A 57,671-nucleotide genomic window follows, 5' to 3' on the forward strand; every position below is an offset into this window, starting at 1 on the left:
CCAGGCGTGCGCGCAGGCGCCGGGCACAACTCCCGCTTCAACTGCCCAGCAACACGGCGCACACACGCCAAATCACCACTGGTGGCACACAGCGTTTCAATAAACCGCCACCGGTTCGTCGCATCTGCAATCGAGCGCGACGCACGCGCAATATAGGCCAACGTATCCACCCGATGCCCGCACTCACGAGCACCTGCCACCGCACGGGCCTGGTAACGCGAATGCGACGTCGGCGCGTACAACATGCGGGCGGCAACGACTAATTGGGCGGCGCGGTCGGGGGCCACGCCGGCGTCGATAAGCGTATCTGCAGACTTGTCAGCGGCCGCGGCGACGTAGTCAACGCCGGCGCGGTCGTGGGCCACAAGGTCTGCAATCACATCCATACCCAGCACAATACGGGCCTGTGACCAGCGCAAACAAGCACTTGTGAGAAGACTCCCAAAACACCCACCGAAGGGAACCGCGGGCCCGTTCCCTGCGTCTAATACTGGTTAAGGGTTTTCCGCGCGCCAGGCGATGAGGAGGTTGCGCACGAGGCGCTCGCGCACGTCGGGAAACAGCGCCGTGAGGGTCGCGTCCATGGGGCGGGTGACCACGATGAGCTCGGAGGCGAGCTCGGTCGGCGTCTGGTCCGGCGCGATGAGCCCGTGAGGCGCGGCCTTGTCCAGCAGCACCTGCACGCGGGCGAAGAACTCGTCGCGGCGGCACTTCACGTCCGGCTCCACGCCGTCCGGCAGCTCGGACGCGAGCGCGCCGACGAGCATGCCCACCCCGTAATCCACGAGCCGCCACACGAAGCGCTCCCAGCTGCCTTCGGGGTCGTCGTCGAAGGCGGCGAGGGTGTCGTCGAGAAACCCGTCCAGGTCCTCGATGAAGCGGAGCGCGCACGCCTGGCGCAGCTCCGCCCGCGACGGGAAGTGGCGGTAGAGGGTCGCAATGCCGACGCCGGCGTCCTTCGCCACGCCCTCGAGCGTCACCGCGGAGTTGGGGCGGGTGCGGAACTGCTCGGTGGCAGCAGTGATAATTTGGTCGCGTTTCGCGCGCGCATCTGATCGCACCTGCATCTCCTTCCCGCGCGATACAGTTTCGTCTTGACATCGCGCTACATGCGGAGCACCATAGCAGGAGTCTTAAGTGATAGCCAACCCTCCACTTGGAGTTTTTCAATGACACAAATTCTCAGCGCAACCGACCTTGTGCTGCGCAAAGGCGACGACCCGGTGAGCATCGACGCCAGCGAGGGCTTCAACTTTCTGCACGTTGGGCGCGAGTCAAGCGCCACGACGCTCGCGATGACCCTCGCCGGCCGCTACAAGCCGCACTCGGGCACGGTCGACGGCCCCGGCTTCAAGAAGACGGCGCTAGCCGGCGTGCACATGATCGATTCACTCGACCGGCAGATCCCGCTGCGCGACTTGCTGCGCGAGCAGATCGCGTGGTCGCAGCCGTTTTTCAAGCCGACGCCGCGCCACCCGCTCGAGCACGACACCGTGGCTCGCTGGCTGGAGCCGCTGGGGCTTGAGGAGCTTGATAGCGCTACGTCGGTAGGCGAACTCAACGTCCTCGACCGCTTCCGCTTCCGCATTCTGCTCGCGCTGGTGTCGCGGCCAAAGGCGGAGCTGCTCATCGTGGATGACGTGGACCAGATCCGCGACATGTCGCTGCGCGCGAAGCTGCTGGACAACCTGTACGCGGTCGCTGAGGAAGTGCCGGTGTTGGTGACGAGTGCGAACGAGGAGGACCGATGAGCGGACTGCACCTGGGATCGAATTTCCGCAAGTTTCTACACGGCAAGCTGCCGCCGCTGGCGCTGATCGCAATCACGCTGCTGCCGCTGCTGTTCGGCGGCCTGTTCGTGTGGAGTTATTGGGACCCGCTGGGCAACCTGAACAAGGTGCCGGTGGCGTTGGTGAACTCGGATGAGGGTGAGAATGGGCAGCAGGTCGTGGATAAGCTGCTCGAAGAAAAGCCCATGAACTTCCAGGTGGTGTCCGCCGAGGAGGCCCGGCAGGGCATCGCGGACGGCACCTACTACCTGGGCATGGAGATCCCGACCGACTTCACCGAGGCCGTGACCAGCGTGAAGGAGGACAACCCGCACCAGGCGAAGATCAACGTCACGCTGAATGAGACGAACGGCTTCATTCCGACGATGCTGGGCGGGCAAGCCTCGCGAGTGATCACGGATACCGTGTCCAACACGGTCGGGTCGAAGGTGGTGGACCAGCTCTTCGTCGGTTTCAACACCATCAACGATGGCATGGGCCAGGCCGCCGACGGCGCGGGCCAGCTCAACGAGGGCGCGAAGAAGGCCGGCGAGGGCGGGCAGAAGCTTGACGACGGCGCCACGAAGCTGGACAACGGCATGCAAGAGTTCAACTCGAAGCTGCAGCAGATGCCCAGCGCCGCGCACCAGCTTGACGACGGCGTGACGCGCCTCCAGGACGGCGCCCAGCAGCTCAACACCGGCATCGGCACGGCGGCGGACGGCGCGAACCAGCTCTCCGAAGGCATGCTGACCCTGCAGGGCGGCACCGACAAGCTGGGCGCGGGCGCGTCGCAGGTTGCGGGCGGCGTGGACAAGATCGCGGGCGTGGCCGGCCAGCTCGGCGCGGCGCAGGCAGCGTTCGCGGACATCGACGCATCCCTGAACCAGGTCATCGCGGACCTGGACGCCTCGCCGATCCCGGGCACGGAGCAGATTGCGGCGCAGGCTCGCCAGACGCAGGCGCAGCTGCACGGCGGCCCGCTCGCCACGGCGATGAACTCGGACCTGGTGAGCCAGCTGCAGCTGCTGCAGAGCGGCGCGCACCAGGTGGCCAACGAGCTGCAGGACCCGAACGCGCAGTACCGCGGCGGCGTGAACCGCGCCACCGACGCGGCTCAGCAGCTGGCGGCCGGCCTGGCCAAGCTGCAGGACGGCTCCGGCACGCTCGTCGCGGGCGTGGCGCAGCTGAAGGACGGCACGTCGCAGCTGGTCGTGGCGGCGAACACGGCGTCGGACGCGTCCTCCAAGCTGGCCGACGGCTCCAACCAGCTCGTCGTGGGCCTCGGCGCGCTGAACGACGGCCTGGTGCAGCTCGATGACGGCACCGGCGAGCTCAGCGTCAAACTCCACGACGCGCAGGAGCAGGCGCCGACGTGGGAAGGCGAGCGCCTGAACAAGGCGGTCGACTCCGCCTCCAACCCGGTCGTACTGAACCAGGCCGGCGACGAGCTGACGTTCTTTGGCAAGGGCCTCTCCCCGTTCTTCCTGTCGCTGTCCCTGTGGTTCGGCGGCCTGGTGCTGTACATGATCTTCGAGCCGATTTCGCGTCGCGCGATCGACTCGGGGGCGTCGCCAGTGCGCGTGGCGCTCAACACGCTGCTGCCGTCGTTCCTGGTCACCGGCGTGCAGTCGGTCTTCCTGTGGATCATGCAGGTGTGCATCCTGCGCGTCGAGCCGACTCACGCGGGCGTGATGCTGGCGGTGCTGGTGGGCGTGTCGTGGGTGTTCGTTTCCTTCATCTACATGCTCAACTGCATCTTTGGTAAGTCGATTGGCCGCCTGCTCACCATGGCGCTCATGTCGCTGCAGCTGGTGGCGTCGAACGGCCTGTACCCGCCCGAAGTGCAGCCGAAGTTCATCCAGTGGGTGCACAGCTGGGACCCGATGCGCTACTCGGTGGACCTCATGCGCTACGCCCTGTTCGGCACCGACGGCGGCGATCCTCGCATGATCCGCGCGACGCTGGTGCTGTTGGGCATCGCGGTAGGCTCGTGGGTGGTCGCCTGCCTGGGCCTGACCAGGCTGCGCCAGATCCCAGAGCGCGATCTGCACCCCGAGCTTTCGGTCTAAGACCGCGAGCCCTTGCCGGGAGCGGATTGTTGACGTATCATCTTGATGGACGACATTCCACACGGAAGGACGCATCATGTTCAACCCGCTCAACCTGCTCCCCGCTAACCAGAAGGCCGCCAAGGCCGCCAGGGCACAGAAGGCTGCGAAGTCCAAGACCCGCCTCGCCTCCGGCGCGCTGCGCGTGCCCACCGGCCTGTTCATCCTAAACTCCGGCGTCGGCAAGCTGGGCGCCGACGAGGGCACCGCCGAGTTCCTCCACGGCATGGCCGTCACCGGTATCCCGGCGCTGAAGGACATGGACAAGGAAACCTTTGCCAAGTTCGTCGCCTACTCCGAGACCGGCATCGGCGCAGCGCTGCTCACCCCGTTCGTGTCCAACCGCCTCGCCGGTGCCGCGCTCGCGACGTTCGGCGCGGGCCTGCTCACCATGTACTTCGGCAACGATGCGATGACCGAGGACGACGGCATCCGCCCGTCCCAGGAGGGCCTGCCGCTGTCGAAGGACTCCTGGCTCGTAGCCATCGGCGCCGCGCTCATGGCTCTGCCGCGCAAGTAGACGCGCAGGCGTGCGGCGCGGTACTAACATGTTTCGCGTGAAACGTGTTCCCGCCCTCGCCGCCCTGCTCGCGCTCGCCGCGGCGGCTGCCCCTGTTGCTACAGCGCAGCCGCTGCGGCCGTTCGCGCCGAGCTGTACCCCGATCCACGTCGTGCAAGCGGCGGGATCGGGGTTTTCGCATTCCTGGGATCCGTCAGCCCGCGACACGCTTTTCGACGACAACTCCTCCCCCGCCGCCGACCTCACCGAACACTTCGGCGCGCGCACGGTGCGCAGCTACCAGGTCCGCTACCCCGCCTCGCTGGGCCGCTTCAGCGCGCTCGGCAGCGCCAGCGGCGGCATCGAGGGCACGGAGGCGGCGACCTACGGCGAGTCCGTCACGCAAGGAACGGACGACGCGGTGCGCGAGATGGAGACCGTAGCGAGCGCGTGCCCGCAGACCCGTTTCATCATGGTGGGCTACTCGCAGGGCGCCCACCTGATCGGCGACGCAGCAGCGCGGGCGGCGCACGGCCAGGTGCGCGGGGTGGGCCCGGAGCAGATTGCCGGGGTGGTGTTGTTTGCGGATCCGGGGCGGACGAGCGTCGATAGGCAACGGGCCCTGCCGCCCGCCAAGCTGTACGCGTCCGCGCCGAAGGGGGTGCTGGCGCGCGGCGGCGAGCTGATCAACGGCGGCGGTTCCGGGGTGATTCCGGAGCGCGTGGGCCTGGCCGGCGAGCGCGCGCTGAGCTTCGCCGGCCTGGAGGGCAAGGTGCTTTCGCTGTGCAACCCGGCGGATATGGCGTGCTCGACCGACCCGGACTCCGCGCTGCGCGACCTGGCGGATGTGGCGATGCGCGAGGAGGTCGTGGGCCCGCCGAACGCGGCGACCGGCGCGCACGTGCTGGAGTTTTCCCGCCGCATGGACGCGGGTGTGCCGGTGCAGCAGGCGGTGCGGGAGTCGGGCCTTTCGCTTCTCGACGCCCCCGCCGCCGCCCTCATCCTCGGAGAGATCGCACTCTTCGCCCAGGCCGCCGACCGCGCCACCCGGTCGGAGCAGGCGGCCACCCCGCCGGAGCAACTCGTGGCGGTGACGCTGCTGTCGGCGCTGCCGAACCTGGCGAAGGAGGGCGTGACCTGGACGTACCTGCTGCCGGCCCTCGAGGGGCTACGCGGCGCGGTCGCGGGGGATGACGAGGACGGGACATGGGCCGACGTGGCGCTCGAGGGGATGCGCGCGACCCAGGCGACGGAGCGGTTCTACCTGCAGCTGGCACGCTCGGGTGTGGTGCCGCGGGTGCCGACGCCGACGGAGCAGCGCCAGGCCGCGGCGCACTCGGCGGTGTCGCAGCTGGTGGGGCAGGTCTCCTCGGCGGCCGGTTTGCAGGCGGCGATGGGGAATCCGGTGAATGGGAACTTGTTGGCGTCGGCAAGCCAAGCCGGCGACTTCGGGCCGCGACACATGTCGTACTACAAGCTGGGGTACACGGATAGCCCGGGCGGGTTCAACGTGGACGGGCAGACGGGGTACGACTACGCCGTCGACTGGCTCGACGACGTAGTGCGCGGCGTACTGCGGGAGCGGTAGGGGCTACTTGAACGCCTTCATCGCGTTGTCGATGGCGGCGTTAAGTTGCGCGCGCACGCCCTCCAGGCCAGGGATCGGCAGCTGGGATACTGCGATCAGCGCGAGCAGCAGCACCAGCGGGGTTGCGATGCCGACTGAAGAGGCAATGGTCTTCGGGTCCGAGGAACCGTCCTTCGGCGCGTTGCCGTCAGCGCCCGACTTCGTATCGATGTCGAAGCTGTAGCCGGTGGTGTTCTGCACGTTGTCATTCACCGGTACGAACGACACCGTGCCACGCACGCCCTGCTTCGGGGTGAGCACCATGGTGTTGCCATCGCGGGTAATGTCCACCAGGTCCGCGCCCTCGGCGATCCCGATGTCGCCGCCCTCCTTGCCGAACGAGATCGTGATCGCGCCGGTGGATGCGTCGCGGCGAGCCGTGGCGATGTCCTTGTTGGGCTCGTCGACCTCGTTGTCGGTCGGTAGGGTGTGCTCTCGCAAAATGATCAGTGACCTGATCGTGCGGACGAGCTTACCGTCCTTGTCGTACTCTTCGGTCACAACGACTTGTTCCTCACCACCTGATTTCGGGGTCAGCGTGAACGTGCCCTTATCGTCCTTGCCGGTGGTGACGTGCTCAGCACCCTGGACAACCTTGAAGGTGTTGCCCTTGGAAAGCGGGGTGTAGGCCTTCGGCTGACCGATGACCAGGTAGTCGTACAGCCGGCTGGTGTTAGAGGTTGCGCCCCGGACGATATTCAGGTTGTAGGTATTAACAGCAAAGCCGTCCTCGTCCTGCTCTTCAATCACCACGGTCTTTCCTACAGCGTCTGCCTTCGGTTTGGCCGACCAATGGTTGCCATCCTCAGTCGGGGGCTCCAGGTACTCAGCACCGTCGATCACGACGAATTTATTGGACTCGTCGACCAGCGTCGCGCCGAACTCGGAGTTGGAAGAGATGTCGTAAATGTGGACGGGTGCGCCCTCAGCCTCCGTGATGGTGAGCGTGTACGTCCCGTACACGCCGCGCTTGTCGCTCACTGCAATCGTGACCGTACCGGTCTTGCCCGCACGGCCGGTGACGACAAAACCGCCATCATCCTCGCGAACGCGGACGAGATCGTTGCCGTCGATGTCGTTGCCGTCGGCATCCGTTGCGGAAACGATCTTGTAGGAGTCGCCGAATTCAGCGGAGATGCGCGCTGAACCAAACCAGGTCATCTCATGCTCGACGTCCTTCTGTTGCTCACCGGGCGTGATGTTGACAGTAAAGCGCTCGTAGACATGGCCACTTTCGGTACGGTCCTCGACCATGACCCGGCCGCTGGCGCCGCGCTTCGGAGAAATCGTTATGTTGGACTGGCCATCCACCGGCGTCATTTGGAGCAACTCCTTGCCCTCTGTGACGTAGAGTCGGGTGCCGCTGAGCCCAAGATTGTTGTCGGAGGTAGTCGTGTACTCGGACTCGATCGGCTTGAACGGAGAAACCACGTAGACGTGCTCGGCGACCGGGACATCATCGTAACCGACCTCCTTCGCGTCAAGGTTACCGTTCTCGTCCACAAAGTTTTCCTTGACGCTTTCGCGACGGAATTCAGTGACCTTGAACTTGCCCTCCGCACCCGGCTTGAACTCCAGTTGAAGATTGTCCCGGATCTCCTTGTCCTCGTAGTCCTCCGGATACTCGAAGAAGTCACCGAGGCTCGCGCCATCCAGCGGTTCTACCGAGAAGAAGTAGGGGTCGGAATCCGTTGCGGCGAGGAAGACCTTGGAGAGGTCAACCACCTCGTGCACGCGGGTGTCTACCTCGGAGTCGGAAATTTTACGCCCGATGCTGACGGTGACGTTTTGAACGACGCGACCCTGGCTGTCCTTGATGTTAATGACGGCGGTGCCACCGTTCTTCTTAAGCGCATCGTTGTCCTCGTTAGCGGCGACGATCCAGGCGTTTTCCTCCTCGGTGACGGTGACAAACTCCGCGCCTTGCACAATGTCGTAGGTCGCACCAGCGGAGCTTCGCAGCTTCGTACTTCCCCTGTACGGGATCGACTCGTGCACGATACTCTTCGACGCGTACTTCCGCTTCTCAAGCTGGAAGACGTGCGGGCGCACGGTACCGTCTGCGTCGGTGACCACGACGTGGGCTCTGCCCTCCTGGTCCTTGCTGGTGGGAGTGACCTTCCACACCGGTGTACCGCCGATCTCGGTCTCGTCAACTGCGACGAGGTCCTCACCCCTGGTTACCACTGCGGTGCCGCCGTTGTTGGCGATGTATGCAACCGTGCTGTTGGGCAGATGGCGGTACGCGGTTTCCTCGGGTGCGCGTGGCGGGGCGTCGATAATCTGCTCCGGTTCCTCCGGCACTTCCGCATTGATGGTGTTGTTGAGCTGCAGGTGGTAGATGTGCTCGTTGGCCTGCTCATCGGTAATGACAACTGTCGCGGTAGCTTCGCCCTCGAAGCCGGGGCGCGGGGTGAGCACGAGCTGGTGGTCACGCTCACCGCGGGTGACCCGGACGTACTTCGCGCCCTCGGTGACTTCGAAGGTCCAGTGGCCCTTGATGCGCAGATCCAAGTCGATGGTTTTGGACTGCTCGTCAGCGGTGAAGCCTGCGAACTGGTGATACTCGGTCGAAGTGATCTCGACCGGCACGGCGTTGTCAGGCAGGTCAAGCCCCGGCTGGTAAAGGCTGAGCAGACGCTCACCGTCCCTGCCGAGAAACACGGTGAGGTACTCGTCGTCGCCCGCGGTGAGTTTTTCAATCTTTTGGGTATCGGGAACGAGGACATAGTTCAAGGTCGCGTTCGCAGACCCCGGCTGGGTTCGCTTCGCGACTCTAAACCCAGTGAGCTCCCAGAAAGCGGTCGTGTGATCCTCAAGGACATCAGCGCGTGCCGCGTTGAGGGACGCGACGTCATTGCCAAGCAGCGCTCGAGTAAAGAGGAGCTTCTGCTCAATCTGCTGTGTCAGCGTGGGTGACGGTTTCGAGGCGTAGTTCCGGAGGTCCTGCTGAAGTGCCTTCGTCACGTTGATCGCAGCGACACGGACCTGAGCGTCCAAGCTATCGCCCTCGCCGACGCGACCGGACTGGCCGGTCAGCTTGCGAACCTGCGCGCCTTCAAGAGCATCTACCGCACCATCGATGCTCCATGCCGAACCGCGATTTGTCCGAAGTGGTGCCACTTCCCCATCAAGGCCCCTGGCTTGCACCTCAAGTTTGGGACGGAGCGCCCGGAATTCTTTGAGGGTATCTGACGCAACGGGCTCAAATGCTTCTGTGGCAAAGGTGTCCGCGGCAAAAGCATTCGGAGCGATGACCGCGGTCGTGCTTGTGGCAAGGACGCTAGAGATAAGCGCAGCTAAGGCACGCTTCTTGAGGGAGGACATAGGCAATGGGAATCCTTTGAACTTTCCAAGTAAGCGCAATACAAGGTTGCATTTTCCTGGAAAAGAGGTGGGTAATGACAGTGCCTATTCTGTCACACCGAGCTCGCCCACGCGGTGCATGATCGTATGATTTTGTGGTTTCACCCTGGCCTGTGGAAGCGGGGGCGGGTGGACAACAAAGAGAAGAGCCGCTTGTGGGTGCATCACCCGCAAGCGGCTCAACCAGACACTACAGACTACTTCTCAGCAGCCTCAGCATCCTCCGGCTTCGCAGCCTCAGACTCCTCGGACTTCGGAGCCTCAGCCGGCTTACCAGACGAACCATAACGCAACGTGTCATTATCCGTCGCCTCACCCAACTGGTACGAAGACGTCGACTCCTCCTGACCACAAGCACGCAACACCGCATCACCAATCAACAAACCAGCAGTAATCACGCCCAGCGCACCAGCAGCCACACCAATCATCTGCGAATTCTCAACCGAGAACGCACCCTGCAAACCAGCAGCACGCGACGCACGATCACGATCATAAATACCCAGACCCTGCTGAATACGATCATTCGCATCCTGAATCGCCGCATTCAACTGACCACGCACACCCTCAAGACCCGGAATGTTCACCTGAGACAGCACACCCAGCGGGATCAGCAGCAACAACGGCGAAGCCAAACCAACCAACGAAGCAATACACTTCGGATCAGACGAACCAACATTCACATCACCAGCACCCTGACCATCGGTGTTGTTGTTCGAGTCGACCTTGACGTTGACCTCGAACTTGCCGGCGGTCTTGTTCTGTACGCCGTTCTGGACCGGGACGAAGACCACAGTGCCCTTCTTGCCGTCCTTCGGCGTGAGGATAATGTTGTTGCCTTCGCGCCCCTGGTCCACGAGGTCAGCGCCCGCGGCAATGGCGACGTCGCCGCCTTCACCGACGAACTTGATGGTGATCTTGCCCGTCTTCTCATCGCGGACGATCTCGGCAACATCCTTGTTGTCGCCGATGAAGGCGCCGTTAGCGGTCAGGCTTTCGGGGATGATCAGCGAGGTGATCGTGCGGACGACGATGCCGTCCTTGTCGAGCTCCTGGGTAACGATGGTCTCGTTCTCCGTACCCGACTTCGGCGTCACGGTGAACAGGCCGTCCTTGTTCTTGTTGGTGCTGACCTTGTCTGCACCCTCCACAACCTTGAAGGAGTTGCCCTCGGAAATCGGGCTGTAGGCCTTCGGCTGACCGACGATCAGGTAGTCGCGCAGCTGGCGTGCACCAGCCGTTGCACCCTGGGTGATCTTCAGGTTGTAAGTGTTGAGGACGTTGCCGTCCTCGTCCCACTCTTCAACCGTCGCGGTCTTACCGGCGGCATCAGCCTTCGGCTTCACCGACCACTGGTTACCATCCTTGGTCGGGGACTCGAGGTACTGACCGCCATCGACAACGGTGAATTGGTTGGACTTCTCAACCAGCGTCGCGCGGAACTCGGCGTTGGTGGAGATCTGGTAGTCGTACACGCGAGCGCCCTCAGCTTCACCAATGGTGAGCTTGTAGGTCGCGTACACGCCACGCTTGTCGCTCACAGCGATCGTGACCGTACCGGTCTTGCCCGCGCGACCGGTGACAACGAATTCGCCATTCTCGTCGTTGACGCGGACAAGCTCGGTACCGTCGACGTCGTTGCCGTTTGCATCCTGAGCGGAAACGATCTTGTAGGTGTCGTTTTCGTCCTTGTTGATGCGCGCGGTGCCGAACCAGCTCATGTTCTTTTCAATGATCTGGTCCTTGGAGGACGCACGACCCGGGGTGACGTTGAGAATGTACTTCTCGAAGACGTAGCCGTCGTCGGTCTGGTTCTCGATCACCAGCGTGCCGGAAGCGTCGGCCTTCGGAGTGATCTTGAAAGCGGAACCATCAGTCGGGACGGACTCGAGGAAATCCTTCGGCTCGATGTCGTTGCCGTCGGCGTCCTTGATCTCGGCGATGTGGAGCTTCGTGCCCTGGAGGTCAACCTCGTTGTCCGCCGTAATGGTGTACGTGGACTCCTTCGGCTCGTACGGCGAAACGTTGTAGATGTACTCCGTCAACGGAACGGGATTGTAACCGACGATCTTCGAAATCGGTTTGCCCTCTTCATCCACGCCCTGCTCTCGGATGGGCTGGTAATTGTACTCTGTGACCTTAAACTTGCCGGTAGCACCCGGCTTGAAGTTCAGCTGGAAACCTTCCTCGGGGCCCTCCTCGGACTTCTCACCACTGGAATCCTTCGGGGCTTCAGAATTTTTAAGGAAATCCTCGACATAGTCCTCGGACTTCTCACGGAAGTTCTCAAAGTCGACTCCCTCCGCAAAGATGTCCTCTCGGCGCGCGTCATCCAACAATTCGAGCGTGAAGCGATTGTTCTTGGGATCGCCCAGGAACAGATTGACCTTCGCGCGGTCAACGACCTCGCGACCTCGCTTGACCACCTCGACATCACCAACGGTGTCACGGCGGACGTTAATAGTGAAAATACCGACAAGGCGACCTTCGGAGTCCTTCACGTTGATGATTGCCGTACCACCGTTCTCCTTGATAAAGAGAGCAGCGTCGTCGGGATTGGCCTCGTCATACTGCTTCGGCTTGATGCGCCAGACGGCCTCTTCTTTCTCATCACGGGTGGCTTCCTCGATAGAGAAATGCTCTTCACCCAGCAGTGGTTGTCCACCAAATTCACCGGTGACGAATTCAACCTCGTAGTCGTCATTGCGTTTAATGTCGACGTGGCCGGAGTAGTTAATGTTGTGCTGGACTACCTGCGGACCACCGTTCGGGTCCTTCTCAATGGTGAAGTGGAACTTGTACTCCACGCCATCTTCGTCGGTGAAGATAACGTCAGCGTCGCCCTCTTCAACCTGTGGGGTGATCTTCCAGACCTTCTCGCCGTTGGACTTGGACTCCTCGATGGAGATAACGTCCTCGCCCTTGGTGATCTCGAAGGAGCCACCACGGTACTCGACGTAGCCGACGGAGGTGTTCAGGATCTGGCGGGAGACGTCGAACTTGGACTCAGTGTTCTCGATCGTGATGATGTTCTCACGCTCGTTGCCCTGCTTGTCGGTGATCTTCACGATCACCTCGCCGGAGGTGACGCCCTCCTTCGGGGTCACGGTCAGAGAGCCCTTGCCGTCGTCCTTCACAACGACGAGCTCGCCACCCTCAACAACCTCGTGCTTCTCGCCGGGCTCCTTCTTGATGACCTTGAATCGGTCACCCTCGCCACCGGTGTTGATGTTGTAGAAGAAGTTGTTGACCTTGACATTGACGGACTCGTCAATGTTGACAGTGTTGTTGATGGTCAGGCGGTAGACGTGCTCGTTGCCCTGGTCGTCGGTGACGACGATGGTGACCTTGTGCTCGCCCTCAATGCCCTCGCGCGGGGTGATGACGAGCTTGCCGTCCTCTTCACCGCGCTCGACGGTCACGTACTCGGAGCCTTCGGTGACCTCGAAGGTCCACGAGCCCTTGATGCGCTTGTCAAGGTCAATGACCTTGGACTTCTCTTCCTTGGTGAAGCCGGCGAACTGGTAGTACTCGTAAACTTCCTTGACGGACTCATACACCTTTTCGGTGTAGTACTTGCTGTCCTTGTTCACCGTGATGGTGGTCGGCTCACCCTCAACGGTCTTGGTCACGGTGGTCTCACCAGCCGGCACAACCCTTGTGGTGGTGACCTCAGGGGTCTTAACGACGGTCTCGACCTCGGGCTCGCCCGGAACCGTTTTTACAACAGTCTTGTCGGTTACCGTGGTGGTAGCGGTGGAGGTCGAGCCCGGCTTCGTTTCGGTGACGATCTCGGGTTCTGGAGTGATGACCTTCGTCTCCGTTTCCTCGGTGCCGTTTTCGGTAGAGGTGACGGTGGTGGTCTTCGCCGGGAATGTCCGCGTAGTGGTGACGACGCTCTCAGGCTCAGTAATCGTGGTGACGACCTCAGTCTGCTTCGGCAGCGTAGAAACCTCAGTGACGGTCTTCTCGTTGGTCTTAGTTACCGTTTCGGTGACCGGCTTGCCAGGCACGACCTCGGTAGTTTTGTGCTCCGGCATCGTCGTGTGCTCGGTGACGGTCGTCTTCGGGGTCGTCGTGGTCTCGAACTCGAACCCGTAATCCGGCTTCGGCTGCCACTCCAGGTCCAGGCCGGGCTGGTAGATGGTGATGAGGCGCTGGAAGGTCCACTCGAGGTGCTTGTTAGCGTTCCAGTTGTAGTTCTTCGGCACGAGCACCGTGACGTACTCGTTCTCGCCGACACCCTTCTTGATCTCGTTGATCTTCTTCTGGTTAGGCACCAAGCGGTAATTGATTCCGTCGCCCTGGTTCCTGGTCCAGGAAATGCTAAAGCCTGTGAGGTTCGTAAACTTCACGCCGTCTCGCATCGCCAGCTCACGAACGCCGTTCAACTCTGAGGGATTGTTCCCCAACAATGCCTGAAGGTACTGATTCTTCTTCCGAATGTCGGCTTCCAGTGCCGAAGTGGGATTTTGCTCCCAGTTGTGGAAGTCGCGTTGGAGAGACTTGGTCAGGCTGATTGCAGCGATACGGACATTTTCGTCAATCCCGTAGCCGTCGCCCACAAGACCGGACTTACCGGTGAGCTTTCGAACCTCGAACCCATCAGGGTTGTTCCAAGCGTTGTCGATGCCCCAGTCGATGCACCAACCCGGGCCCTGTGCGGTGGATAGCACGTTCACGGGCAAGGTCCACTTCGGGTACTCTTGCGCGAGCTTCGTCTGCTCGGTCTGGAATGCATGCAGAGAGGCTTCGTCGAGGGTCTGGTACGCCTCGACGATCATCTGATCGGCGGCGCTAGCCTCAGTAGCGATGACAGCGGTGGTACCGGTAGCGAGGACACCGGAGATAAGCGCAGCCATGATGCGCTTCTTAAGATGTGCGTTTTGCAACGGCTCAATCCTTAAAAACTTGACGGAGATATTCGAAACAGCCTGGAGATCTCCTGAACACGGATCTTCACACTGACAGACTTTCATTCAATCACAACAATTTCGTGGAAAGTAGTCCACTATCACCACAGACACCGCGAAAACCCCACCACAACACGCACAGCCACACCCAAGCCAACACAGAAACGCGTTGACCTCGACATTTACAACCTGACAAAACCCCAAAAAAGTTTCCGTGATATACACCACATTTCCGCCCCACCCCCGCCGATAGGCGTAAACCCCACCCAAAAACTTAAAATCAGCACAGAAACTGCCCCATTTTGGGCCGCGATAGCAGCGGGGCATGGACGTCGTCGAGTCGCAACGGCCGCTCCCCCACGGCCTTACTTGCACGTAAAAAAGAGGCTCCGGGGTGGTTCGGAACGGCCCCCGCGCCACCCTGGCCCCTTTACGTACCGATGCTACACGAGCCTGTCACATCCGTCATCGTGAAATGCCAAGGAATGGCAAACCGCCCGTGCGGGCCTTGGATCCCTCGGCGGGGTCCGGTCTACACGGGCGGTTGTCGATACTACGAACTACTTCTCAGCAGCCTCAGCATCCTCCGGCTTCGCAGCCTCAGACTCCTCGGACTTCGGAGCCTCAGCCGGCTTACCAGACGAACCATAACGCAACGTGTCATTATCCGTCGCCTCACCCAACTGGTACGAAGACGTCGACTCCTCCTGACCACAAGCACGCAACACCGCATCACCAATCAACAAACCAGCAGTAATCACGCCCAGCGCACCAGCAGCCACACCAATCATCTGCGAATTCTCAACCGAGAACGCACCCTGCAAACCAGCAGCACGCGACGCACGATCACGATCATAAATACCCAGACCCTGCTGAATACGATCATTCGCATCCTGAATCGCCGCATTCAACTGACCACGCACACCCTCAAGACCCGGAATGTTCACCTGAGACAGCACACCCAGCGGGATCAGCAGCAACAACGGCGAAGCCAAACCAACCAACGAAGCAATACACTTCGGATCAGACGAACCAACATTCACATCACCAGCACCCTGACCATTACCAGTGTTCGTGGTGTCGGTCTTGATATCGAGGTTGATGACAACCTGGTTTTCCGTGTCGACGATTCCGTTTCCGATCGGCGTCACAATGATGCCGGTGGCATCTTTAGGGATTGCACCGTGCTCGATCGTGTAGCTGCCGTCGCCATTGTCGTGAACCTTGTTCGGATCGATCGGCTTGACGTTCTTGCAGTCCTCAGGCTTCTTCGCGTCAAGGTTCTTGTCGAAGCAGGCCTCGACATTGAAGCCACCCTTACCATCGATGACAAGCGTGATCGAGCCGTCCTGCTCCTTGTGCTGGATCTTTGGCGGCTCGACCTCGGCACCACCAGCGGTCTGCGGGATCTCGGCCTCAATGATGCGGATCGGGTTACCGTTGTTGTCGCGCTCCTCGATCAGGATGGAGCCGGTCTTGCCCTCAATCGGCTTGAGGTTCAGGCGGCCCTTCTCATCCGGCTCGGGGTTCTCAATGAGGTCGTAGCCACGAACGATGTGGAGCGTGTTGCCCTGACCTGGGGTCTCCCAGCTCTCGATCTCCGGCTGAACAACCTTGCGCTCCTCGCGGAAGGAGAGCTGGCGACCCTGCTCGGTGATCTCGATCATGTGGCGGTTGACTACCTCACCGCTCTTGTTGACCTCGATGACGGTCACAACGTTGCCGGAGGTGCCCTCCTTCGGAGTCAGCACCCACTGGCCGTCCTTCTCGACGACCTCGACGTACTCCTCGCCCTTGACGATCTTGTAGGTGTTTTCGTTGCGAATAGTCACCGTGAAGTGGCCCAGTTCGGACACCTTGAAGGTGCTTTCGCCCGAGGTGCCGTCGCCGTTTGCGCCACCAGCAACCGGTGTGATGTTGATGACGTAGCGCGTCTTCTTCCTGCCATCGGTGAACTCGATGACACCGGTACCCTCGGCACCCGGCTTCGGGGTGACAACGATGTCATTGCCCTCACCCTTGATGTCGATGAGGTCCTTGCCCTTAGTGACCTCGTGGGTCGCTCCCGCCGGGGCGGTCAGGCTGACCTCGGAACGATCGGTGATGTCGTAGGTGAACTCGGCTGCCTTCTTCGGCGTCACGGTCAGGATCCAGCGTTGGATCGGCAGGTCACGGGAGTTCTGTAGCTCGATGACAACCTTGCCCTCAGCACCTTCGACAAACTCCGGAACGAACTGCTTCTCGTCGTCGGACGGCGCATTCTTCAGCAGGTTCTGGCCTTCGGTGACCACGATGTGCTGGAGCTCGTTATTGCGATTGACGAACACCTGCGAGTCCTCGCTGACGTCCTGCTTCTTCTCTTCAACATCACTCTCGGTGACAGTAATGGTGTAGCGAACCACAACGTCGTCGCCGCGCTTTTCCTCAACCACAACGGTGCCGGTGAATTCGGCGTCTGGCATCAGGCGGGTAACCTTCTTGCCGTCTTTCTCCACCTCAACGACGGTGACGTTGTCCTTGCCCTCAACAACCTCGATGGTGTGGTCGCCGGAGCCCTTGGTGATGTCGACCGTCTGGCGGTTCGAGATCTCCTGCTGGACCTTTTGGGTCTGGATCGTGGTCTCGCTCGCCTCGCTGGCGATGATGGTGTAGGTACCAACGAGGATGCGCTGACCGTCAACGATCTGGAACAGGTTCGCGACGATGACGCCCTCAGCATTCGGCTTGAGGGTGATCTGGTCGTCGGATTCGGTGACATCAACGATGTCCTCGCCCTGCACGATCTCGAGGTCGTAGTCGCCGTCGGCGGTGTTTAGCTCGAGGACATCCTCATCGCTAGTCGGGTCCAAGCTGACCGTCTCAACGTCGACGAGGACGTTGGTGCCCTGACGGACATCGATGGTGAACTGGTGAGTGTCACCGTTCTCGTCCTTGATGGAGACGACGACCTTGCCGGTCTTGTCCGACTTCGGGGTCAGAACCCAGATGCCCTTGTCGTTCTTCTCGAGGGAGTCAATGATGTCCTCACCCTCGATGATGGTGGGCTCGCCCTGGGTCTTCTCCAGATCCAGCTTGTAGGCGTTGGAGTTACCGATCACGCGGTGGTGATCGAACTTGCTGTCCGGCGCAATGTTGAAGATGTAGTTGTTCTCGTTGCGCGGACGCTCGCCCGGCTCGTGCACCGTGATCTTGGCCTTGCCGCTGACAACGCCCTCGTTCGGAGTAACGACAATCTTGCCGTCCTTCTCCTCCGTGGTGATGAGCGCTCCGCCCTCTTCGATCTCGTAGTCCCAGCCCTTGGGGATCTCGATCGTCTGGGAGGCACCGGCGATGGTGACGTTGAAGTAGTGGTTGTTCACCACAACGTCGGTTTCCTTGATCGCCGTCTGCTTCTTGTTAATGACGTGGATGGTGTACTCGTGGCGGTTACCATCGTTGTCCACGACGACGATGCGTACGTCGCCCTCGCCTTCCTTGACGGGCTTGATGTTCAGGCCCTTGCCGTCCTCGGTCTTCGTGACCTCGACCAGGCCGTTGGAGTCGTCGACGAAGTCGATCTTCCAGTTGCTCAGCTTCTCAATCTCGATGACGCGATCTTCGGACTTCTGGGAGAAGTCAAAGGCGTAGTCGAACTTGCGGAAGTAGCGCTCCACCTCGGTGGTGCGCTCCACCGTCTCGTTGATCACGTTCTCCACCGTGGTGGTCACGGTAGCGCGCGGAGCACCGGTGACGGTCTTCACGGTGGTACGCGGAGCGAGAGTAGAGGTCTGGGTGACGGTCTTCGGCTCTGCCGTCTTCGTGGTGGTCTCCGTGCTCGGTGCGCCAGTCTCGGTCACGGTGGTAGCCGCGCCCTCAGTCACGGTCTTGGTGACATCCGGCTCGCGCTCCTCGACGGTGACGGTGCGCTGCGGCTCGGTCACCGTGGAGGTGACCGTGGTCTCCTCAGCACGCTTGATCGCGGTCTCGGTGACCGTCTCGGTGACGTCCTTCACGTCGGTACGGGTCGGCTTGACCGTCTCGGTGATCTCCTCGATCGGCTGGATGGTCTTGACCTCGGTGACCGTCTCGTCCTCGGTGGCCGTTTCGGTAACCGTCTCGCCCGGTGCCTGCACCGTCTTGGTGGTGGTCGTCCCCGGAAGGGTCTTGGTTACGGTGGTTGCCTCTGCCGGCTTGGTGACGGTGGTCGTCTTCACGGAGACGTTCGGGCCACCCGGACGCGGTTCGAAACCAATCAGGCCCGGCTGCGCGATGGTGATGATGCGCTGGGTCGTGCCCTCGTCGCCCAGGTTGTCGCTCAGGTTGTAGTGCTTCGGCATCAGGATGGTGACGTACTCACCCTCCTGCACGTTAGAGGTGACCTGCTCGAAGGACGCAGACTTGGACAAGTAGTACTTCGACTGGCCGTCCTGGTTGGTGTAGTTTTTCTTGATCTCAAAACCAGTCAGCTTGGTGAACTCGTCCGCAGTGAGCTGCGGAGGCACGGCGCTCCCCTCCTTCGCCTTCGCGTCGCCATAGATGTAGCCACGGACGCCGTCGAGCGTCTTCTGGTGGTTGGCGAGCAGCGCCTGCAGCGCGAAGTTGATGCGCTTGGCTTCGGCATAGTTGCCGCTGTTGTACGCGGTAAGCATGCGCTTGGTGCCAGAAATGGCAGCCTTCTCCACGTCCGGGTGAATCTCCAGGGTGCCGCCGTCGACGTGGTTGTATCCAACGAGACCGGACACGCCGTCGAGCTTGCGCAGCTCATACTGCGAGTCCTGGGTCGGCTGCGGCTGGGAAATGTCGATGCACCAGCCCGGGCCGAAGCCGTTCGCGTACACCAGGTGCGCCTGGAAATCGCCCTGCTGGTTGCGGGTCAGTTTGGAGTTGTACTGGAGAGCATCTGCTTTCTCGTCGCTCGGGAGCTGCGAGTACTCCTGGGTGACGCGAATGTCCGCCAGAGCATCCGGCGCGGTGACGACGGTGCCGCCAGCGATAACGGTGGTGGAGATAAGCGCAGCCATAATGCGCTTTTTAAGATGTGCGTTTTGCAACGGCTCAATCCTTAAAACTTGTCGGAGATAATCGAAGCAGCCTGGAGATCTCCTGAACACGGATCTTCACACTGACAGACTTTCATTCAATCACAACAATTTCGTGGAAAGTAGTCCACTATCACCACAGACACCGCGAAAACCCCACCACAACACGCACAGCCACACCCAAGCCAACACAGAAACGCGTTGACCTCGACATTTACTACCTGACAAAACCCCAAAAAAGTTTGCGTGATATACAACACATTTCCGCCCCACCCCCGCCGATAGGCGCAAACCCCACCCAAAAACTTAAAATCAGCACAGAAAGCCGCCGAAACGCCCGCGGCTCGGCGGGCCCGCAGGCCAGCCGTGCTTGGGCAAACAGAAAACCCTGCACCGCGCACGGTACAGGGTTTGTCCTGTGGAGCATAGGAGAATCGAACTCCTGACATCCTGCTTGCAAAGCAGGTGCTCTACCAACTGAGCTAATGCCCCATTGCCGAGACCCTATATATTATAGCGTCCCAGTGGGCCTAGCAGGAATCGAACCTGCGACCTCATCGTTATCAGCGATGCGCTCTAACCGACTGAGCTATAGGCCCTGGCAACGGATAAGAATATTACGCACCGTCGCCATAACCACCAAATCGGCTGGTGGGGGCGGGTTTTTGGGGCGGTTACGTGGCGTCGATAAGCACCCCAAAGCCTCGCCAAACCTACCGTGCGCGGTTAGACATGGTGTAGGTGACGCCGCCAACCAGATCCGCGATGCTGTTGTAGATCACCACGGTCAGCGGCGCCATGATCGCGGTGAACACCACGCCGATGAGGCCCAGCAGGCCCGCGGCGGAGAGCACGATGGTCATGTCGATGGCCTGGTCGCCGCCGACGCCGCCGATCAGCGAGTTCACCGACTCGATCACGCCGGCCTGCTCGAGGCCGAAGTAGACGATCGTGATGCCCAGCATCCACGCGACGAACCCGATCAGCGCCAGGATCGTCGCCACCTTGAACACGGAACCCGCGCCGACGTTGCGGATGGTTACCTTGCGTGCGGCCATCGCCTACTCCTCACCCTCGGCGTCGTCGGGGGCCCCGCTTATCGACGATTGCGTCGCCTCCTGGGCCTCCTCAAGGGTTTTCTCGCCCTTCGCCACCGCGGTGGCCTCCTCTTCGCCGGAGTCCTCGACATTCTTGTCGATGGCCAGCAGCTCGACGTCGTCGCCAAGATCCACCAGGCGCACGCCCATGGTGGCGCGCGAGGACGGGCGGATCTGGTTGACCTCGGTGCGGATCACGCCGCCCGCGGAGGTGATGGCAAAGATCTGGTCGTCCTCGTCCACCGCCAGCGCGCCGATGAGCTTGCCGCGCTTCGGGGTGTACTTGAACGTCATCACGCCCATGCCGCCGCGGCCCTGCTGGTTGTACTCCTCGATGGCGGTGCGCTTGCCGTAGCCGCCGCTGGTGGCCACGAGCAGGAACTCGCCATCCTGCACCACCGTCATGGCGAGCAGCTGGTCGTCGCCGCGGAAGCGCATCCCCTTCACGCCCGCGGTGGCGCGGCCCATCGGCCGCAGCTGGTCATCATCCGCCGGGAAGCGGATGGCTTGGCCCTGCTCGGAGACGAGCAGGAGGTCGTCGTCGTTCTGCGTCAGCGCGGCGCCGATCAGGGCGTCGCCCTCGTTGAGGTTGATCGCGATGAGGCCGGCGGAGCGCGCGGACTCGTAGTCCGTGAGGCGGGACTTCTTCACGCGGCCATCGCGGGTGGCCAGGACCAGGTACGGGGCGTCCTCGTAGGACTGGATCTGGATGATCTGGGCGATCTTCTCCTCCGGCTGGAACTCCAGCAGGTTGGCCACGTGCTGGCCGCGGGCGGTGCGGCCAGCCTCCGGCAGCTCGTACGCCTTGAGGCGGTAGACGCGGCCGAAGTTGGTGAAGAAGAGGATCCAGTCGTGCGTGGAGCAAATGAAGAAGTGCTTGACCACGTCGTCCTGCTTCAGCTCCGCGCCACGCACGCCCTTGCCGCCGCGCTTCTGGCTCTTGTAGGCGTCCACCTTCGTGCGCTTGGCGTAGCCGGTGGAGGTGATGGTGACCACCACGTTCTCGCGGGCGATGAGGTCCTCCTCCGTGACGTCGCCGGTGGCGGCGACGATGCGGGTGCGGCGCTCGTCGCCGAACTTGTCCACGATCTCCTTGAGCTCCGTGGCCACGATGTCGCGCTGACGCTCCGGCTTGGCCAGGATGTCCTTGTAGTCCGCGATCAGGCGCTCGATCTCCGCCAGGTCATCAACGATCTTCTGGCGCTCCAGGGCAGCCAGGCGGCGCAGCTGCATGGCGAGGATTTCGTTGGCCTGGATCTCGTCGACGTCGAGAAGCTTCATGAGCCCCTGGCGCGCATCGTCCACCGTCGGGCTGCGACGGATGAGCGCGATGACCTCGTCCAACGCGTCGAGGGCCTTGACCAGGCCGCGCAGGATGTGGGCGCGCTTCTCCGCCTCGTCGAGACGGTACTGGGTGCGCCTGACGATGACCTCGATCTGGTGCTTCACGTAGTAGCGCAACATCTGATCAAGGCGCAGCGTCCGCGGCACACCATCCACGATGGACAGCATGTTCGCCGAGAAATTCGTCTCCAACTGCGAGTGCTTATACAGGTTATTCAGCACCACACGCGGCACCGCGTCGCGCTTCAAACGAACCACGATACGCATACCGATGCGGTCCGAAGACTCATCATCAATGTCGGCAATACCGGCCATCTTGCCCGCATTCACCTGATCCGCAATGTTGTGGATGAAGTTATCCGGGTTCACCTGGTACGGCAGCTCCGTAATCACGATGACCTGGCGGTTGCCCACCTCCTCGATCTCCGTCACGCCGCGCATGCGGATGGAGCCACGGCCCGTGGTGTAGGCCTCCTTGATGCCCTTGTCGCCCACGATCAGGCCGGAGGTGGGGAAATCAGGACCCTTCACGCGCTCCAGCACCGCGTCGAGCGTCGCCTTCTCGTCCGCGTCGTGGTTGTCCAGGATCCAGTAGATGGCCTCCGCCAGCTCGTTGAGGTTGTGCGGCGGGATGTTGGTGGCCATACCGACCGCGATGCCGTTCGAGCCGTTCATCAGCAGGTTCGGCACACGCGACGGCAGGACCGTCGGCTCCTGCGTCTTCGAGTCGAAGTTGGGGGCGAAGTCCACGGAGTTCTCGCGGATGTCGCGCACCATCTCCATGGCCAGCGGGGTGAGCTTGCACTCCGTGTAACGCATTGCAGCCGGGCCGTCATTACCCGGCGAGCCGAAGTTGCCCTGGCCGTCCACCAGCGGGTAGCGCATCGCCCACGGCTGCGCCATGCGCACGAGGGTGTCGTAGATGGCGCTGTCGCCGTGCGGGTGGTAGTTACTCATGGTCTCACCCACGGCCTTCACGCTCTTCACGTACGAGCGCTCGGGGCGGAAACCGGCGTCATACATGGCGTAAATGACGCGGCGGTGCACCGGCTTCATGCCGTCGCGCACCTCTGGCAGCGCGCGGCCCACGATCACGCTCATCGCGTAATCGATGTAGCTGGTCTGCATCTCCTCATTGATGTCAATGGGTTGGATGGCGTCGAAGTTGCCGCCACCCGTGGTGTCGTCGCTCATTGCTCACCTTTCTTATTGTGCTCACGTGTAGTTTACCGGCCCTGTGACGCGTTGCCGCGCTGAGCAGTGGTATCAAAGTGGTATGGCTATGACACTCCGGCTCACCACAGACGAGGACAAAGCGCTCGTGCTGCTCGCCTCCGCGTGGGGCTGCTCCAAGCAGGAGGCCGCCCGCCGCGCCGTGGTCACCTCCGCGTCGCGCCTGCTTGACGACGCCACCGTCACCGACCTCGCACGCTCCGTCATCCCCGGGTACAAAGCTATGGAATCGCGCATCAGGCAAGCGCGATGAGGGGTTTTAGCGCCGAGCAACTTTTAGCCGTTGCCGATGAGTACTGCGCCTATACGGGTGCCCGGGTGCGCTCCTTCTCTGCCCTGGTTGCTTGTGCTTCCGTCCCCGGTGCAAGGGTGCATGGGGTGCCTGTATGTGACACTGCTGGGCAGGCTTCGGAGGAGCTAGCCGAAGCGGTGCGGAGGATGCAGCCCTTAAGCACTGAGAATTCCGGCTTCGCGGAAGTGGCCGCGGAGGTGTATCGGCGGTGGGCGGGGTTGGCGCCGTGACATCGTCGACCACAGCAAACGCACAGGTGAGCCTTTCCCCAGGTCGTGGAGCGATGTATTTGTTTCCTATGCGAAATTTGTCACAGGGTCCGGCGCAACACCTCCTCAACGCTCTCAGGCAGCCTGGCTAAAGTCCCCTCGGCGAAGCGCAGCACCTGCCACCCCTGCGCAACCAGCTCAATCTGGATCAGCGAATCTAACGTACGTTGCTGCTTGTCCCAGTGGTGCGCGCCGTCGTACATCAGCCCAATCTTGGGTTCCATAAGGGCAAGGTCCAGGTCAGTGACCCGCTTACCCCACCTATTACGGATCACCACCTGCTCGGCCAAGGTCAGCCCATGCTTCTGCGCTACCGGCGTTGCTAGCAGGCGCATCTCGGTTTCCTTTGGCGAGTCTGCCAGCGCGCTCGACGCACCCAACACCTGGGACAGCCACCGCCTATCCAGCCTGAGGGAGGCACTGATGCGGATGGATTCGGGGGTGAGGTTGAGGAAGCGCCGTGTGGCGTCGATAAGCTGCACTGCACGTGTCAGCGCACTGGCGTCAAAGGTGTGCCAGGCCGACTCTCGGCGGCGGATACTTAGGAGCGCGTGGACCGCGGCAAGCGGAGGGGCTGCTACAGATATGGGCTGACCCGCACACATGACGGTCCAGGCCTCATGTTCGCGCAGCTTGAGCCGCCAGAGTGCCGGGGTGTATTGCGTCGCCGGCCGGTTCTTGCGGATTCCGGGGCCAACAAGCACAGTGTCGCAGGCATCCGCAAAGAAGGGCAGGCCGTAAAGCGCCAGCGCGCCCATGCCGGTGACCGTGGTGCCAGGGTGCGACAGCGCGTGGGCCACGGCGCGGTCGGTGGCGGGCACGGGGTACGCAATCCCACGCGGGTGGTGCCTTGCTGCGTGCGCTACCAAATTCGGCTCGCGCAGCATCGTCGCCGGCAGCGAAAACTCGCGGTTGATTGGCTCCCCTACCGCCCCGTGCACTATGTGCAATCCCGCCATCGTGTGCATCCCATTGTGTAGCTTCGCCATACCTATTAGACGCAGCGAGCGACGCGCCGGTTCCCCCACACCCGCGAACGGAATAGAGTGTTGTGCATGAGAAAACGCTCCCTTGCCGCGCTGACCGCGGCCGCTCTCGCCATCGCCGTCCCCGCGCCCGCGCACGCAGGTGTGTCCGAGCTGTCGTCGGGTTCCAGCACGTCAAGCTCGGGGAGCTCGAAAATTCCGGAGGGCAAGGTGCCCGCCGACGGCCCGCAGGTCCCCGAGCAGCCACCGCTCGGCAGCGCCTACACCGGCTCGGCCCCGATCTCCCTGACCATCGCCGCCCTGGCCACTTTTGTATCGGTGCAGTTGCTTATCGACGCCATCCCGCCCCTCCGCCAAGCCGTCGACCAAGTTGCCAACCAGGCCGGCCTGAGCCACGTCTACGGATCCTCCGAGGGCAACCGCATTTTCGACGTCCCTGCCTGGATCAAGGCCGCCGAGGACGCCGGGTACCCGCTGCCGCAGCTCCCCCAGCTGTAGCGTGGCCGCAACCGCCGTGCTAAATTTGGCACGGTTGTGGTTGCAGTGACTCATGTGACTCCTGTGTTTCGTTTTGCTTTGTGCGGAGGCGCACGGCGACGGTGCAGCGGGCGAGATGACTGTGGCGGAAGAACCGCAACAGCCGTGCCCATCGGCACACGGTAAGGGCGACCCTGGGGGTGGGTCGCCCTTTTGCGCGGCCTGGCGAGGCTGGGCTTCGGCTTGAGGGGTCTGTGTGACTGGCTCGGGGTGCCTCCGGGGGTGCCTCCGGGTGCCATTCGCCTATTTGACGAGGACAGGATGACGAAGATGCGAGTGCCGTCTCGCGTCTTCGTCAAGGTGATCTCGTCATTTGGGGGCCGAGCATGCCCACCCGGATGCCGCACGCATCGCCGCTGGCAAGTACGGCCTGCACTTCTACGCGGCACTGCCGCCCGGCCCGTCTTCGGACGGGCTTTCTTTTCGCCGGTAAGATGTCCCGCATGTCTGATTTGCAGAAGCTGCTGGAAGAAACCACCCGTCCCGCCGTGACGAAGGACCTCGCCGAGCTGACGGAAACCACCGTGTCCAACCAGTCCGGCCTGACGGGCATGGCGCTGAAGTCGGCGCTCGCCGCGGGTAAGAAGGCGGACGCCAACGCGGTGTCCAAGGGCATCAATAAGGTGCTGCCGATGCTGGTCGAGCGCATCGAGCCCTACTGGGCCAACTACCAGGGCGAGGGCAGCGCAAACGGGTTCGGCGACTACCTTGCCGCGCACCAGGACGAGGTCGTGGATGACATCGTCAAGACTGCCGACGCCTCCGTGGACTCCCTGCCGGGCGCGGTGAAGAAGGTCTACACGTCGCTGCGCAGCAAGGCGTCGAAGATCGTCGCGCCCGCGTTGCCGGGTCTCGGCGAGATCATCGAGCGCCACGCGAAGTAACGCGCCACCACCACACCACTACACAGCAAAGCGGCCGGTAACCACGTTGGCTACCGGCCGCTGAAGCCCGACGTTGCCTATACGTCCAGGAAGCGGACGTCCTTCGCCTTGCGGGTGATGAAGCTGCGGCGGGCGGCGACGTCGTCGCCCATGAGGATGCTGAACAGCTCGTCGGCGCGCTGCGCGTCCTCCAGGTCCACGCGGCGGAGGATGCGCGTCTCCGGGTCGAGCGTGGTTTCCCACAGCTCCTTGGCGTTCATCTCGCCGAGGCCCTTGTAGCGCTGGATGCCGTCGTCTGTATTGATCTTGCGGTTGGCCTCGAGGCCCTCGGCGAGCTGGCGGTCGCGGTCGGCGTCGGTAAACGCGTATCCGGGTGCGCCCTTTGCCCACTTCAGCTTGTACAGCGGCGGGTTCGCCAGGAAGACGTGGCCGTTCTGCACGAGGTCCGGCATGAAGCGGAACAGCAGGGTGAGCAGCAGCGTCGCGATGTGCTGGCCGTCCACGTCCGCATCGGCCATGAGCACGATCTTGTGGTAGCGCAGCTTATTGATGTCAAATTCGTCGTGGATACCGGTGCCCAGCGCCGTGATGATGGCCTGGACCTCGGCGTTCTTGAGCACGCGGTCCATGCGCGCCTTCTCCACGTTGAGGATCTTGCCGCGCAGCGGCAGGATCGCCTGGTGCATGGAGTCGCGGCCGCCCTTGGCGGAGCCGCCTGCGGAGTCGCCCTCCACGATGAACAGCTCGGATTTCACCGGGTCCTTCGATCGGCAATCCGCCAGCTTGCCGGGTAGGCCGCCCAGGTCGGACGCGGACTTGCGGCGCACCAGGTCGCGGGCCTTGCGGGCCGCCTGGCGGGCGTGCGAGGACGACACGGCCTTATTAATAATCGCCTTCGCCTCGGCCGGGTTGGCGTCGAACCAGTCCGACAGGTTCTCATTCACCGCGCGCTGCACGAAGCCCTTGATCTCGGTGTTGCCCAGCTTCGTCTTGGTCTGGCCCTCAAACTGGGGGTCGCCCACGCGGACGGAGATGACGGCGGAGATACCTTCGCGGCAGTCGTCGCCGGTCAGGTTCGGCTCCTTATCCTTGAGCAGCTTGTGTTCGCGCGCGTAGCGGTTCATCAAGCTGGTCAGCGCGGCGCGGAAGCCCTCCTCGTGGGTGCCGCCCTCGTGCGTATTAATCGTGTTGGCAAAGGTGTGGACGGATTGCTTGTAGGAGTTGTTCCACTGCAGCGCCACCTCGGCCTCGTGGTCGTCGCCCTTCTGGTCAAAGCCGATCACCGTCGGGTGGATCGTGGTCTTGCCCTTGTTCAGGTACTCCACGTAGTCGATCAGGCCGTTCGGGTAGTGGAAGGTGACCTTCTTCTCCCGCTTCTTCTTCACGTTCGGGGCGACGGCCTCGCCGGCCTCGCCCTTTTCGGCGTCGGACTCGACCACGGTTTCGTCATCAAACGAGTCCTCTTCCACCAGCGCTGCGGTCTCGCCCTCCTCGGCGATGGCCTCGAGCTCGAGTTCCTCGTCGGAGACGCGCTCGTCCTTGAGCGTGATGGTCAGGCCCTTGTTCAGGAAGGCCATCTCTTGCAGGCGGCGGGAGATTGTGTCGTAATCAAACTCGACCGTCTCAAAGATTTCCGCGTCCGGCCAGAAGCGGATCGCGGTGCCGGTGCCGCGGGCGTTGCCGCCCTCCTCCAGCTCGTCCGGGATGGCGTTGCTAAAGCGCTGGTACCAGTGCTTGCCGTCGCGCTTAATGTCTGCCTCAACGCGGGTGGACAGCGCGTTGACCACGGAAATGCCCACGCCGTGGAGGCCGCCGGAGACCGCGTAGGACTCGGAGTCGAACTTGCCGCCGGCGTGCAGCTGGGTCATGACGACCTGGACGGTCGGGGCGCCGGACGGGTGCATCTCCACTGGGATACCGCGGCCGTTATCAACGACCTCGACACCGCCGTCCTTCAACAGGGTCACATCGACGCGGTCGGCGTAGCCCGCCATTGCCTCGTCGACCGAGTTGTCCACGACCTCCCACACCAGGTGGTGCAGGCCGCGCGTGCCGGTGGAACCGATGTACATGCCGGGGCGCTTGCGGACAGCCTCGAGGCCTTCGAGGATGGTAATTGATGACGCGTCGTAATGAGGTTGTTGCTCAGCCACTGCTTGGACTCTCCTCTATATGCGTGAGTGGGCAATATGTGCCTAAAGCCTGTTTAACCCGCTCTATCTTACACGTAGTGGGGACCATTTACGGCACCAGGTGAAGCAGCGACAGGGCGTTTCTCGCGCGGATTTTGGGGTGGGCGGTGGCGTCGCTAAGCAACAGCCCCTACCCGTACGTATCGCGCGGGCCGCGGCCCTTGACGTGCAGCGGGCCGTAGCGCCAGCTCTTGGTTTTGGGGCCGAAGATGTGCAGCTTGGTGATGACGTCGGGGCCGAGCTTCTCCGAGATCGCGCGCAGAATCGTGGACTGCATGTACTTGAGGTTGGAGGCCCAGGCCGTTGAGTCGCAAGTAATGTGGACCTCCCCATTTTTGATCATCTCCACCTTTGTGTGCTGCGCAATCTTCGCGCCGACCAGGCCCTCCCAATTGCCCATCACCCAGCCGTACGCAATATTTTCGGTCCAATCGCGCTGCCGCACCTCTTCGCCGAGCAGAGCGCTAAACGACGCCACCTCATACCCCCGCGGCAACGCCCGCCCATCCTTGCCCGTGGGCCTGCCGCGGCGCACCCACGGCCTGCGGGCCTGCTCCTCAAAGTGGAGTCCGGGCACGGCCACCTCCTCGCCCTCCCCGGACGCGCCCGTCGTCCCCGCCGTGAGCGCGCGCTTGCCCACGCTGCGGCGCGGCGTTACGTTCGCGCCCTGTTTCCGCAGGTTGGGCAGGCGGCGACCGCTGCGGCGCACCGTCTCGCGCAGCTGGTTGAAGGTGTCACTGACCAGATCGCTCAATGTGCGACTCCCCCTCCTCCATCGTCACCGCGTAGCGCGCGGAGACCGCGTCGTCCAAGTTGCCGGGCAGATCATCGCCAACCGCTGCCGTAATGAGCACCTGCTCCGCGTCCTCCGCGACCCGCACGAGCCGCTGCCGACGCTTCGCGTCCAACTCCGCGAACACATCATCCAAGATGAGGACGGGGTCCGCGCCGTCCGCCGCGAGCAGCCGGTACTCCGCAAGGTGCAGCGCGAGCGCGTACGACCAGGTCTCGCCGTGCGAGGCGTACCCCTTCGCCGGCTGCTCGCCCAGGCTGAGGACCAGGTCGTCGCGGTGCGGGCCCACCAGCGTGGTCCCGCGGTCCAGCTCCTCGCTGCGGCGGCGGCCCAGCTCGCTGAGCATCGCGGCCTCCAAGATCGCGGGGTCCTCCGAGGGGCCATCATTGAGCGTCCGGACCGCCGCGTCCAGGGTGGAGCTGTACCTGATGTGCGCCGGCCGCGACTCCGGAGCCACCGAGTGGTAGGACTCCGTGACGTGCGGCGCGAGCTCGCCCACCAGGCGCATCCGCCCCGCCGTGAGCTGCGCGCCTAACGACGCCAACTGCCCGTCCCACACGTCAAGCGTGCTCAGCGCGCTCGCGCCCTGCGGGTCCTCGTAGCCGCGGCGCAGCACCATGTTGGACCGCTTGAGCAGGGCGTTGCGCTGGCGCAGCACCTTGTCATAGTCCGCCTTCACCCCGCCGAGGCGGCGGACCCGGAGCGCGGCCAGCGCATCGAGGAAGCGCCGGCGCTCGGCGGGCTCGCCGTTAACCAAGCGCAGGTCCTCCGGGGAAAACATCACGGTGCGCAGGACGCCGGCGAGCTCGCGCGGCGACTTGAGCTTGGTGCGGTTGATCTGCGCCTGGTTGGCACCCGAGGCCTTGAGCAGCAGGTGCGTGGTGAGCGCCCGGCCCTCGTTGACCGTGGTGGCGGAGATACGCGCGTTGCTCGCACCGCCGCGGACTAGCGGGCCGTCCGTGCTCACGCGGTGGCTGGACAGGACGGAGGTGTAGTAGACGGCCTCGACGATGTTGGTCTTGCCGTGCCCGTTGCGTCCGGCGAACACGGTGACCCCGGGCTCCAGCTCCAGGTGGAGCGAGGGCCACGAGCGGAAATCGCGCAGGTCAAGTTCGCTAACGTACAACGTTTCTTCTCTGAGTCAGCATGGTCGGCATGGGGGCGCGTTGAGGGCCGGACGAGTAGGCGTCGATTAGCCCGGCAGGCGCACTGGCATCAGCAGGTAGGTGAAGTGGGTCTCCGGGGTGGGGAACGTGCCGTCCTCGTTGGCCTCGGGCAGGTCCTCCGGCTCCGGGATCATGATCGCGGGGCGCGAGGCCTCGGTGAAGCCGAAGACGACGCGGTCGGTGCCGATGACGGACAGGCCGTCGCGCAGGTACCCGGCGTTGAAGGCGATGAGCAGCTCGTCTGCGCCGGTGAACGCGGCCGGCAGGGACTCGCTCGCCTCGCCCGAGTCGACGCCGGAGGCGAACAGGCTCACCTCGCCCTCGCGGAAGTGCAGGCGGATCTGCGCGTTGCGGTCGGCCACGAGGGAGACGCGGCGGATGGACTCGAGCAGCGGGGCGACCTCGACCGTGGCCATCGAGGTGTGCGCCTTGGGTAGCAGCGGCTCCACGTTGGGGAAGTCCGCGTCGAGCATGCGGGTGGTGGTTTCGCGGTTGCCCACGTGCATGCCGAACAGGCCCTCGGCGCCAACGTTGTCCTGCGCGCCGACCGCGATCTCCACCGGGTCCTCCAGCTGGGTGTCCAGCGTGCGGGCATTGTCCAGGAGGGTCTTGGCCGGGACCAGGAGCTTCGCCTCCACGTCCGGGCTCTGCGGCTCCCACTCCAGGCTGCGGATGGCAAGGCGGAAGCGGTCCGTTGCGGTCAGGCGCATCTTTGCGCCGCGGATCTCCACGTGGATACCGGTGAGCATGGGCAGCGTGTCGTCGCGGCCGGCGGCGGAGGCGACCTGGGAGACCGCGCGGGTCAGCGACGCCGGGGCGATCGTGCCGGTGGTCTCCGGCAGGCTGGGCACCTGCGGGTAATCATCCAGCGGCATAAGCGGAAGCTCGAAGCGGGCCTTGCCGCCCACCAGCTTCATGGTGTTGTTGTCCGTGGTGACCTCAACCGGTTGGTGGGGCATGTTGGCCACGATGTCCGAGAGCAGCTTGCCGGCCACCGCGACCCTGCCCGGCTGGTCAACCTCGGCGCCGAGGCGGACGCGGGTGGACACCTCGTAGTCAAAGCCGGCGAGCTCCAGGCCCTCATCGTCCGCGGTGATCACAATTGCGCGCAGGATCGGCTGCGTGCTCTTGGTGGGCAAGGCGCGAGCCACCCACGCCACGGCGTCAGAGAGGTCATCTTTGTGGACGCGGAATGACAGGGTGTTCTCACCGATGCTCTCGACCATAACGGCGTAAGGCTCCCTTGCTTGTAGTCGTGATGTTGAAACCGTTGCGCGGCTACCCGCGGTAACCAGGATCTGTAATTACGTTCTCACTCTAGGCGGGGCGCCGGGGCTTCGCCATATCGCCCCGGGGCGAAAGCGGGTTTTGTAATTCCAAGAATCGGGCTGTCCGAGCGGACGGCGGGCGGGTCATGCACAACCTCTCTTTCTGTAGAAGGAATTACAAGTAAAAGAGTTGGTAACTGCAGTAGGTGCTGTGCAATCTGTGGAATCCATGGGTTTTTGCGTGGTGGTGGCGCGAAACAGGGCTGTGATTCGGGGTGTGGAGTTTCTGTGGATATCTCCGCGCGGTTGTGGATAACTTTTCGGGCCCGATTTTGTTCCACAGCAGGTCGGACGTTGTCCACTGGGCTTTCACAAGATTTGCACGGTTATCCACAGGGCGGATCTGGGGGCCTGCGTCGGGTGCCGTGTGAGCAAGATCGCCAAATTACAACGGCGTAATTACACAGGTGTGGAGAAGTCTGTGGAGAGTGGTAAGAGAGTGACTTCTGGGGTTTTTGTGATCTTGTGGGGCGGAATAGCGCCGGCCCCACGGCCTAGCCCATGCGCGCCTTGTTCTTGATCATCTGCGTGAGCTCCTGGATCTCGTCGTAGGTGCCACGCTTTTCCGTCATTTCCTTGCGGATCTTCCGGTCCGCGTACATGACGGTGGTGTGGTCCTTGCCGCCAAACTCGTCGCCGATCTTGGGCAGCGAGAGCTCGGTGAGCTCGCGGCAGAGGTACATGGCGATCTGGCGCGCGTGCGCCACCTGCCGGGCCTTTCCGGCACCGGTGAGCTGCTCCAACGAGAGTTTGAAGTACTCCGCGGCCGCCTGCTTGATGGCGTCCGCGGTGATGTTCACGTCGGCCTCGTCCGGCAGGATGTCGCGCAGCGCGTGGTGCGCGGCCTGCAGGTCAACCGGCTTGTTGGACAGCGACGAGTACGCGGACACGCGGATAAGCGCGCCCTCCAGTTCGCGGATGGAGGACTGGAACTGTGACGCGATCAGCTCGAGGACGGAGTGCTCGACCTCGGTGCCGTCGGCAGCCGCCTTCTTCATCAGGATGGCGATGCGGGTCTCCAGGTCCGGCGGCTGGACGTCGGTAATCAGCCCTCCCTCGAAGCGGGTGCGCAGACGGTCCTCCAGGGTGGTGAGCTGCTTCGGCGGGCGGTCCGAGGACAGGATGATCTGCTTATTCGCCTGGTGCAGCGCGTTGAAGGTGTGGAAGAACTCCTCCTGCGTACCCTCTTTACCCTGCAGGAACTGGATGTCATCCACCATGAGGATGTCCAGGTTGCGGTAGCGGCGCTTGAACGATTCCTGCCGGTCATCGCGCACGGAGTTGATGTAGTCGTTGGTGAACTCCTCCGAGGACACGTACTTGATCCGCAGCCCCGGCTGTAGCACCTGCGCGTAATTCCCCGCCGCGTGCAGCAGGTGCGTCTTGCCCAGGCCGGATCCGCCCCAGATGAACAGGGGGTTGTAGGCGCGGGCCGGTGCCTCAGCGACCGCGAGCGCCGCGCCCGCCGCGAAGCGGTTGGACGAGCCGGTGACGAAGTTTTCAAACGTGTACTTCGGGTTCAAGTTCGCCGCCCGGTCCGGGTCGTGCGCCGGCTCCTCGCGCGGGATGCGCCGCGGCACGGTCGGGTGGCCCTGCCGCTGCTTTTGCTGCTGCGCGTGCATCTGCGCGAGCTCGTCCAGCCCCATCGGGATCTGCTCGCCCGGCCCCGCATCCTGCGCAAATTCCTCGGGCACGGAGGGTGCGTAATCGCGCTGCGGGGGCATGCTTGTCGACGCCACCGGCCCCGGCACTTCCGGCTCAGTAGGTTGTGAGGGCTGCGGCGCGGCGGGCGGCTCAGCGGCAGGAGGCGGCGTGCTCTCCGCCGCCGGTGCGACGGACACCGCGAGGATGCACGGCCCGCCGAGCTGGGCGGCGAGCAGGTTGGTGATGTGCGGTGCCAGCGAATCCTCAATCACCGTCTTCGCCGCGTGGTGGGGGACGGAGAGGACCGCGTAGCCGTTGACCAGCATGACCGGGGTGACCAGCTGCAGGTAGGAGCGCTCTTTGAAATTGAGCTGCGGGACCGAAGAGTCGGGTCGCTCTGAGAGCTGCAGCAGCTGGGTGACGGTGTCACGCCAGAGCGATTCGATCTGTTGCTCGGCCACGGTTACTCCTGTTCTTTCCTCGACATGGGGCTATGGGGTTCTTGGGGTCTGTATTGGTACTGCGGGGCGCAGGAGGAATGCGCGGCGCGGCTTATGCAACTCTGCAACTTTGTGAAATTACAAAACCCACCGCGGAATCCACCGAATCCGGTCGTGCCTCCACAGGCTGGCGGGGGCCGGGATGTGCCCTCACCTGTTGTTCCACAACTTTATCCACAGGTGTGGATAGCGCCACCGTCGGGTTCTATCCACAGGTGTGTGCGCAAACTGTGGATAACATTTCTTAACCCTAAAGTTGTGGTTGAGCTGGGGTGATGGCGGGTCCCCCGGAGAAGTCTCAACTCATACTTCACAGTTATCCACAGGCTTGTGCACTGAATGCTTGTGAAATTGTGGTGATAAGACATTGTTACCCGCTGTCACCTCAGCGTGTCTAACGGTGTCGCGCCGGAGAACCTGTGGAATTCGAAAACGGATCGAACACGTGTCAGCGACCCGCTCCCCTCCCCGCCCGTTGAGCCCCACGTTGCCGGGCCGATTGGGCCGACTACCTGCGAAAAAACACAGTCATGTAATTTCGGGTGCCCCCGTTCGTCCCCGCGAATCCTGTCGGAGTGTCGATTTGTCGCCCGGAGGAAAAATCACGTACCCTAGTGGAGTCTGTCGCGCTAGTCGCACTGGCCGTTGCCCCGCGCAACGCCTTGCACTCGCGCGCTTGAGAGCACTACCCGCGCCGAGAACCGGGCCCCCGCAAGGGCGAGTCAGCGCAGGTAGCGCATGCGGCCTTCACCCAGTACGCGGTGAAGCGCGATCTCAACAACATTTTTTCTACCGGAGGCGGCCACTGCCCCGGGAGGACGGGAGCACTGCTCACGGATGCTCTGCACAGAACATCCGTGCCGCGCAGCGCCCCCGACCGCTGGTCGCCGTGACGTATACAAGGAGTCCACCGTGTCCAAGCGGACTTACCAGCCCAACAACCGTCGTCGCTCGCGCAAGCACGGCTTCCGCGCCCGCATGCGCACCCGCGCCGGCCGCGCCATCGTTTCCGCGCGCCGCAAGAAGGGCCGCGCAAAGCTGACCGCGTAGTCGCGCCGTAGCCGCACCAATTCAGGGTTCACCACCGTGCTGCCGCGCCCGCTGAAGCTTGCGTCATCCAGCGACTTTCGTCGCACGATGCGCAAGGGGACGCGGGGCGGCTCCCGCACACTGGTGGTGCATCTGAGAGCCCGAACCGACACCGCCGTGCGCGGCGGACCTCGGTTCGGGCTCGTGGTGTCTAAACAAGTGGGGAACGCGGTGACCAGGCACGCGGTGTCCCGCAAGCTCCGGGCCGTCGCGCGCACGCAGGCGGAGGCGCTGCCGCGCGAATTCGACGTGGTCATCCGAGCGCTTCCGGTGTCGGCCACGGCAACGAGCGCCGAGCTGGCCGGAGACCTCGAGCGCGCGGTCCGCAAGGCGCGCGCCAAAATCGCCAAACCACCACAAGAGCGGACAACCCGCTGATGGCGTACTACAACTTCGCCGGCGGCCGGATCCCCAGTCCTCCCGGGCCGGCGGCGGCCGCGCTGGTGAAGCTGGTGCGCCTCTACCAAAAGTACGTGTCACCCCTTAAGCTGGGTGGGACCTGCCGATTTTTGCCCGTTTGCAGTGCGTACGCACTTGAGGCGGTCGCGCGGCACGGTGCCGTGAAAGGCACCGCGCTCGCGGCCGCCCGCGTGTGTAAGTGCGGGCCGTGGCACCCAGGTGGCTACGACCCTGTGCCGGGGAGTATTCCGGCGGGGGCGGGGGCGCCGACAAGCGCCCAAAGCTCCAGCGTGCAGGCAACGGACACACAACAAACCGATGAGGAGTAACTGCCAAAAGTGCTGAACTTCATTTATTGGCCGATTTCATGGGTGCTGTGGGCGTACCACAAACTCTTCGGCGCGATTCTCTCGCCAGATTCAGGTATGGCCTGGGCGCTGTCGATCATCATGCTCACGGTGACCATCCGTGCGCTGCTGCTCAAGCCCATGGTTAACCAGATGCGCTCCATGCGCCGCATGCAGGAGATGCAGCCGCGGATGCAGGAAATCCGCGCGAAGTACAAGAACGACCAACAGAAGATGGCCGAGGAGACCCAGAAGCTCTACAAGGAGATGGGCACCAACCCGCTCGCCTCCTGCCTGGTGCCCTTGGTGCAGATGCCGATGTTTATTGGCCTGTTCCACGTGCTGCGCTCGTTCAACCGCACCGGCAACGGCGCGGGTGCGCTCGGCCTGTCGGTCGAAGAGAACCGCAACATTGCCAACTACGCCTTCTCGCCCGAGGACGTCCGCTCCTTCCTGGACGCCAACATCTTCGGCGTCCCGCTGTCGGCGTACATGTCCATGCCGGAGGACGCGTTCGCGGCCTTTACCGGTGTGGAGGACCTCACCCGCGCGCACATTATTGCGGTCTGCTTGCCGATGGTTATCCTGTCCGCGCTGTTCACGCACCTGAACGCGCGTATGTCCATCCAGCGCCAGCAGGCGCGTCGTGCCGCCGGCAAGGTGAATACGCCGCAGGGTGAGAACGCCCAGATGATGGACCAGCAGATGCAGATGATGAACAAGATGATGCTCTGGTTCATGCCGGCCATGATCCTGTTCACCGGCTTTGTCTGGCACGTCGGCCTCCTGTTCTACTCGCTGTCCAACAACATCTGGACCTTCTTCCAAACCCGTGTCGTGTACGCGAAGATGGACAAGGAAGAAGAAGAGGAAGAGGCCGCCAAGCGCGAGGCCAAGCGCGCCTCCGCCCCGGCCGTCGGCGCCCGCAAGGTGGACAAGCGCACCAAGAAGCAGCGCAAGCAGGGCAAGTAAGGGTTGCTCACTCAAACCCGTCGCCAGTTGGCGACGGGTTTTTTCGTGCCCGATTCCAGGCGTCCAACTGGGTTGGCGGAAGTGAACGCGCACAATTGCCCCAATGTTGGGCGCGTTTACTAGAGTCGGAGTGCAAACAATTCCCCTTTGTGTAAAGGAGCGCACAGCCGTGTCGGAACAGACCCCCGCTATCGCGCGCACCGTCTTCGGTGACCGCCTGGGGCTCGCGGAGCAGTACCGCGAGTCGCTGGCCACCGTGGCCGCGCAGCGCGGCTTCATCGGGCCGAAGGAGGTGGACCGGCTCTGGGGCCGCCACATCCTCAACTGCGCCGTCGCCGCCGAGGCGTTCGCGGAGGGCGCCCGCATCGCGGACATCGGCTCGGGCGCGGGCCTGCCGGGCATCCCGCTGGCCATCGCGCGGCCGGACCTGGACGTGACGCTCATCGAGCCGCTGCTGAAGCGCTCCACCTACCTCGGCGAGGTGACCGAGCAGCTGGGGCTGGACAACGTCACGGTGATCCGGGGCCGCGCCGAGGAGCAGCAGCGCGGCCAGTTCGACGCCGTCACCTCGCGGGCGGTGGCGCCGCTGGGCAAGCTCGCCGGATGGTCCTTGCCGTTGGCCAAGCACGGGGGCGTCATGGTGGCGATGAAGGGGGCGTCGGTAAGCGAAGAGCTCGAGCGAGACGCCGCGCAGATCCGGAAGGCGGGCGGCGGAGAAGCCACCATCTCCCAGGTCGGCGAGGGCCTGCTGGAGCAGCCGACCACCCTGATTACAATCGTGCGAAAGTAAGGGGGAGCGAATATGGACGAGCAGAATTTCGACGACACCCCGATCATGGCCGCGGCGCACCGGGCCACCCAGATGACGTCTGGGCGCGCGAAGCTGCCTAAGCCGGAGCAGCCGCGCGTGCTCACCATTGCCAACCAGAAGGGCGGCGTGGGCAAGACGACGACGGCGGTGAACATGGCGGCGTCGCTGAGCAAGCAGGGCCTGAAGGTGCTGGTGATCGACCTGGACCCGCAGGGTAACGCGTCAACGGCACTCGGCGCCGAGCACACCTCCGGGACCGTGTCCAGCTACGAGGTGCTCATCGGCGAGGCCGAGGCCGCCGACGCCGTGCAGGCGCACGCGGAGAACCCCAACATCTTCTGCATCCCCGCCACCATCGACCTGGCGGGAGCCGAGATCGAGCTGGTCTCCATGGTGCGGCGCGAGTACCGGCTTCACGACGCTATCCGGCGCGGGTTCCTCGACGAGCACGGCTTTGACTACGTGTTCATCGACTGCCCGCCGTCCCTCGGCCTGCTCACCATCAACGCAATGACCGCGGTGGACGAGGTGCTTATCCCCATCCAGTGCGAGTACTACGCGCTCGAGGGCGTGGGCCAGCTGCTGGGCAACATCGGCATGATCCGCGAGCACCTGAACCACAACCTGCACATCTCCGCGATCCTGCTCACCATGTACGACGCGCGCACGCGCCTGGCTGCCGACGTGGCCGCCGAGGTGCGCGACCAGTTCGGCCAGGTGGTGCTGAACAACGTCATCCCGCGCTCGGTCAAGGTGTCCGAGGCCCCCGGCTACGGGCAGACCGTGATTGATTACGATCCCGGCTCCCGCGGGGCGCTCGCGTACTTCGACGCGGCGCGCGAGCTGGCCAACCGCGGCGACTACCAGCCGCACGAGACGACCGGGCCGATCGGTGTGAGCCCCGAGGTGTTCGCGGAGCTGGATAGCGACGGGGACGCGGGGGAAGATCCTGAAGGTTCAGCAGGTACTGAGGGCACTGTAGGCACTGTAGGCACTGAGGGCGAGGAGTAACACATGGCACAGCAACGCAAAGGCGGACTCGGGCGAGGCCTGGCCGCACTGATCCCGTCCGCGCCGTCGACGACGGATACGACCGGGAAGACGGGCGCGATTGGCAATGGAGCCTCCGACATCATCTTCGGCGACGGCAAGGCCGCGCAGCGCTCGCAGGCGCCGAAGCCCGGGAAGGAGACCAACAACGGCAGCACCGGAGCGGGCCCCAATGCCGGCGCCGACGACGCTGCGAATCCCGGCAAGACCGAGAACTCAGGCAAGAAGGGCAAGAAGGACAAGCAGCGCAAGAAGGTCAAGGGCGCCCCCACCGTGGGCGGCTCGCCGCGCGGCCCGATCGCCGGCGCCCCGACTGTCTCCGCCGCGAAGGACAACGTCATGCAGCCGGTGCCCGTGGGCGCCCGCTACCAGGAAGTGCCGCTGGGGCAGATCATCCCCAACCCGAAGCAGCCCCGCCAGGTCTTCGACGAAGACGAGCTGGCCGAGCTGGTGCACTCCATCCGCGAGTTCGGCCTGCTGCAGCCGATCGTCGTCCGCGACACCCAGGACGGCTTCGAGCTGATCATGGGCGAGCGCCGCTGGCGCGCGGCCTCCAAGGCCGGCCTCAAGCACATCCCGGCGATCGTGCGCGAGACTTCCGACGAGGACATGCTCCGCGACGCCCTCCTGGAGAACATCCACCGCGTCCAGCTCAACCCGCTGGAAGAGGCCGCCGCCTACGAGCAGCTGCTCAAGGAGTTCGGCGTCACCCAGGAGCAGCTGGCGGACAAGCTGGGCCGCTCCCGCCCGGTGATCACCAACGCCATCCGCCTGCTGCGTCTCCCGGTGGACGTGCAGCGCCGCGTCGCCGCGAACGTCCTCTCCGCCGGCCACGCCCGCGCCCTCCTGGGCGTGAAGCTGGACAGCGACGAGCAGACCTCCACCGCGCAGAACGAGCTGGCCAACCGCATCGTCGCCGAGGGCCTGAGCGTGCGCGCCACCGAGGAGGCCGTCACGCTGCTGAACAACAACGGCGCCCTGCCCGAGAAGAAGAAACGCGAGCCCCAGCCGCAGCCGGAGTTCCTCACCAACGCTGCGAACTCCCTCGCAGACGCCTGGGACACCAAGGTCTCCGTGACCATGGGTAAGCGCAAGGGCAAGATCGTCGTCGAGTTCGGCGATAAGGACGATTTTGACCGCATCATGGGCCTGATCCAGGGCGAGCAGGACTGATCGGACCGGCGGAACGTCAGGGGGACGGGTGCCAACGCAACCACGCGCGCAGCTCGTGCCGGTGCACGCCGGCACACTCGCCCGCATCCACCGGCGCGCCGCCGACACCGTCTTCTGGGAGCTCGACCCGCCGAACCCATCCTCGCGCCGCGCCGACACCGAGTTCGCCGTCCAGCGCTCTGAGCTGGACAAAGAGGCCTGGCTCATCGCGCGCTGCTACGAGCAGTACCCCATCGGCCACTCCATCGCGGAGGTGAGCGCCGACGAGGGCGCGCTGGCCACCATCCTCTTCTGCCCGCCGGAATTCGCCCCGGGCGCCTCCCGCTTCCCCACCGCACCCATTAGCCAAGACGCATGGGTCATCACGAGCCTGCACATCGACGCCCGAGCCCAGCGCCGCGGTTACGAATCGGTACTCCTCGACGCCACCATCGCCGCCGCCACGAGCGCGGGCGCACAGGCCCTCGAGGTCTTCGGCCTCCACGAGCCCTCCGCGCGGGACTCAACGCTTGACGACGCCACCGCGCAGGCCCACAGCCCCATCGCCCGCCACGCCGCCGCAATCGGTCTGACAGAGGTCCCCATCCTCGAGTCCGCCGGCTTCCGCATCGTAGACGACCACCCGCTGCTGCCCCGCCTCCGGCTCTCGCTTCCGCCCGTATTCGATCTCATGGAGGACCAAGAAATCGCCGACCTGCTAGCAGAAGCGCCGGCCGTCTGATTCCATCACCTCACCGATTCCGCCCACCAGTGTGCCCACATTCCATCATTCAATCAGACGGTGCCGGACGAATCGAACTGGCGAATACCAATGATGTAAGCTATCGGCATGCGCGCTGAGGAAATGGCTGATCAAATCGCCCTGGGACAGGGAATGACCAGGGCGTTTGCGCGTCGTAAATCTGCCGCTTTCATCAACGAGCGCCGCGTGATTGAAACGATGGCGTCCATGGCCAACGCCGAGGGCGGCACCCTTTTCATCGGCGTGGATTCGGACGGTTCAATCAGTGGCTGCTATCCCTTCCACGGTGATCGAACCGACCCCGCGCAGCTGGCCATGGCGGTGCGCCGCTACACCAACCCGTCGCTGGAGGTTGATGTGAGCGCCGCGCGGATAGGCGGCGCCGAGGTGATCGCGGTGCGGACCGACGCGCACCCGAGCCCAGTCGCCACCGCGTGGGGCACCTACCGCACGCGGCGTCTGAACGAGCGGGGCGTGGCAGAGGCGGTCGGCATGGACCCGACGTATCTGTTCACGCGCTACCGCGACGCCAACGGGGTCGACTGGGCGCTCTCCCCCGCCCGCGGTGCCGCCCCGGACGACATCGACCCGGAGGCGATTGCGAGCTTCCGCGAACTGGCGGCGAGCCACGGCGGAGACGCGCTTGCCGCGCAGCGCTCCGACGAAGCGCTCGTCCGCGCGCTCGGGTTCCGCACCGATGCGGAGCACCCGCTGACGCTCGGCGCCATCGCGCTCTTCGGCCGCACGGAGGCGATCCGTACGCACCTGCCGTACCACCAATTGGTGTTCTCGGACCGTCGGGTCTCGCACCGGACGTCGCGAAGCGTGGCCCCCTTGGCCACGATGCTCAGCGCGCTCACCGAGCACCGCGCCGCGCTCGGCCCCGCGTTTCCGCTGGTGATCAACGCGCTCGTCCACCGCGACTACTCGCTGCCCGCGCCCGTCTACGTGGCGCTGGAGGAAGACTTCACCAGCATCTCAAGCCCCGGCGGCCTGCCGCGCGGCGTGGACGCGGCGGCGCTCGCGGAGGGTCGGCCCGTCTACGCGCCGCGCTCGCTGCACCTGAGCACCGCGGTCTCGCTCACCGGGCTCACGCGCGGCGCCGGAACGGGGTACCCGGAGGTCGCGCGGACGCTGTCCGCCGCAGAGCTGGACCCGGTCAGCTTCGCGGGCACCCACGGGCAGGGCGTGACGGTGACGGTGACGCAGCACTCAAGCGCCCCGGTCGCGGTGAAGGGCAATGACGCGATGGCGCTGGGCGCGGTGCAGCGCGCGGGCCGCGCGGGCCTGGCCAGCGGCGACGTCGCCGCCATCACCGGCTTGAGCCAGCAGCAGGCGTACCGCGCGTTGCGCAAGCTTGTCGACGCCTCCCTGATCCGCAAGATCGGCTCGACCCGGACCACCAGGTACTACGCAAAGTAGCCCAGGCGCGGAACCCCCGAAACTTTCCCCCGTTATTTCCCCCAGCAGGAACCTACGCGCGCTCCTCGCGCAGCAGGTCCTGGAACGAGTAGCTGCCGGTCGGCTGGTTGTCGGATTCCAGCAGGTAGAGGCGCTTGACGGCCACGACGATGGATTCCGCGATCGCGTCACGCTGCGCGGGATCGATGAGCACGGCCAGGTCGCCCGGGTTGCTCAGGTAGCCGGCCACCACTTCCACCGACGGCATGCGCGTCATGCGCAGCATTTCCCAGGTGCGGGCGTGGTTGTGGCAGTTCCGCAGGTTGGTGCGGGCGGCGATCTCGCGCTGGATGTAGCCGGAGAGCGTCTCGCCCGTCATGGAGGAGCTGCCGATCTCGGACCCGAAGTAGAAGGTGGCCACGCCGTTGGCCTTCTCGTTCGGGTAGTGGTCTAGCTGCAGCGAGATCACCAGGTCGGCCTTGAACCCGTTGGCCAGGTCGGCGCGCGCTTTCGCCGACGGGTTGTCGCCGCGGGTGCGGGAGATGATGGTCTCCACGCCCGCGGCGATCATGCGGCCCTCGACGCGCTGCGCCAGGTCCCACACGATCTCTTCTTCGGTGATGGGGCCGTACGGGCCCTGGACGGTCACGCCTGTGTCGGTGCCGCCGAGGGCGGGGTCAATGACCACGCGCTTGCCGGTCAGGTGTGGGCCGGCCTGGCGGACGTGCTCGCGCTCGCGGATGGCGTTGGCGGAGCCGCCGGTGATGCGCCGGCCCAGCAGGCTGAGCGCGTGGAGGGTGTCGGGGCCGCAGAGCCCGTCGTCCTCGAGGCCGGAGTTGAGCTGGTAGGTCATCACCGCTTCGTGGGTGCGGCGGCCGAAGCGGCCGTCGATGCGGTGCGCGTAAAAGCCCAGCTCGTGGAGTTGGGTCTGCAACTGCGCGACGTCGTCGCCGACGAGCTCCTGGCTCGGTTGGTAGCTCAGGACGCGGTTGCCCAGTTTGTACGACGCCTGGCGGAGCTCGCGGAGCGTGAGGTCATCGATGTCGCCGGTGGGCATGATGCCGCGCGACTGCTGGAAGGCTTTGATGGTGTCGGCCAGCGTGGCGTCGAAAAGCATCTCTTCCTGCGAAAACTGGCGGGAGTTCCACTCATCGATGGAGCCCTCGTAGCCGCTGAGCAACCCTAAACGCGCGAGTGTTGAGCGAACCTCAGCAACCCGGGCACTGGAGTCGCCGACGCGGAGAGTTGCACGCACTGGGAGCCTTTCTGACGAAGCGGTTGACACGTATACCTATTACATCCTACGTGGGTGAGGCGGCCGCGCGCGAAGCAGCACGTCGGCACGCCGCGGACCCAGCTAGAGCAGCGGCTCGATGCGGGAAAGGATCTCCTGTTTGGGCCGGTAGTTAGTGAACTCGTCGACCTTTTCACCGTCCTTGTACAGCAAGACGGTGGGGATGCTGAACACCTGGAACATGGCGGTCAGGGTGCGCTCGGTGTCCGCGTCGATCTTGACCACCTTGAGCTTGCCGTCGTACTCGGCGGCGATCTCGTCCAGCACCGGGGCGAGCCGCTGGCAGGGCTGGCACCACTCGGCAGAAAAGTCCACGAGGACGGGCAGCTCCGACTCGATGACCTCGGACTTAAAGGTGTCCTGGGTGACGTCCACTGGTGCGCTCACGGTGCAACTCCTTCACGTGTTCTCGGTTCCGGCTCCCCTAGTCTAGTCGCGCCCGCTAAATCCCCGGCTCGCGCGCCCGCCCAGCGAAGTAACAGAACCATTACAGCTTGCTGGGCCTCGCTTCACGACGCCCACGCGCCACGGCCTACAGCGTATTGAGGTAGTGCTGCGCGTCGATCGCGGCACGGCAGCCGGAGCCGGCGGCGGTGATGGCCTGGCGGTAGATGTGGTCGACCACGTCGCCCGCGGCGAAGACGCCCGGGACGCTGGTTTTGGTCGTCGGGTCCTCCACCTGGATGTAGCCGCCCTCGTCCACGGCGACCTGGCCCTCCAGGAAGGCGGAGCGCGGGTCGTGGCCGATTGCCACGAAGAGCGCGGTGGCGTCCAGGACGGACTCCTCGCCGGTCTGGGTATTGCGGACCTTCAGGCCGCTGACCTTGCCGTCTGCCTCCTGCACCTCGTCGACGACGGTGTTGGTGATGAACTCGATCTTCTCGTTGTCGCGGGCGCGGTCCAGCATGATCTGGGAGGCGCGGAAGTTCTCCGAGCGGTGGATGATGGACACCTTGGAGCCGAAGGTGGTGAGGAAGGTGGCCTCCTCCATCGCGGAATCGCCGCCGCCGACCACGGCGATGTGGTGGTCCTTAAAGAAGAAGCCGTCGCAGGTCGCGCAGGTGGACACGCCGCGGCCGGTGAGCTCCTCCTCGCCCGGGATGCCCAGGTGGCGCGGCGCTGCGCCGGTAGCGAGGATGATTGCGCGGGCCTTGAACTCCTCGCCGTCGACGTAGACCTTCTTCACGTCGCCGGAGAAGTCGACGCGCTCGACCAGCTCGGGGCGCAGCTCCGCGCCGAACTTCTCGGCCTGGGCGCGCATGCTGGACATGAGCTCGGGGCCCATGATGCCGTCCTCAAAACCGGGGAAGTTCTCCACCTCAGTGGTGTTCATAAGCTCGCCGCCGAATTCGTAGCCCTCAAACACCAGCGGGGACAGCTCCGCGCGGGCCGCGTAGAGGGCGGCGGTGTAGCCGGACGGGCCGGAGCCGACGATGATCACGTCGTGCACCTTCTCATCGCCGCTGCCCTTCGCCGGTGCGGCCTCCGGCTCGCCCTTCTTCTCGGCGGGCGTATCGCCCAGCACGTTCATAGAAAGCAGGTTGAAATCTGGCTTTGTCATGTGTCCTCCGCCTCATCATCGCGATTGTGGTTGTAGCCGTAATCTCGCAACAGTCTACTTGTCCACTCAACGCGCCACGCCCGCGGGAGATTCCCGCAGTTCAGCGCTACGTTAGCCGCGCGCCAGGAGTTGGTCCGCCACTGCGGAGCGGGCGCGGGAGCGGCGGGACTTCACCGTCCCGGGCTTGACGCCCAGTTCCTTGGCGGCGTGTTCGACGGAGAGCCCGTGGACGTCGATAAGCAAGAGGGCCCCTCGCTGCGCGCGTGGCAGCGCGGCGACGGCGTTGCGCACGGTCATGTAGGAGTCGAGCGCGCGCAACGGGTCGTGGGCGAGGCTGGCGTTGCGGTCCCGGTCGACGGCCTCCTCGTTGTCAATGCTCACCTCGAAGTCCTTGCGCGACGTGCGGCGCAGGTGGTCGATGGCGGCGTTGACCGTCATACGGTGCAGCCACGTCCCCAGCTTGGATTCGCCGCGGTAGCGGTGCAGGTTGCGGTAGGCCTTCAACAGCGCCTCCTGCACGATGTCCTGCGCGTCCTGGTCGTTGTGCGTGTGCGTACGCGCCACGCGGTAGAGCTGCGGGCCGTGCTTGCGCACAATATCCGTAAACGCAGCCGGGTCGCCGGTTGCGTGCGCGCGGACGAGCTCGCGGTCAGTCCGATATGACATGTTTCCCCCAAAATTCCCCCGAATGATGTGTTCCCGCGCACAATTATGCCCGATCCGCCCCCGTTGCGGGGAGGGACCGGGCAATAATATTCAGCGCTTGGGCTCAACGCTTATCGACGCCACGTCACCGCAGCTCCGTGTAGCCAATCACCGAAACCTCTTTGACCTCCACACTGTTCGACTTCTCAAACGCCGGCAGCTGGAGGATGACGCCGCGCAGCTTCACGTCGTCGGTGACGTCGACGCTGTTCTGGCCCGGGTGGAACTTGCCCTCCGCGAGCTTGGGCAGCGACTGCACGTCCAGCGCGCCCTCCTGCTCTGCGGGGAAGTCCGCGGGCACGCCGTAGATCTCGTAGGGGCCGCCGTCGGAGGTGGTGTCAATGAGCATTTGCTCCACGTTGACGGCGCCGGCGGACTCCGGCGGGGCGAGCTTGACGCCTTCACCGCGGGTGACGGTCGCGCTGGTCGCGCGGTCGCCGTCGACCACCGGCGAGAGGTCGGTGCCTTGCGCTGCGTCCTGCGCCGCGCCGATCGCCGTGGCCTCGAGCGGCCCGATGATCACGGGCAGCCCTGCGGACTCTGTGGCCTCCTGCGCTTCCCGCTCCAGGTTTTCCGCGCCCTGCTCCACCGAGTTTTGTGTGACCGGAGAGTTGATGTCGTTGCCGGAGAACAGTCCGACCAGCGAGGTGGTGAGGATCGCGATGAGGACCACGGCGCCGACCGCGATGGCCGTCAGCAGCGTGACCGTGATCGTGCCGTAGCGGCGCGAACCGAAACCGCCGCGGACCTCGTCCGGGTCGTGGGTGGTCTCTGCGATCGGCTCGACAAGCTCGTCCTCGGTGGCAGTCTCTTCGGACGCCTCGTTGGCGGACGCCGCGGCGGTGGCGACGACGGTCGAGCCGCCCCGGTTGGCGGAGGTGGGCTTCTCTCCCGGCGCCGGCAGGTTCGCCTCGCGGCGCAGCGCGTCCTCGAGGTCGTGGAAGTCGCTGTTTTCGATCGCGTCGGCGTCGACAAGCGCCCTGGTGCGCTGCGTGATGCCGTCGAGCGCGTCGGAGTTGACGTTGGTGGTGAGGAGCTGGAGCGCGGACGCGAAGGCCTCGGCGTCGGCGGGGCCGGACGCATCCGGAAGGACGGCGGGGAACGCAAGGCGGACGTGGCCGTCGGTGTCCACGCGCAGGCGCTGGCGGTTGTCCAGGCCGAGCGGGATGCCCTGCTCGTGGGCGGTGGCAAGCGCCCCGGCGAGCGGCGCGAGCGCGTTGGCCACGGCCTCGGTGTGCAGGGTCTGGCCGCTCTCCGCGACCGCCTTCACCGAGGAGCCCTCGATCCAGTCCGCCACGATGAGGGCGCCGGAGCGGTAGGACAGGATCTCAATGTTGTCGGCGATCGCGGGGTGGCCCAGGCGCGCGAGCTTGCGGGTGCGGCGGGCAACGCCGGCGGCCTGCAGGGCGGCCTCGCGCGGGGTGACGGGCGCCATCGGTGCGGCGCCGGTGGTGTCCACGAAGGTGAGCGCCACGGGTGCGCCGGTGGACAGCTCGCGGGCCTGCCAGAAGCGGGCGCCGGTGGTGGCGCCGTGGTCGCGGATGAGGCGGAAGCGGCCGTCGGACACGTTCGCGCCCGGCACGAGTCGCGGGCCGCGGACCACGCCGGCGGACATCGGCGGCGGGACCGGGCTGGCGTTGAAGGTGTCGGCAACGAGGAACTGGGTGGACACGTCGCGCGGGTCCACCTCGCCGACCTCGATGGCGGCGGTGTCGTCCGGCCGGATGAAGCGGCCCAGGCCCGGGATGCGGGTGAGCGCGCGGCCCAGGTTTTGCACCTCAGGCAGCTTCGAGCGCGAGAGCACCAGGCCGGTGACGATGAGGAAGAGGACGCCCAGGATGGCCACCTCGATGAGGAAGCCCAGTGAGGGCAGGCCGATCAGCGAGCCCAGCGCGCGCGGGACGTTGATGCCGGCGACGTCGCGGACCAGCCAGCGGATGAGGAACGTGACGGCGATGCCGATCAGGCCTGCGCCGGCGGCCCACAGCGAGGTGCGCATGACGGTGGCTGCCTCCAGCGTGCCGAGTTTGCGGCGCAGCAGGAACGCACCGATGAGCGCGCCGGCGATGAAGCCGAAGCCGTTTGCAGCGCCGAGCAGCACCACGACTGACTGGGTGGAGTCCGCCACCATGGGCGCGAGGTAGCTCAGCACGATCTTCGTGGCGGTAATGCCGGCGATGATCATGGTGGGCGTCCACGCCTCCTCGCGCGCGTAGAACACGCGCAGGTGCAGCATGACGAGCGCGTACGGGATGAGTGTGAACGCGGAGAAGCTAATCGTCAGGCCGAGGGTGCGGGCGGTGTCGCCGTCGAAGTTGCCGTAGGCGAATAGGGCGTGCCCGATGTCCGGGCCCAGCGCCGTCATGAAGACGATGATGGGGATCAGCGCGATGAAGGTCAGCTTGGTGCCCAGGGTGAGGTCGCGCACGACGGCCTCGTCGTCGCCGTCGGCGGCGTTGCGCGACAGGCGCGGCATGATCGCGGTGAGGAGCGTGACGCCGATGATGCCGTACGGCACCTGCAGCAGCATCCAGTGCTGTTGGTAGATGATCGGCGCGGCTTCGTTCGCGGTCGAGGCGATGCGCGTGGTCACGATGTAGCCCGCCTGGCTGATCGCCACGTACGTAATGATGGCCAGCGCCATGCCGCCGAACTGCTTGAGGCGATCGTCGATGCCCCACAGCGGCCGTAGGTCAATCCGTAGCTTCCGCAGCGCGGGCATCATGATGAGGCACTGCACCACCACGCCGAGCGTCGTGCCCAGACCCAGCAGCGCGACGTGCGGATTGCTTATCGACGCCGGCGCCGCCGGATTCAAACTCCCCGGCAGCAACATATAGAGCAGGAGCACCGCGATGGAGACCACGTTGTTTGCCACCGGCGCCCAGGCACCGGGCCGGAAGTGCTCCTTCGTGTTCAGGATCGCCATGAACAGTGAGAAGAGCCCGTAGAAGAAGATCTGCGGCAGCACCAGGAAGGCGAACGAGGTCGCCTGGACCACGTTGACCTTGCCCTCGTCGTCCAGGAAGAGCCGCGTCAGCAGTGGCGCGCACGCGACGGCGAGCACGGTGACCACCGTCATGAGCGTGACGGTGAGGGTGAACAACTGCCGGATGAAGCGGGCGCCGTGGTCCTCGTCTTCCTTTTCGGCGCGCACCAGCACCGGCACCACCAGGGCGGTGAGGACGGAGCCCAGCACGATCTCGGTGATGATGTTGGGCAGGGTGTTGGCCGTGTTGAAGGCGGAGGCGACCGCGGGGCCGAGCGCCGCGCCGATGAGCACGGTGCGGATGAAGCCGGTGACGCGGGAGATGAGGGTGGCCACCGCCATGGAGCCGGTGGCGCGCACGACCGAGGTGTTGCTCGTGCCCTCCTCGCCGTCACCGGTGTCCGCGGCACTGGTGTCGCTGTCCTTGTCGGTTTTGGTTGGGGCCTCGAGTGTTGCGGTCGCCGCTGCGGCGCCTGCCCCGGCGGGTGCGTCCAGGTCCTCGTCGTCGATGTCGACGACGTGGATCGTGTCCGTGGAGGCTGCGTCCTTGCTCTCTTTGCTGTCTTTGGCGTTGCCTCCGGGCGCCGCGGACTGCGCGGCGTCGGACTCGCTGCTTTCGCCCTTGGGGCTGGTGGTCAGCATCGATTTGTCGGGCTGGTTCGGGTCCTCTTCCGGGCCCTGAACCTTGGCCGGTGGTTGCGGCACCGGGGCGGGCGGCGCCGGGGTGACGATGCGCCGGCGTAAGCCAGCGGTGCGCTCGGCGTCATCCTGCTGTGTCACGGATGTTCTCCAATCACGGGTTTGGTGGTTCGTCCGGGTTGTGCGGCTGCCTGTTCGGCGGCTGGGTGGGTGGCGCGTGTGGCGGCGGGTCGTTCCCGGTCGCCGCCGGCGCGTGCTCGCCTGAGTTGGGGGACCGCGAGCGTCGCTTCCGCCCGACCGTGAGCGCGAGCAGCACCGTCACGACGGCGCTGAGCGCGGCGACGAACACCCACCCGCGCACGGCGATCGCCGCGGTGCGCACGGTGATGTCCACGGGCTGCGACATCGGCGCGCCCTTCGGCCCCGCGAGGAACAGCTTCAGGTCGGTCCCCCGCTTCGTCTCCGGCAGGTCCGCCGTCATCTGCACGGTCACGGAGCCCCGCGCGGGAATCCGCATCTCGCGCGGCACGTTGAGCGTCGCGCCCTCGGGCCCGCGGTACTGAATCGACGTTTGCACGGGCAGCGGCATGCCGTTTTGGGCGACGATGAGCAAAGGGCTGCTTGGCGACGTCCGCGTGTACACATTCCCCGGCGGAATCAGCGCAACCGAACGGCGCAGCTCTGTCAGCGTGTCCCGGGAGCCGGCGAGTCGGCCGCTCGTCGCGGCGGCGGCGTCGGAGTATTCGTGCACGCTGCGCCGCTCGCCCGTGCTCAGCGCGGTGATGAGGTCGCGGCGCAGCGGGAGCGTGTACCCGTAGCGGGTCAGTGCGATGGAGGAGTCCGGCGCAAGCAGCTCGGTGAGGTCGTTGGTAAACCGCGCCTGCTGCGTGGTGGCCATGATCTCGGAGTCGGTGAACGCACCCGGGTCGGAGTACGGGGTGCCCACGTTCGCGGCGGCCGGAACCTCTGCGGGCGCCTCCAGGTAGGCGTTGAGCGACACGGGCTGCGCCCCGCCGTTGGTCACCAGGTCCGCCACTGTGCCCAGCAGCACCGACGCGGTGTCCGCGTCCCACGTCGCGGGCGGGTTCACCAGCACCGGCTCCGTCGCCGGTTCGCCCTCCCACGTCCACGCCTGCTGCGCAGCGAGGCGGATGGCCGATGCAGCGTTGACGGCGCGCGAGTGGTCGGAGTCCATGGTGTAGTCGAAGCGGGTGACTTCGGGGGCGTAGGACACGGTGGTCGGTGCGGGACCGACGGTGGCGAGCACCGATGCCAAGTCGTCCTGGTACCCCACCGCGAGAACGTTCGGCGCGGCCCACGCGAACCGCTGCGCCGCGGGGCCGTCCCCTTCCGATGTTTCACGTGAAACATCGCCGGCGGGTGACCCGGACTCGATTGTGTTGCCGGGGAGCAGCACGCGCACGGTCTGCACGGGCATGGGCGCCGCGGCGGAGCTGGCGGAGCCGGGCGTGTTCGCCTCCAGGGCGTCGACGCCAGTGTGCTCGGCGGCCGCCTGCGCCGCGAGCGCCTCGGTGCGCTCCCACGCGGCCTGCATCCCCTCCTCGGCGACGGTGGACCGGGAGTGGTCCGCCCACCCGAGGGCCGGGATGCTTTCCCCCTCCAGCGCCGTATTGCCGGGGACGACCGTGTTGAGCATCCCCGCGTTGCCCAGGATGCGCTCCAGGACGGTCGGGCCGCGCTCGATCGCCTCGCGCATGAGCCACGGGTCCCCAGTGCGCGCGACGGCGTCGAGGTCTGCGTTCGCCCATGGCAGGGCCACGGTGCAGCTTTGTGCCGAGACCTGCCGCAGTTTTTCCAGGAACGCGGCCGCGTCGTCCTGGCCTGGCCCAGGGGCCGGCGACCAATCGTCGTTGTGGGAGCCCCAGGAGTCACGGAGTCGCTGCGGTTCCTTCACCACCGGCTGGCGCTCCTGCGAGATGACGTAGCCGCGGCTCATCCGGTCGACGGTGTCCACGAGCGCCGGGTCGATGGCGGCGCACGTGGCCTCGCGGACCGCGGGGGTCTGCGTCGCGGCGAGGTAGCCGTCCACGAGCTGGTCCAGCCTTCCGCCGGGCGCGATCTCGGTGGCCAGGGCGTCGGAGGCGAGGACCAGCTGTGGCTCCTCGGGCGCGTCGCCGGTCTCCCCGGGGACGATGTCCACCGGCGCGGCAATTGGGTACAGGGCGGTCATGCCGCCGGGGGCGGCGCCGTCGGCAAGCCCGCGCACCGTGAGGTGGAAGCGCTCGGAGTCGAGCGGGGCGCCGTTGGCGTCGATAAGCACCAGGCTCACGGGGTACGTGCCGAGCGCGTTGAGGCCGAGGGAATCGCTGTGCAGGTCGAGGTCGATCTCGGCGGACTCGCCCGCGGCGATGCGCTTATCGACGCTCACGCGCTCCCCCGCCACGCCGTACTCGCCAGTCGCCGCGATCGTGGCCATGCGCTGGTCCGCGACGGATCCGGTCAGCGGGCCGCGGCGGGGCACGATGCTCAGGCCCTTGAGCGTGCGCTGGGACGTATTGGTGACGCGAAGTTTCACGTGAAACGGATCGTGCGCCTGGACCGAGTCTGGTGCCTCGATCGCGGCGAGCCTGGCCAGTGCGCCCTCCCCCTCGCGGACGTTGGGGTTGACCCACTGGTCCGTCACCGACGGGTCGGACGGGTCGGTGGGCACGGGGAGCGTCTCCGGGATGCCCGCGGCGGACAGGCCCGGTGCGCCGACGACGAAGAGGGCCGCCGCGCCGAGCGCGCCGACCGCCCGCGCGTGCATGGGTCTGGTGCTCCCGCCGTGGCCGTGGGTCATCGCGGGGTGACCCTTCCGGCCTCAAACTCGGCGCGCGCCAGGTCCGGGAGACGGTCGTACGCCACGCGGGCCAGTTTGCGCTCGTCCGCGTAGGCGAGCCGCTCGATGAGCTCGCTCAGCGGCACCCAGGCCACCTCGGTGACTTCGGGGTCCTCGTCGTTGAGGATGCCGTCGACGTAGCGCAGCAGGTTGTGGTGCACCGTCTTGTGGATGCGCACCCCGTCAGAGACGAACCAGTAATCGATCGTGCCGAGGGTGTCGAAGGCCTCGCCGACGATGCCGGTCTCCTCCCACACCTCGCGCTCCGCGGTGCGCCACTGGTGCTCGCCGTCCTCCACGTGGCCCTTGGGCATGGACCAGAGGAGTCGCCGGCGGCGGTCGAGGCGCCCGATCAGCGCCACGTACAGCTGCGACATGTCGACCTTCTTGGTGTCGGGGTGCACCGCCTCGGCGAGCCCGGACACGACGAGGCCGCCCGCCGACGTCTCGTCGCGCGTGACCATCCCCGAGTTCTCGTGGTGGCTGTAGTGCGATTGCCGACGATTCCCGCCCCGGCCCCGCTTCCGCCGCGCAGCATTCTTGCCGCCCTTGGGATGCTTGCCCTTGCCTCCCTTGGCGTCGTCCTTCCCGTTGGACTGGTTCTTTGGTTGGCCCTTGGACTGGTTCTTCGGCTGGTTCTTGGCCTGGCTTCCGCCGCGCCCGCGGTGGCGGCGGCGCCGACTTCCACGGCCCCGGTTGCTGCTGCCGCCGCCGTTCTCGCTTTGCTTGGCCTGGCCGCCCTGCTGGTTGCCCTGGCCCTGGGCGCTCTGGCTCTGGGCGCTCTGCCCACCCTGGCCGCCCTGGCCGCGCGAGCGACGCCGCCGGCGCCGGCGCCTCGGCCGTCCGCCGTTGGAATCCGCTCCCCTGGCGCCGCCGGCGCCACCGCTACCGCCGGCGCCGTTGGGACGGGCGTCGGTGCGGTTGGGTGCGGAGCCCTGGGAGGGCCGTGTGTTCTCGTTCATCCGCCTTATCGTATCGGTCAGCGGGCCGTTTGTGGTATTTAACAGGCCCTTACGGTCCACGGGAACGGGCAGGTATCGTGTGACGGGTGACTACGCCGAAGACTTACCCTTCCCTGTTCGACCTCCCCGACGCTGACGACCCCAACGCGGCGGCGGTGTTGTTGGCGCGTGCGCAGGGGAGCGTCGATAAGCTTTCCCCATTCTTGACGCCGCTGGCCGCTCGTTTCGCGGAGCGCGGCGAGACCTTATATATGGTCGGCGGGCCAGTGCGCGATGCGATGCTGGGCAAGCTCGGGCACGACCTCGATTTCACCACGTCGGCGCGGCCGGAGGTGACGCAGGAGATTCTGCGCGAATGGGGCGAAAACACGTGGGACGCGGGCATCGAGTTTGGCACCGTCGCCGCGGTGAAGCACGGCAAGCAGGTCGAGATCACGACGTTCCGCGCCGATCTCTACGACGGCGTGACGCGCAACCCCGAGGTCACCTTCGGCGACACGCTCGAGGGCGACCTGGTCAGGCGCGACTTTGCCTGCAATGCGATGGCGATCGAGCTTTCGCTTGTCGACGCCACCCTCACCCCCACCTTCCACGATCCCGTCGGCGGACTCGACGATCTGCTCGCGCGCCGACTCGACACGCCCCAGGCGCCGGAGATCTCGTTCCGGGACGACCCGCTGCGCATGCTGCGCGCCGCCCGCTTTGTCTCCCAGCTCGGCTTCGAGGTCGCGCCACGCGTGTTCGACGCGATGCGCGCAATGGCCGGCGAGATCGGCCGCATCACCGTCGAGCGCGTGCAAGCGGAGCTGGACAAGCTCATGCTCGGCGCGCGACCGTGGGAGGGCATCGATCTGCTCGTACAGACCGGACTGGCCGACGAGGTGCTGCCGGAGATTCCAGCACTGCAGCTGGAGCAGGACGAACACATGCAGCACAAAGATGTGTACCGCCACTCGCTGACGGTGCTGCGTCAGGCGACCGAGCTGGAGGACGAGGGCCCGGACCTGAAGCTGCGGTGGGCGGCGCTCATGCACGACATTGGCAAGCCGGATACCCGCGCGGCCAAGGAGGGCGGCGGCGTGAGCTTCCACCACCACGAGGTCGTCGGGGCGAAGATGACGCGCAAGCGCATGCGGAAGCTGAAGTACCCGAAGCACGTGATTGAGGATGTGGGTCAGCTCGTGTTTCTGCACATGCGCTTCCACGGCTTCGGCGAGGGCCAGTGGACGGATTCCGCGGTGCGCCGCTACGTTACCGACGCCGGCGATCTCCTCCCCCGGCTGCACAAGCTGGTGCGCGCCGACTGCACCACGAGGAATCCAAAGAAGGCACGCCGCCTGCAGCGCACTTATGATCATTTGGAAGAGCGCATCGCGGACATCGCGGCCAAGGAGGACCTCGCCCGCGTGCGCCCCGACATTGACGGCAACGAGATCATGCAGATTCTCGGGCTCGAGCCGGGCCCCCAGGTGGGCAAGGCGTGGAAGTACATGAAGGAATTGCGACTCGAGCGCGGCGAGCTCGATCACGACGAGGCGGTCGCGGAGCTCAAGGCGTGGTGGGCAGCGCAAAGCGAATAGCGGGCTGACCCGGCCCGCAGGAGGGCAGGTGGAGCAACATTGCATGTTTCACGTGAAACATTGGATGAAGTCCGCGCGGGCATCAAGGACACGTGGCTCGTCGGGCTGGGGTTGATTCCTCTCGGACTTGCCTTCGGTCTGTTGATGACCCAAGCCGGATACGCCTGGTGGTGGACGCCCATCTTCTCAACGGTGATCTACGCCGGATCTCTGGAGTTCCTCGCCATCAACATGGTCGCTGCTGGCATCGGTCCCCTCTCGGCTGCGGTGACCGGGTTCATGGTGAATTTCCGCCACATTTTTTACGGTCTCACCTACCCCCGCCACCTCATCCGTTCGTGGTGGGGCCGGCGCTACTCGGCGTACGCGCTCACTGACGAGACCTACGCCATCGTCTCCGCCCGCGGCCCCAACGCCCCGGTGAGCGGTCCCCGACTACTGACCATCCAGGTGGTGTGCCAGCTGTTGTGGGTCATCCCCGGGATCATCGGGGCGCTAGCCGGCCAGATCATCCCGCCCGACGTGCAAGGCATGGAGTTCGCGCTCAACGCGCTGTTCATCGTCCTGGCGTACGAGGCCCTGCAGTCTTCCCGGGACTTCGGGGCCGTCGTGCTTGCAATGGGGATCGGCATTCTGGCGATGGTGCTGGTGCCCTCCTCGATGCTCATGGTGGCACTGATTGCCTACTTCCTCCTCTTGCTCGTGCGCTACTGGGCGCCGGCGCTGGACAAGGCACTCACGTGGAGGGTGCGCTAATGGGACTGCCTGTTGGGATTACCGCGTCGATGGTGTGGGCGGTCCTCATCCCAGTCTGTTTCGTCACAGTGGCGTTAAGGGCCCTGCCCTTCTCCTTCCTCAAACTGCTCAAGGGTAGCCCGTTTATCGAGTTCCTCGGGCTCTACATGCCCGTCGGCGTGATGACGGTGCTCGTGGTGTACACCATTGGCGGCGCTTCCGATTCCCCGGGTGGAACTGGTGCCGCGTTGATCGCGAGCGTTGCGACGCTCGCGCTCCACGCTTGGCGACGCTCCCCCGGCCTCTCAATCTTCGCCGGCACACTTTTGTACATGGCCTTGGTGAACCTGGTGTTCTAGGTTCGGCGGTGTGTTGGGGCCGGGGGCCGGTAAATACCGATAGTAAGACCCCGACAACGCGCTCCTGGGCGGCGAGACGGTATCTGAGCGTGCCACGGGCGTAGCGCCGACACAATCCTCCCCCGATGTCCATAGAACTCTGGACAAATACAGAAACGTAGCGGTCCCCTTGTCCGCAATGCCGACCAAAGGCATGGAATGTGAACCGACACAAGGAGTATCTGATGAAGCGCACCATTGCTGCGGGACTCGCTACCGCTACCGCCCTCTCCCTCGCCGCTGTTCCGGCGCAAGCTGCGGAAGAATCGAACGAATTCATCGAGGGTGTGCGCGAATCCGTCGAAGGACCGAAGGGCGTTGTGGAGGATACTCTCGAAGGCGCCGAAGAGGGTGCTCGACAGGGTGTTCAAAAGCGCAAGCTCGACAAGAAGCTCGAGGATGAGGGTTACGGCGCCGCCCCGAAAACCGACGGTGCGAAGGACATGATCGTCGGATCCGTAGAGCAGGGCTCCAGTGCCGATCAGGCGTACCAGGCTACACAGGCGGGCTGGATCCTGACCTGGATCGCTGTCGCAGCCGCTGGCCTTGGTGCCATCGGCTTCGTTGCCAACCAGGCGGGTCTGCTGCCGAACATGCCGTTCTAGTCGCAGCTTTGCCCTAAGTTCCGGGCAGCTCATTCGCACCCCCAGCTAGAGGCTCGTTGAAGTCTCGGTGGCTGGGAGTTTGCGTGGGTCGGTGTCATCTGTGGGCACGAGGCAGTACCCCCGAAGTAACGAAAAGTATTTATGAAAATAGAGACAAACGGGGTAACGCTTCGCGCAACCGCTTCGATACGTCAAATAGTAAGCAGCTGCCAAAGGTTTTTCTGGCAAATGCTTGCGCACCTTGAACAGAACGTTCTCGGTTTAACCCTCATCGAGGTGCGACCCCGCCCCTCGACCCCTACGAGAGAGGAACTTCCCATGAAGCGCTCCGCATCCGCTGCACTCGCAGCAGTAACCGCACTGTCCCTCGCCGTCGCTCCGGCGTACGCGCAGGATGACGCCAACGGCCCGAAGGAGGATCAGGGAGCCTCTTCTTCCCAGGCTGAGGGCAAGGACGGCGAGAAGACCGGCTCCTCCGACATCACCGACGAGGCTGCCAAGGACTACTTCGAGGCCAACAAGGACAAGGCCACCGGCATCGTGAAGTCCTCCACCGAGGGCAAGGATGGCGAGTCCAAGGATCTGAGCGACGCATTCCTGTCCTCCATCAAGAGCGACAAGGCGAACGACTGGGAGCCGGGCAAGACCGCCAACATTCTGCTCGGTACCGGTATCGGCGCGCTCGTACTCGGCGTCCTGGCTGCCGTCGCTGCAAGCGGCGCAGTTCCGGGCCTGGGCAACATCAAGCTCCCGTTCTAAGCTCGAGCGCCTCGTACCGAGGTAGCTTTACGCCCCCGGGCCAACTGTGTGTGCAGTCGGTCTCGGGGGCGTTGTTGTGTCAGTGCCACCGGAACAAAAGCAGCTGTCTCTAATGTGCGACTTATATCACCAAATAGAAGGTTGCGTCCCTAACCCGGAGCACTTATGCTCAGTACCAGTGGTTGATACAAGGTCGCCACGTCGACAACGTGAACTGCCCTGGACAGGGCGGTGGGCTGAACTTGGCCGGACGGCCAGGTGGATTCCGGGGCTCCTGGGGTCGGTGCATACGCATCCAGTCGTGTGTCGAACACCCCAACAGGAAAGGAATCCACCATGTCCATAGACACTCAAGACAAAACCGTCACCTTCAAGGTCGAACTGCGCAACGACGCAAACGTCGGTCCCCTCTACCGCATCAGCGGCGCGGTGAAGATCAAGAACCTGGTTGACCTCATCAGTATCGAGGATCTCACCGCGAACCCCCGTCGTCCGAAGCGCACGACGATCACCGAGGACATCATGCAGACGATCCAGACTGCGCCGGAGATGCTCCCCTTCTACTCCAAGGGCATCCTGATCGGATCCTCGGACGTGGTCGAGCGCGACCGTGATCGCTTCCAACTGCACTTCGCGGACCCGGAACGCGAAGGCGTCCTCGACGGCGGCCACAACCTGATGGCCATCGCGCTGGTACTCCTCGGAGAGGTCGGCGCGAACGAGAAGGTGCTGCGCAAGATCAAGTACTGGGACCAGCTCAAGGAAGCCTGGGCCGAGAACACGAATGCGCTCAAGGCGCTGCGCCAGGAGACCTCCCCTACCCTCGACGCGCTCGTCCCGCTCGAGATCATCGCGCCCCTCGCGGGCCCGGATGTTGGCGACGGCCTCGCTGAGTTCAACAACCTGATTATGGGCATCTGCGCGAACCGCAATCAGAACGCCCAGTTGGCGGCCGACGCGATCGCGAACAAGAGCGGCGTCTTCGACTTCCTCAAGGAGTCCATGCCTGCAGAGCTGGCTGACCAGGTCACGTGGAGTACCAACGACAACAAGCGG

41 protein-coding genes, 2 tRNA genes and 1 pseudogene (1 of these 44 running past the window's edge) are annotated in these 57,671 nt (G+C 64.7%); 22 read left to right on the top strand and 22 right to left on the bottom strand.

Annotation, left to right across the window (positions count from 1 at the left end):
* Nucleotides 1-386 (bottom strand): annotated as a pseudogene (locus CKJ82_RS08395) (HNH endonuclease signature motif containing protein); the annotation flags it as partial.
* A gap of 108 nt (nucleotides 387-494) precedes the next feature.
* Nucleotides 495-1,061 carry a TetR/AcrR family transcriptional regulator gene (locus CKJ82_RS08400; RefSeq protein WP_095537854.1) on the bottom strand — a complete coding sequence of 189 codons (567 nt, stop codon included), beginning with the start codon at nucleotides 1,059-1,061 and terminating at the stop codon, nucleotides 495-497.
* Nucleotides 1,062-1,169: 108 nt separating this feature from the next.
* On the opposite strand from CKJ82_RS08400, the gene CKJ82_RS08405 reads away from it, so the two are divergent.
* The 4 genes from CKJ82_RS08405 to CKJ82_RS08420 all read left to right on the top strand — a co-directional run bounded on the left by CKJ82_RS08405 (nucleotide 1,170) and on the right by CKJ82_RS08420 (nucleotide 5,967).
* The gene (locus CKJ82_RS08405) at nucleotides 1,170-1,751 is read left to right on the top strand and encodes a hypothetical protein (protein WP_095537765.1); all 582 of its coding nucleotides are present in this window, start codon (nucleotides 1,170-1,172) and stop codon (nucleotides 1,749-1,751) included.
* Nucleotides 1,748-3,841 carry a YhgE/Pip domain-containing protein gene (locus CKJ82_RS08410; RefSeq protein ID WP_095537766.1) on the top strand — a complete coding sequence of 698 codons (2,094 nt, stop codon included), beginning with the start codon at nucleotides 1,748-1,750 and terminating at the stop codon, nucleotides 3,839-3,841. Before CKJ82_RS08405 ends, CKJ82_RS08410 begins: the two co-directional genes overlap by 4 nt.
* A 76-nt stretch (nucleotides 3,842-3,917) precedes the next feature.
* Nucleotides 3,918-4,400, top strand: a complete 483-nt coding sequence (locus CKJ82_RS08415; RefSeq protein ID WP_240510736.1) for a hypothetical protein — start codon at nucleotides 3,918-3,920, stop codon at nucleotides 4,398-4,400.
* 37 nt (nucleotides 4,401-4,437) lie between these two features.
* Nucleotides 4,438-5,967: a cutinase family protein gene (locus CKJ82_RS08420; protein ID WP_165765411.1), complete on the top strand. Its 1,530-nt coding sequence runs from the start codon at nucleotides 4,438-4,440 to the stop codon at nucleotides 5,965-5,967.
* 3 nt (nucleotides 5,968-5,970) lie between these two features.
* Here the strand turns inward: CKJ82_RS08420 and CKJ82_RS08425 are convergent, their stop codons facing one another.
* The 7 genes from CKJ82_RS08425 to gyrA form a co-directional block, all read right to left on the bottom strand.
* A complete protein-coding gene (locus tag CKJ82_RS08425; protein WP_133064053.1) occupies nucleotides 5,971-9,129 on the bottom strand; it encodes a hypothetical protein in 3,159 nt (1,052 codons plus the stop codon).
* A gap of 440 nt (nucleotides 9,130-9,569) precedes the next feature.
* Complete coding sequence (locus CKJ82_RS08430; protein WP_095537769.1) at nucleotides 9,570-14,261, bottom strand: hypothetical protein; 4,692 nt, start codon at nucleotides 14,259-14,261, stop codon at nucleotides 9,570-9,572.
* Nucleotides 14,262-14,842: 581 nt separating this feature from the next.
* Nucleotides 14,843-19,282 (bottom strand): hypothetical protein, encoded by a 4,440-nt coding sequence (locus CKJ82_RS08435; protein ID WP_095537770.1) that lies wholly within the window; start codon nucleotides 19,280-19,282, stop codon nucleotides 14,843-14,845.
* A gap of 437 nt (nucleotides 19,283-19,719) precedes the next feature.
* Nucleotides 19,720-19,792, bottom strand: a tRNA-Ala gene (locus CKJ82_RS08440).
* Between the two features lie 33 nt (nucleotides 19,793-19,825).
* A tRNA-Ile gene (locus CKJ82_RS08445) sits at nucleotides 19,826-19,899 on the bottom strand.
* A gap of 114 nt (nucleotides 19,900-20,013) precedes the next feature.
* Nucleotides 20,014-20,358: a DUF3566 domain-containing protein gene (locus CKJ82_RS08450; protein WP_095278682.1), complete on the bottom strand. Its 345-nt coding sequence runs from the start codon at nucleotides 20,356-20,358 to the stop codon at nucleotides 20,014-20,016.
* Nucleotides 20,359-20,361: 3 nt separating this feature from the next.
* Nucleotides 20,362-22,935 carry a DNA gyrase subunit A gene (gene gyrA, locus CKJ82_RS08455; protein WP_095537771.1) on the bottom strand — a complete coding sequence of 858 codons (2,574 nt, stop codon included), beginning with the start codon at nucleotides 22,933-22,935 and terminating at the stop codon, nucleotides 20,362-20,364.
* 82 nt (nucleotides 22,936-23,017) lie between these two features.
* Between gyrA and CKJ82_RS08460 the strand changes: the two genes are divergently transcribed.
* Nucleotides 23,018-23,227 (top strand): CopG family transcriptional regulator, encoded by a 210-nt coding sequence (locus CKJ82_RS08460; RefSeq protein ID WP_095537772.1) that lies wholly within the window; start codon nucleotides 23,018-23,020, stop codon nucleotides 23,225-23,227.
* A gap of 349 nt (nucleotides 23,228-23,576) precedes the next feature.
* Here the strand turns inward: CKJ82_RS08460 and CKJ82_RS08470 are convergent, their stop codons facing one another.
* Complete coding sequence (locus tag CKJ82_RS08470; protein WP_133064054.1) at nucleotides 23,577-24,485, bottom strand: putative endonuclease domain-containing protein; 909 nt, start codon at nucleotides 24,483-24,485, stop codon at nucleotides 23,577-23,579.
* A 105-nt stretch (nucleotides 24,486-24,590) separates the two neighbouring features.
* Here CKJ82_RS08470 and CKJ82_RS08475 point away from each other — a divergent pair, with 105 nt between their 5' ends.
* Together CKJ82_RS08475 and CKJ82_RS08480 are read left to right on the top strand one after the other, a co-directional pair.
* Entirely contained in the window at nucleotides 24,591-25,019 is a 429-nt protein-coding gene (locus CKJ82_RS08475; RefSeq protein ID WP_095537774.1) for a hypothetical protein, read from the top strand.
* A gap of 482 nt (nucleotides 25,020-25,501) precedes the next feature.
* A complete protein-coding gene (locus CKJ82_RS08480; RefSeq protein ID WP_095535528.1) occupies nucleotides 25,502-25,942 on the top strand; it encodes a DUF6918 family protein in 441 nt (146 codons plus the stop codon).
* A gap of 77 nt (nucleotides 25,943-26,019) precedes the next feature.
* Here the strand turns inward: CKJ82_RS08480 and gyrB are convergent, their stop codons facing one another.
* From gyrB to dnaA, 5 genes are all read right to left on the bottom strand, one after another.
* Complete coding sequence (gene gyrB, locus CKJ82_RS08485; RefSeq protein ID WP_095278666.1) at nucleotides 26,020-28,095, bottom strand: DNA topoisomerase (ATP-hydrolyzing) subunit B; 2,076 nt, start codon at nucleotides 28,093-28,095, stop codon at nucleotides 26,020-26,022.
* Between the two features lie 169 nt (nucleotides 28,096-28,264).
* On the bottom strand, nucleotides 28,265-28,888 hold the full coding sequence (locus CKJ82_RS08490; protein WP_095537775.1) for a DciA family protein: 624 nt from the start codon (nucleotides 28,886-28,888) through the stop codon (nucleotides 28,265-28,267).
* On the bottom strand, nucleotides 28,869-30,053 hold the full coding sequence (gene recF, locus CKJ82_RS08495; protein ID WP_095537776.1) for a DNA replication/repair protein RecF: 1,185 nt from the start codon (nucleotides 30,051-30,053) through the stop codon (nucleotides 28,869-28,871). Before recF ends, CKJ82_RS08490 begins: the two co-directional genes overlap by 20 nt.
* Nucleotides 30,054-30,119: 66 nt before the next feature.
* A complete protein-coding gene (gene dnaN / locus CKJ82_RS08500) occupies nucleotides 30,120-31,319 on the bottom strand; it encodes a DNA polymerase III subunit beta (protein ID WP_095278663.1) in 1,200 nt (399 codons plus the stop codon).
* Nucleotides 31,320-31,915: 596 nt separating this feature from the next.
* Nucleotides 31,916-33,526 carry a chromosomal replication initiator protein DnaA gene (gene dnaA / locus CKJ82_RS08505; protein WP_095537777.1) on the bottom strand — a complete coding sequence of 537 codons (1,611 nt, stop codon included), beginning with the start codon at nucleotides 33,524-33,526 and terminating at the stop codon, nucleotides 31,916-31,918.
* 951 nt (nucleotides 33,527-34,477) lie between these two features.
* Here dnaA and rpmH point away from each other — a divergent pair.
* From rpmH to CKJ82_RS08550, 9 genes are all read left to right on the top strand, one after another.
* On the top strand, nucleotides 34,478-34,615 hold the full coding sequence (gene rpmH / locus CKJ82_RS08510) for a 50S ribosomal protein L34 (RefSeq protein WP_095278661.1): 138 nt from the start codon (nucleotides 34,478-34,480) through the stop codon (nucleotides 34,613-34,615).
* A 36-nt stretch (nucleotides 34,616-34,651) separates the two neighbouring features.
* Entirely contained in the window at nucleotides 34,652-35,032 is a 381-nt protein-coding gene (gene rnpA / locus CKJ82_RS08515; RefSeq protein WP_095537778.1) for a ribonuclease P protein component, read from the top strand.
* Nucleotides 35,032-35,382, top strand: coding sequence for a membrane protein insertion efficiency factor YidD (gene yidD / locus CKJ82_RS08520; protein ID WP_165765412.1), 351 nt, complete (start codon nucleotides 35,032-35,034; stop codon nucleotides 35,380-35,382). Before rnpA ends, yidD begins: the two co-directional genes overlap by 1 nt.
* A 9-nt stretch (nucleotides 35,383-35,391) precedes the next feature.
* Nucleotides 35,392-36,372, top strand: a complete 981-nt coding sequence (yidC, locus tag CKJ82_RS08525) for a membrane protein insertase YidC (protein ID WP_095537779.1) — start codon at nucleotides 35,392-35,394, stop codon at nucleotides 36,370-36,372.
* Nucleotides 36,373-36,541: 169 nt separating this feature from the next.
* Complete coding sequence (gene rsmG, locus CKJ82_RS08530) at nucleotides 36,542-37,162, top strand: 16S rRNA (guanine(527)-N(7))-methyltransferase RsmG (RefSeq protein WP_233125418.1); 621 nt, start codon at nucleotides 36,542-36,544, stop codon at nucleotides 37,160-37,162.
* A 12-nt stretch (nucleotides 37,163-37,174) separates the two neighbouring features.
* Nucleotides 37,175-38,194 (top strand): ParA family protein, encoded by a 1,020-nt coding sequence (locus CKJ82_RS08535; protein ID WP_095537781.1) that lies wholly within the window; start codon nucleotides 37,175-37,177, stop codon nucleotides 38,192-38,194.
* Between the two features lie 3 nt (nucleotides 38,195-38,197).
* On the top strand, nucleotides 38,198-39,406 hold the full coding sequence (locus CKJ82_RS08540; RefSeq protein ID WP_095537782.1) for a ParB/RepB/Spo0J family partition protein: 1,209 nt from the start codon (nucleotides 38,198-38,200) through the stop codon (nucleotides 39,404-39,406).
* 28 nt (nucleotides 39,407-39,434) lie between these two features.
* A complete protein-coding gene (locus CKJ82_RS08545; protein ID WP_240510737.1) occupies nucleotides 39,435-40,127 on the top strand; it encodes a hypothetical protein in 693 nt (230 codons plus the stop codon).
* A gap of 108 nt (nucleotides 40,128-40,235) precedes the next feature.
* Entirely contained in the window at nucleotides 40,236-41,570 is a 1,335-nt protein-coding gene (locus tag CKJ82_RS08550; protein WP_095537783.1) for an RNA-binding domain-containing protein, read from the top strand.
* A 52-nt stretch (nucleotides 41,571-41,622) separates the two neighbouring features.
* Here the strand turns inward: CKJ82_RS08550 and CKJ82_RS08555 are convergent, their stop codons facing one another.
* The 7 genes from CKJ82_RS08555 to CKJ82_RS08585 form a co-directional block, all read right to left on the bottom strand.
* Nucleotides 41,623-42,804: an N-acetylmuramoyl-L-alanine amidase gene (locus CKJ82_RS08555; protein ID WP_095537784.1), complete on the bottom strand. Its 1,182-nt coding sequence runs from the start codon at nucleotides 42,802-42,804 to the stop codon at nucleotides 41,623-41,625.
* 102 nt (nucleotides 42,805-42,906) lie between these two features.
* Nucleotides 42,907-43,230, bottom strand: a complete 324-nt coding sequence (gene trxA, locus CKJ82_RS08560) for a thioredoxin (RefSeq protein WP_095535540.1) — start codon at nucleotides 43,228-43,230, stop codon at nucleotides 42,907-42,909.
* A 145-nt stretch (nucleotides 43,231-43,375) separates the two neighbouring features.
* Nucleotides 43,376-44,404, bottom strand: a complete 1,029-nt coding sequence (gene trxB / locus CKJ82_RS08565) for a thioredoxin-disulfide reductase (protein WP_095537785.1) — start codon at nucleotides 44,402-44,404, stop codon at nucleotides 43,376-43,378.
* A gap of 111 nt (nucleotides 44,405-44,515) precedes the next feature.
* Nucleotides 44,516-45,070: an RNA polymerase sigma factor gene (locus tag CKJ82_RS08570; protein ID WP_095535542.1), complete on the bottom strand. Its 555-nt coding sequence runs from the start codon at nucleotides 45,068-45,070 to the stop codon at nucleotides 44,516-44,518.
* 124 nt (nucleotides 45,071-45,194) lie between these two features.
* Complete coding sequence (locus CKJ82_RS08575; RefSeq protein WP_095537786.1) at nucleotides 45,195-48,878, bottom strand: murein biosynthesis integral membrane protein MurJ; 3,684 nt, start codon at nucleotides 48,876-48,878, stop codon at nucleotides 45,195-45,197.
* Between the two features lie 13 nt (nucleotides 48,879-48,891).
* Nucleotides 48,892-51,504 carry a hypothetical protein gene (locus tag CKJ82_RS08580; RefSeq protein WP_095537787.1) on the bottom strand — a complete coding sequence of 871 codons (2,613 nt, stop codon included), beginning with the start codon at nucleotides 51,502-51,504 and terminating at the stop codon, nucleotides 48,892-48,894.
* Nucleotides 51,505-51,533: 29 nt separating this feature from the next.
* On the bottom strand, nucleotides 51,534-52,538 hold the full coding sequence (locus CKJ82_RS08585; protein ID WP_095537788.1) for an NUDIX hydrolase: 1,005 nt from the start codon (nucleotides 52,536-52,538) through the stop codon (nucleotides 51,534-51,536).
* Nucleotides 52,539-52,693: 155 nt separating this feature from the next.
* Here CKJ82_RS08585 and CKJ82_RS08590 point away from each other — a divergent pair, with 155 nt between their 5' ends.
* The 6 genes from CKJ82_RS08590 to CKJ82_RS08615 form a co-directional block, all read left to right on the top strand.
* Complete coding sequence (locus CKJ82_RS08590) at nucleotides 52,694-54,118, top strand: CCA tRNA nucleotidyltransferase (RefSeq protein ID WP_420838563.1); 1,425 nt, start codon at nucleotides 52,694-52,696, stop codon at nucleotides 54,116-54,118.
* 39 nt (nucleotides 54,119-54,157) lie between these two features.
* Nucleotides 54,158-54,874 carry an AzlC family ABC transporter permease gene (locus CKJ82_RS08595; protein WP_240510738.1) on the top strand — a complete coding sequence of 239 codons (717 nt, stop codon included), beginning with the start codon at nucleotides 54,158-54,160 and terminating at the stop codon, nucleotides 54,872-54,874.
* The gene (locus CKJ82_RS08600) at nucleotides 54,874-55,212 is read left to right on the top strand and encodes a branched-chain amino acid transport AzlD family protein (RefSeq protein ID WP_095537859.1); all 339 of its coding nucleotides are present in this window, start codon (nucleotides 54,874-54,876) and stop codon (nucleotides 55,210-55,212) included. Before CKJ82_RS08595 ends, CKJ82_RS08600 begins: the two co-directional genes overlap by 1 nt.
* 224 nt (nucleotides 55,213-55,436) lie before the next feature.
* Nucleotides 55,437-55,856 (top strand): hypothetical protein, encoded by a 420-nt coding sequence (locus tag CKJ82_RS08605; RefSeq protein ID WP_095537789.1) that lies wholly within the window; start codon nucleotides 55,437-55,439, stop codon nucleotides 55,854-55,856.
* A gap of 318 nt (nucleotides 55,857-56,174) precedes the next feature.
* Nucleotides 56,175-56,615: a hypothetical protein gene (locus tag CKJ82_RS08610; RefSeq protein ID WP_095537790.1), complete on the top strand. Its 441-nt coding sequence runs from the start codon at nucleotides 56,175-56,177 to the stop codon at nucleotides 56,613-56,615.
* Nucleotides 56,616-56,951: 336 nt separating this feature from the next.
* Nucleotides 56,952-57,671, top strand: partial view of an AIPR family protein gene (locus CKJ82_RS08615; RefSeq protein ID WP_095537791.1) — the 5' portion only. The gene runs 651 nt beyond the window's last position; 720 of the gene's 1,371 nt are visible here — the first part of the coding sequence; its start codon is at nucleotides 56,952-56,954; its stop codon lies beyond the right edge, outside the window.

The organism is Corynebacterium gottingense, from assembly GCF_002285125.1.
In the GTDB taxonomy this organism is placed as follows: Bacteria; Actinomycetota; Actinomycetes; order Mycobacteriales; family Mycobacteriaceae; genus Corynebacterium; species Corynebacterium gottingense.

Excerpts from the sequence above, each read along its gene's own strand:
- CKJ82_RS08405 (WP_095537765.1), top strand. The coding sequence starts at position 1,170 with ATGACACAAATTCTCAGCGCAACCGACCTTGTGCTGCGCAAAGGCGAC.
- CKJ82_RS08410 (WP_095537766.1), top strand. The coding sequence starts at position 1,748 with ATGAGCGGACTGCACCTGGGATCGAATTTCCGCAAGTTTCTACACGGC.
- CKJ82_RS08415 (WP_240510736.1), top strand. The coding sequence starts at position 3,918 with ATGTTCAACCCGCTCAACCTGCTCCCCGCTAACCAGAAGGCCGCCAAG.
- CKJ82_RS08435 (WP_095537770.1), bottom strand. The coding sequence starts at position 19,282 with ATGGCTGCGCTTATCTCCACCACCGTTATCGCTGGCGGCACCGTCGTC.
- CKJ82_RS08450 (WP_095278682.1), bottom strand. The coding sequence starts at position 20,358 with ATGGCCGCACGCAAGGTAACCATCCGCAACGTCGGCGCGGGTTCCGTG.
- gyrA (WP_095537771.1), bottom strand. The coding sequence starts at position 22,935 with ATGAGCGACGACACCACGGGTGGCGGCAACTTCGACGCCATCCAACCC.
- CKJ82_RS08460 (WP_095537772.1), top strand. The coding sequence starts at position 23,018 with ATGGCTATGACACTCCGGCTCACCACAGACGAGGACAAAGCGCTCGTG.
- CKJ82_RS08475 (WP_095537774.1), top strand. The coding sequence starts at position 24,591 with ATGAGAAAACGCTCCCTTGCCGCGCTGACCGCGGCCGCTCTCGCCATC.
- CKJ82_RS08480 (WP_095535528.1), top strand. The coding sequence starts at position 25,502 with ATGTCTGATTTGCAGAAGCTGCTGGAAGAAACCACCCGTCCCGCCGTG.
- dnaN (WP_095278663.1), bottom strand. The coding sequence starts at position 31,319 with ATGGTCGAGAGCATCGGTGAGAACACCCTGTCATTCCGCGTCCACAAA.
- yidD (WP_165765412.1), top strand. The coding sequence starts at position 35,032 with ATGGCGTACTACAACTTCGCCGGCGGCCGGATCCCCAGTCCTCCCGGG.
- CKJ82_RS08535 (WP_095537781.1), top strand. The coding sequence starts at position 37,175 with ATGGACGAGCAGAATTTCGACGACACCCCGATCATGGCCGCGGCGCAC.
- CKJ82_RS08540 (WP_095537782.1), top strand. The coding sequence starts at position 38,198 with ATGGCACAGCAACGCAAAGGCGGACTCGGGCGAGGCCTGGCCGCACTG.
- CKJ82_RS08550 (WP_095537783.1), top strand. The coding sequence starts at position 40,236 with ATGCGCGCTGAGGAAATGGCTGATCAAATCGCCCTGGGACAGGGAATG.
- trxB (WP_095537785.1), bottom strand. The coding sequence starts at position 44,404 with ATGACAAAGCCAGATTTCAACCTGCTTTCTATGAACGTGCTGGGCGAT.
- CKJ82_RS08570 (WP_095535542.1), bottom strand. The coding sequence starts at position 45,070 with ATGTCATATCGGACTGACCGCGAGCTCGTCCGCGCGCACGCAACCGGC.
- CKJ82_RS08580 (WP_095537787.1), bottom strand. The coding sequence starts at position 51,504 with ATGCACGCGCGGGCGGTCGGCGCGCTCGGCGCGGCGGCCCTCTTCGTC.
- CKJ82_RS08585 (WP_095537788.1), bottom strand. The coding sequence starts at position 52,538 with ATGAACGAGAACACACGGCCCTCCCAGGGCTCCGCACCCAACCGCACC.
- CKJ82_RS08600 (WP_095537859.1), top strand. The coding sequence starts at position 54,874 with ATGGGACTGCCTGTTGGGATTACCGCGTCGATGGTGTGGGCGGTCCTC.
- CKJ82_RS08605 (WP_095537789.1), top strand. The coding sequence starts at position 55,437 with ATGAAGCGCACCATTGCTGCGGGACTCGCTACCGCTACCGCCCTCTCC.
- CKJ82_RS08610 (WP_095537790.1), top strand. The coding sequence starts at position 56,175 with ATGAAGCGCTCCGCATCCGCTGCACTCGCAGCAGTAACCGCACTGTCC.